This is a genomic window from Streptomyces jumonjinensis, from assembly GCF_009600885.1.
GTDB classification, from domain to species: Bacteria; Actinomycetota; Actinomycetes; order Streptomycetales; family Streptomycetaceae; genus Streptomyces; species Streptomyces jumonjinensis.
In genome coordinates, this window is sequence record NZ_VCLA01000153.1 from 5063 (window position 1) to 62733 (window position 57671).

The following is a 57671-nucleotide window of genomic DNA, read 5'->3' on the forward strand; positions in this document are numbered from 1 at the left end:
CGCAGCTGTCCTCCTTCGCCGACCAGGTCACGCGGATGGCCCGGGACGTGGGCACGGAGGGCCGGCTCGGCGGTCAGGCGCGGGTCGACGGGGTCAGCGGCACCTGGAAGGAGCTGACCGACTCGGTCAACTTCATGGCGGGGAATCTGACGTCGCAGGTCCGCCAGATCGCTCAGGTGACGACGGCGGTCGCGCGGGGCGATCTCTCGCAGAAGATCGACGTGGACGCCCGGGGCGAGATCCTGGAGCTGAAGAACACGCTCAATACCATGGTGGACCAGCTCTCCAATTTCGCGGAGCAGGTCACCAGGGTCGCGCGCGAGGTGGGCACCGAGGGCATCCTCGGCGGTCAGGCGGAGGTGCAGGGCGTCTCCGGCACCTGGAAGGACCTCACCCAGTCCGTCAATTCGATGGCGAACAATCTGACCTCGCAGGTGCGCAATATCGCCGAGGTGACCACGGCGGTCGCCAAGGGCGACCTCTCCAAGAAGATCACGGTCGACGCCAAGGGCGAGATCCTCGAACTGGTGACGACCGTGAACACCATGGTCGACCAGCTGTCGGACTTCGCCGACGAGGTGACCCGGGTCGCGCGCGAGGTGGGCACGGAGGGCGTGCTGGGCGGTCAGGCCCGGGTGCGGGGCGTCACCGGCATCTGGAAGGACCTCAGCGACAACGTCAATCTGATGGCCAACAACCTCACCAGCCAGGTGCGTAACATCGCCCGGGTCTCGGCGGCGGTCGCGGGCGGCGATCTGACGAAGAAGGTGACCGTCGAAGCGCGCGGTGAGGTCGCCGAGCTGGCCGACACCGTGAACACGATGGTGACCACGCTGTCGTCCTTCGCGGACGAGGTGACGCGGGTCGCGCGGGAGGTGGGCACGGACGGCCGGCTGGGCGGCCAGGCCCGGGTGCCCGGCGTCTCCGGGACCTGGAAGGACCTCACCGAGTCGGTGAACTCGATGGCGTCCAATCTGACCGGCCAGGTGCGGCAGATCGCCACCGTCACGACCGCCATCGCCAAGGGCGATCTCACCAGGAAGATCGATATCGATGCCCGGGGCGAGATCCTGGAGCTGAAGACCACCATCAACACCATGGTCGACCAGCTGTCGTCGTTCGCCGGGGAGGTCACCCGGGTGGCCCGGGAAGTGGGCACGGACGGGCAGCTGGGCGGTCAGGCGCGGGTCCGCGATGTGGACGGCACCTGGCGCGATCTGACCGAGTCCGTGAACGAGATGGCCGGGAACCTCACCCGGCAGGTGCGGGCGATCGCCGCCGTGGCGACCGCCGTGACCCGGGGCGATCTCAATCTGAAGATCGACGGCGTGGACGCGGCCGGTGAGATCCAGGTCCTCCAGGACAACATCAACACGATGATCGCCAATCTCCGCGACACCACCCTCGCCAATGAGGAGCAGGACTGGCTGAAGGGCAATCTGGCCCGTATCTCCGGTCTGATGCAGGGGCGGCGGGATCTGGACGATGTGGCCTCGCTGATCATGAGCGAGCTCACCCCCGTCGTCTCCGCGCAGCACGGCGCGTTCTTCATGGCGATGCGGACCGGTGGCCAGGATCTCGTCGGCAGCGGTGGGGACGGCTCGTACGAGCTGGTCATGCGGGCCAGTTACGGCTACTCGGCGGGGCTGATGCCGACCTCGTTCCGGCCGGGCGAGACGCTGATCGGGACGGCGGCCGAGGAGAAGCGGACCATCCAGGTCAATGTGCCGCCGGGGTATCTGAAGATCTCCTCGGGGCTCGGGGAGGCGTCTCCGGCGCATGTGATCGTGCTGCCGGTGCTCTTCGAGGGGAAGGTGCTCGGAGTGATCGAGCTGGCGTCGTTCCAGCCGTTCACGCAGATCCAGCGGGACTTCCTCAACCAGATCGCCGAGATGATCGCGACCAGCGTCAACACGATCAGCGTGAACACCAAGACCGAGGTGCTGCTGCGGCAGTCGCAGGAGCTGACCGAGCAGCTGCGGGAGCGTTCCGCGGAGCTGGAGAACCGGCAGAAGGCGCTTCAGTCGTCCAATGCCGAACTGGAGGAGAAGGCCGAGCTGCTGGCCCAGCAGAACCGTGACATCGAGGTCAAGAACACCGAGATCGAAGAGGCCCGGCAGGTGCTGGAGGAGCGCGCCGAGCAACTCGCGGTGTCGATGCGGTACAAGAGCGAGTTCCTCGCGAACATGTCGCACGAGCTGCGCACCCCGCTCAACTCGCTGCTGATCCTCGCCAAGCTGCTGGCCGACAACGCGGAGGGCAATCTCTCGCCGAAGCAGGTGGAGTTCGCCGAGACGATCCACGGCGCCGGCTCCGATCTGCTCCAGCTGATCAACGACATTCTCGATCTGTCGAAGGTCGAGGCGGGCAAGATGGACGTCAGCCCCACCCGTATCGCGCTGGTGCAGCTGGTCGACTATGTGGAGGCGACCTTCCGGCCGCTGACCGCGGAGAAGGGCCTCGATTTCTCCGTACGGGTCTCTCCCGAGCTGCCCGGGACGCTGCACACCGATGAGCAGCGGCTGTTGCAGGTGCTGCGCAATCTGCTCTCGAACGCGGTGAAGTTCACCGATTCCGGAGCGGTGGAGCTGGTGATCCGTCCGGCGGGCTCCGATGTGCCGCCGTCGATCCGGGAGCAGTTGCTGGAGGTGGGCTCGCTGCGGGAGCCGGACGCGGATCTGATCGCCTTCTCGGTCACGGACACCGGGATCGGGATCGCGGCGAGCAAGATGCGGGTGATCTTCGAGGCGTTCAAGCAGGCGGACGGCACCACGAGCCGCAAGTACGGCGGTACGGGCCTCGGGCTGTCGATCAGCCGGGAGATCGCGCGGCTGCTCGGCGGAGAGATCCACGCGGCGAGCGAGCCGGGCCGGGGCTCGACGTTCACGCTCTATCTGCCGCTGCACCCCAGTCAGTTGCCGGTGAACGGCCAGGGGCCGGGCGGGGAGGCGCAGAGCGCGCAGGAGAGCGCCGTGCAGTTGGAGCGGGCGCTGCGGACGGAGGCGTACTCGGGTTCCGCGACGCTGTTCCGGCGGCGGCGCAAGGCCATCGGCGCCACGGAGGAACGGGCCGCGCTGCCCGCTTCCGGGACGGCCGCCCCGTCCTCGGCGGCTCAGGGGCAGTCGGCGGACGCGCCGGCCGCGGCCGAGCCGGCGGAGCCGCGGCGGGTGTTCGAGTTCGACAACGAGAAGGTGCTGATCGTCGACGACGACATCCGCAACGTCTTCGCGCTCACCTCCGTGCTGGAGCAGCACGGGCTGACGGTGCTGTACGCGGAGAACGGGCGGGAGGGCATCGAAGTGCTGGAGCAGCACGACGATGTGACGGTCGTTCTGATGGACATCATGATGCCGGAGATGGACGGCTACGCGACGACGACGGCGATCCGCCGGATGCCGCAGTTCGCCGGGCTGCCGATCGTCGCGCTCACCGCGAAGGCGATGAAGGGCGACCGGGAGAAGGCCATCGAGTCGGGGGCCTCGGACTATGTGACGAAGCCGGTGGACCCCGACCATCTGCTGTCCGTGATGGAGCAGTGGATGCGCGAGCGCGGCGGGCGGTGAGAGGGGCGCGGCGGCGGTGAGACGGGTGCGGCGGCGGTGCGTCGGAGACTTTCGTCACTCCGGCCTTCCGCCGCCGCCCTGCTGACTGACCGTGTCCACGAGCGTGTGGGACCGCGTCGTACGGGGAACCTTCTGGTCTTCCGTTACGTTTCTGCTATGTGCACAGTGACATCATGGTGACAGGGTGTGGCGATGGGCGGGGTGCGGCTACCATGACCGGCACAACATTGGGCGACGCAAGGGAGTCGTCCCCTGGGGTGGCGCGGGACGCGTCACCCGGCTCATGGAGCCGGGGAGACCCCAGGCCGGGGCGAGGAGGACGGGGCATGGTGCAGAAGGCCAAGATCCTCCTGGTCGATGACCGGCCGGAGAATCTGCTGGCGCTGGAGGCCATTCTCTCCGCGCTCGATCAGACACTGGTGCGGGCATCGTCAGGGGAGGAAGCGCTCAAGGCGCTGCTGACGGACGACTTCGCGGTCATTCTGCTGGACGTTCAGATGCCGGGCATGGACGGCTTCGAGACCGCCGCGCACATCAAGCGCCGGGAGCGGACCCGGGACATTCCGATCATCTTTCTCACCGCGATCAACCATGGCCCGCATCACACCTTCCGGGGGTATGCGGCCGGCGCGGTCGACTACATCTCCAAGCCGTTCGACCCGTGGGTGCTGCGGGCGAAGGTCTCGGTGTTCGTCGAGCTGTACATGAAGAACTGCAAACTGCGGGAACAGGCCGCGCTGCTCAGGCTTCAGCTCGAAGGCGGCGCGGGAGCGCAGCCCGGCGGCGGCGACAGCCGTGCGTCGGCTGGGCTGCTCGCCGAGCTCTCCGCACGGCTCGCGGCGGTCGAGGAGCAGGCGGAGGCGCTGTCCAAGCAGTTGGGCGACGAATCGGCGGACGGGGCAGCCGTCTCCACCGCCGCCCATCTCGAACGCAAACTGACGGAGCTGCGGCGGGCGCTGGACGCGCTGGAGCCCGATGCGGGGAACAGCCCCGTACTGCCGTCGCAGACCTGACCGCCGTGCCGGTGGGGGCTGAGCTTTCCCGGCGGCTGAAGGGCTGAGCTTCCTCGGCGGCCTTTCACCGGCTCCGGGGAACCGGCCCCCGGGAAACCGGCCCCCGGAGGGGCCGGAGCTCCGCGCGGAATCGGGTCCGCTGAGGAGCGTGCGCCGCAAGGCGGGGAGCGGCGGGGCCGGGCATGGAGCCGCCGTCCCCGCGCTCTTCCCGGCCGTACCGCGCCCTCTTCGGTCGTACCCCGCGCCCTCGCCCGCCGCGCCCGCCGGGTCTGCCGCGCCCGCCGTGTCTTCTTCGGACTGCCCGCTCGCGTGGGCGGCACCACCGGCCCCGGCCGCCTGAGGCCATGTCACTTCGCCGCCCCCTCAGGGCGACACGGACGGGTGAAGCCGTGGGCACACGTGTCCGCCGCCGTCGGCACCGGTAACCTCACCACCATGGCCTCTCGTACGTCCGGCAATGGTTCCCAGGGCACCGCGAAACAGCGCCCAGGCCGTACGAGCGGCGGCGCCGCCGCCGCGAAGAAGGCGGCCCCCGCGAAGAAACCCGCCAAGGGGCCCGCCGCCAAGAAGGCCGTGCCCGCCAAGAAGGCCCCGGCCAGGAAAGCGCCCGCGAACAAGACCGCGCCGAAGAAGAGCACGGCCGCGAAACCCGCGCCACGACCGGCCCCCTCGCCCACCGGCGGCGTCTACCGGCTGGCCCGCGCCCTCTGGCTCGCGGTCGCCCGTACCGTGGGCGCGCTCTTCCGCGGCATAGGGCGGGGCGCGAAAGGGCTCGACCCCGCCCACCGCAAAGACGGCCTCGCCCTGCTGCTCCTCGGCCTCGCCCTGATCATCGCCGCCGGCACCTGGTCCAATCTGCGCGGCCCGGTCGGCGATCTCGTCGAGATGCTGGTGACCACGGCGTTCGGCAGACTCGACCTCCTGGTGCCGATACTGCTGGGCGCGATCGCCGTACGGCTGATCCGCCATCCCGAGAAGCCCGAGGCCAACGGGCGGATCGTGATCGGCCTCTCCGCCCTCGTCATCGGGCTGCTCGGACAGGTCCACATCGCCTGCGGCGCCCCCGAGCGCACCGACACCGCCGCGATCCAGGACGCGGGCGGGCTGATCGGCTGGGGCGCGTCCGCGCCGCTGGCCTTCATGATGGGCACGGTCCTGGCGGTGCCGCTGCTGGCGCTGCTCACCTTCTTCGGGCTGCTCGTCGTCACCGCGACCCCCGTCAACGCCATTCCCCGCAGACTGCGCCAGCTCGGCGTCCGGCTGCATCTGATCGAGCCCGCGTACGAGCCGGAGGCGGACGACGACCTCTTCGACGACGACCGGCGCTATGACGACCAGTGGCGCGACACGGAGCCCGTCCGCACCCGCCGTCCCCCGGCCCGCCGGAGTGAGGCGCCGGAGGTCTACGACGCCGAAGAGGCCGAGGCGCAGGCGCTCTCCCGCCGCCGCAAGCCACGCCGGGGCGCCGGGCTCCCCGAGGACCGCCCGATGGACGCCGTGGACGTGGCCGCGGCAGCGGCGGCGGCGCTCGACGGGGCCGTCTACAACGGTCTGCCGCCCTCGCCGCTGATCGCCGATCTGACCAAGGACCTCACGGCCGACCGGGAGCGGGCCCGCTCCCCGCTGCCGAGCGCGCGGGGAGCGAAGGCCGCGTCCGGCGGCTCCGCATCTGATCGGGCCGGGACCGCGTCCGGCGGCGCCGTACCCGACCGGGCCGAGCCCGCGGCCGGAAGGTCCGCACCGGATCGGGTCGAGCCCGCGGCCGGGAGCCCCGTACCGGATCTGACGAAGCCCGTGCCCGAGCACTCCCAGCCGCTGCCCGCGCGCGCGGAGCAGCTGCGGCTCTCCGGCGACATCACCTACGCGCTGCCCTCGCTCGATCTGCTGGAGCGCGGCGGTCCGGGGAAGACGCGCAGCGCCGCCAATGACGCGATCGTCGCCTCGCTCACCAATGTGTTCATGGAGTTCAAGGTCGACGCCGCCGTCACCGGCTTCACCCGGGGACCCACGGTCACCCGTTACGAGGTGGAGCTCGGCCCGGCGGTGAAGGTCGAGCGGATCACGGCGCTGACCAAGAACATCGCGTACGCCGTCGCCAGTCCCGACGTACGGATCATCTCCCCGATCCCCGGGAAGTCCGCGGTCGGCATCGAGATCCCCAACACCGACCGCGAGATGGTCAACCTCGGCGATGTGCTGAGGCTCGCGGACGCGGCGGAGGACGACCATCCGATGCTGGTCGCGCTCGGCAAGGACGTGGAGGGCGGCTATGTGATGGCCAACCTCGCCAAGATGCCGCACATCCTGGTCGCCGGAGCCACCGGTTCCGGCAAGTCGTCCTGCATCAACTGCCTGATCACGTCGGTGATGATAAGGGCGACCCCGGAGGACGTACGGATGGTGCTGGTCGACCCCAAGAGGGTTGAGCTGACCGCCTACGAGGGCATTCCGCATCTGATCACGCCGATCATCACCAACCCCAAGCGGGCCGCCGAGGCGCTCCAGTGGGTGGTGCGCGAGATGGATCTGCGCTATGACGACCTCGCCGCCTTCGGCTACCGGCATATCGACGACTTCAACCGGGCCGTGCGCGCCGGCAAGGTCAAGCCGCCCGAGGGCAGCGGACGGGAGCTTCAGCCCTACCCGTATCTGCTGGTCATCGTGGACGAGCTGGCGGATCTGATGATGGTGGCCCCGCGCGATGTCGAGGACGCCATCGTCCGGATCACCCAGCTGGCGCGCGCGGCCGGCATCCATCTGGTGCTGGCGACACAGCGGCCGTCCGTCGATGTGGTCACCGGTCTCATCAAGGCGAATGTGCCCTCCCGGCTCGCCTTCGCCACCTCCTCGCTCGCCGACAGCCGGGTCATCCTCGACCAGCCGGGCGCGGAGAAGCTGATCGGCAAGGGCGACGGCCTCTTCCTGCCGATGGGCGCGAACAAGCCGACCCGTATGCAGGGAGCGTTCGTCACCGAGGACGAGGTCGCCGTCGTCGTCCGGCACTGCAAGGAGCAGATGACGCCCGTCTTCCGGGAGGACGTGGTCGTCGGCTCCCAGCAGAAGAAGGAGATCGACGAGGAGATCGGCGACGATCTCGATCTGCTCTGCCAGGCCGCCGAACTCGTGGTATCGACCCAGTTCGGGTCCACCTCCATGCTCCAGCGGAAGCTGCGCGTCGGCTTCGCCAAGGCCGGGCGGCTGATGGACCTGATGGAGTCACGCAATGTCGTCGGCCCCAGCGAGGGCTCCAAGGCCCGGGACGTCCTGGTGAAACCGGACGAACTGGATGGAGTGCTCGCCGTGATCCGGGGGGAGCCTCACCCGTAAGGGTTCGGCTCGGGCGGGGTTCGGCGGGCAACCGTTTCCCCCGCTCGTACGTCAAGTTGGAGGGAGGGACGGAACAGCGGACCGTCCGTCGCCGGGAAGGCCGCAGGCCATTCCGATGGCGTACAAACACCGGCCGTCCGGTTGCCCCACCCTTTCGTACCAGCCATACACTGAACCTCCAGCAGGTGGTTACACGCTCGAAAGGCGCCCCCGTGTCCATCGGCAACTCTCCCGAAGACGACCGGCCTTCCACCGATGAGAACCGGCCCTCCATCGATGAGAGCCGGCCCTCCATCGGCCGCGCCCTCCAGCAGGCCCGGATCGCCGCCGGTCTGACCGTCGACGAGGTCAGTGCCGGCACCCGGGTGCGCATCCCGATCATCCACGCGATCGAGGAGGACGACTTCACCCGCAGCGGCGGCGATGTATACGCGCGCGGGCACGTCCGCATGATCGCGCAGGCGGTCCGGCTCGACCCGGCGCCCCTGGTCGCGCAGTACGACTCCGAGCGCGGCGGCCGTCCCGTGCCCACCCCCGCCGCTCCCCTCTTCGAGGCCGAACGCATCAGGCCCGAGCCGCGCCGCCCCAACTGGACCGCCGCCATGGTCGCTGCGATCGTCGCCGTGATCGGCTTCGTCGGCTTCACTCTCTTCAGCGGCGACGACTCCGACCGGAACCGAACGTCGCAGGCCGCCGAGGGGCGGGCTCCCGCGAAGCCCTCGAAGACACCCAGCGCCAAGCCCGTCGACCCCAAGCCCGACCCCACCGACGGCGCCATCGCCGCCGCGCCCAAGGACAAGGTCACGGTGAAGCTCTCCGTGATCGACGCCAAGAGCTGGATCTCGGCCAAGTCCCACAACGGCAAGCTGCTCTTCGACGGCACCCTCGCCAAGGGCCAGTCCAAGACCTTCTCCGACGACGAACGCATCGATCTCATCCTCGGAAACGCCGGAGCGATCGAGCTCTACGTCAACGGCAAGAAGGTCGAGGACGAATTCCGGACCGGCCAGGTCGAACGCCTCTCGTACACCAAGGGCGACCCCGAGGCCGGCTGACATATCAGGCGTGGCCTGCGGGGGAGCCCTCGCGGCAGGGGCGTGGGTCAGGACAAAGTAGTCTTGAGCCCATGCCCGAACGCCGTACCGTCGCCCTTGTCACTCTTGGCTGCGCCCGTAACGAGGTGGACTCGGAGGAGCTCGCAGGCCGCTTGGCAGCGGACGGCTGGGAGCTTGTCGAGGAAGCCTCAGACGCGGATGTCGCCGTCGTCAACACCTGCGGTTTCGTCGAGGCCGCCAAGAAGGACTCAGTCGACGCGCTCCTCGAAGCCAATGATCTGAAGGATCACGGCAGAACCCAGGCCGTGGTCGCGGTCGGCTGTATGGCCGAGCGCTACGGCAAGGAGCTCGCCGACGCCCTGCCCGAAGCGGACGGCGTCCTCGGCTTCGACGACTACGCCGATATCTCCGACCGGCTCCAGACCATCCTCAGCGGTGGGGTCCATGCCTCGCACACCCCCCGTGACCGGCGCAAACTGCTGCCGCTGAGCCCCGTCGAGCGCCAGGCGGCGACCGATGTGGCGCTGCCGGGCCACGGGGAGCCCCTGGTCGAGCTCCCCGACCTCCCGGAGGGCGTCGCTCCGGTCTCCGGGCCGCGCGCGCCGCTCCGCCGCCGCCTCGGCAGCAGCCCGGTGGCCTCCGTGAAGCTCGCCTCCGGCTGCGACCGGCGCTGCTCCTTCTGCGCCATCCCGTCCTTCCGCGGCTCCTTCATCTCCCGGCGGCCCAGCGATGTCCTCGGTGAGACCCGCTGGCTGGCCGAGCAGGGCGTCAAGGAGGTCATGCTGGTCTCCGAGAACAACACGTCCTACGGCAAGGACCTCGGCGACATCCGCCTGCTGGAGACCCTGCTGCCGGAGCTGGCGGAGGTCGACGGCATCGAGCGGGTCCGGGTCAGCTACCTCCAGCCCGCCGAGATGCGGCCCGGACTGATCGATGTGCTGACCTCCACGCCCAAGATCGCGCCGTACTTCGATCTCTCCTTCCAGCACTCCGCGCCCGGTGTGCTGCGCTCGATGCGGCGCTTCGGGGACACCGAGCGGTTCCTGGAACTGCTGGAGACCATTCGCGGCAAGGCCCCGCAGGCGGGTGTGCGCTCCAACTTCATCGTCGGATTCCCCGGTGAGAGCCAGGCCGACTTCGAAGAGCTGGAAGGCTTCCTGACGCGCGCCCGTCTCGACGCCATCGGAGTGTTCGGATACTCCGACGAGGACGGTACGGAAGCGGCCGGTTACGACCACAAACTCGACGACGACGTCATCTCCGAGCGGCTGGCGCATCTGTCGCGTCTCGCCGAGGAGCTGACCGCGCAGCGCGCCGAGGAGCGGCTCGGGGAGACGCTTGAGGTGCTGGTCGAGTCCGTGGACGGCGAGGACGGCGCTGTGGGACGGGCCGCGCACCAGGCGCCCGAGACGGATGGGCAGATCGTCTTCACCACGCGCGACGGGCTGGTCCCCGGCCGTATGGTCGTGGCGAAGGCGGTCGCCGCGGAAGGCGTCGACCTGGTGGCGGAGTATGTGAGCGAGTACGGGGCCCGGCACGGCGAGGACGCCGAGGACGCCCAGGACGGCCGCCAGGTCGCTGGTGAGGAGGCGGGCAGATGACCGGAGTGCCGGCATCCGCGGGGGGCGGCACCGGTAGGCCCGCCCCCGGCGGCAAGCTGGGCGCTGCGGCCGTCAATCAGGCCAGCCTGTGGAACATCGCCAACATCCTCACCATGGTGCGGCTGGTCCTGGTGCCCGCCTTCGTGGTGCTGATGCTCCAGGACGGCGGGTACGACCCGGCCTGGCGTGCCTGGGCGTGGGCGGCCTTCGCCGTCGCGATGATCACCGATATCTTCGACGGTCATCTGGCCCGTACCTACAACCTGGTCACCGACTTCGGGAAGATCGCCGACCCGATCGCGGACAAGGCGATCATGGCCGCCGGGCTGATCTGTCTGTCGGCGCTGGGGGATCTCCCGTGGTGGGTGACGGCGGTCATCCTCTTCCGGGAGCTGGGGATCACGGTGATGCGGTTCTGGGTGATCCGTCACGGCGTGATTCCGGCCAGTCGCGGCGGCAAGCTGAAGACGCTCACCCAGGGCACGGCGGTCGGCATGTACGTACTGGCGCTGACCGGTCCGCTGGCCACCCTCCGCTTCTGGGTGATGGCCCTCGCCGTGGTGCTGACGGTGGTCTCCGGCCTCGATTACGTACGTCAGGCGATCGTCCTGCGACGGCGTGGACTCGCCAAGGAGCGCGGCACGGCGGGCGAGCCGAGGTGACTGGCGGGGGAACCGAGGCGGCTCTGGCCGCCCGGATTCTCGGGGTGCTCGCGGAGCGTGGTCAGACGGTGGCCGTCGCGGAGTCCCTCACGGGTGGTCTCGTGGCCGCGGAACTGACGGCCGTGCCGGGGGCTTCGACCGCCTTCCGCGGTTCGGTGACCGCGTACGCGACCGAGGTGCAGCACACGGTGCTGGGCGTCGGCGAAGCCCTCCTGGCGGAGCGCGGAGCGGTCGATTCCGAAGTCGCGCGGCAGATGGCGGCCGGTGTGCGCACGGCGCTGGGCGCCGACTGGGGCATTGCCACCACGGGGGTGGCGGGGCCCGAGCCGCAGGACGGCCGGCCGGTCGGAACGGTCCATATCGCTGTAGCCGGACTGAAGGGCACGGGGAAAGTCGCCGTATTGCGGTTGAACGGTACCCGGGCGGAAATCCGTAGAGAGAGTGTACGGAGCGTGCTCGGGCTGCTCCTGGATGAACTCCTGGGGAGCGTGCGGGCGAAGGATACGGAACAGAACGGGGGGAATTGATGTTTGCAGCCCTGAGTGAACACGACATCGCTCCCCGCACGGCCGCCGCGCAAGGCGGTACGGTGGGGCGTGAAGGATGCGGCTACGCGGTCCGAGGAGGGAGCCACCGATGATTCTGCTCCGTCGCCTGCTTGGTGACGTGCTGCGTCGGCAGCGCCAGCGCCAGGGCCGTACTCTGCGCGAAGTCTCCTCGTCCGCCCGAGTTTCGCTCGGCTATCTCTCCGAGGTGGAGCGGGGGCAGAAGGAGGCTTCCTCCGAGCTGCTCTCCGCGATCTGCGACGCGCTTGACGTACGGATGTCCGAGCTCATGCGTGAAGTGAGCGACGAACTGTCGCTGGCCGAACTGGCCGCGTCGGCGGCGGCCAGTGAGCCGGTGCCCGTGCCAGTTCGTACGATGCTGAATTCCGTCTCCGTGACATCGGTGGCGGGTGTGCCGACGGAGCGGGTGACGATCAAGGCGCCGGCGGAGGCTGTCGACGTCGTCGCCGCATAGGTCGTAGGGACGCCGGGCCGCAGGCCGTGGCGTCGTACGACAACGGGCGGTGCGGTGTTGAGCCGTATGACGCTCTGTGGTGTGGGATGCCGTGCGGAAACGATCCGTACGGCGTCCGTCGTACAGCGGAGCGGTGTTGTGCGGCGCTGCGCGGCACTGTGTAGCGCTGTGTGGCACCGTGTGGCGCTGGAACGAAGTGGTGCGAGCCGAGTCCCGGCCGCTGTCCCGATGGGGCGGCGGGCCGGGACTTCTGCGTTGTCGGGGCGGGGCGGGGCACCGGCTCTGGGGTGCCGGCGGTCCGAGGACGGGTGGGTACTCGGGGAAGTGCGGGGTAGGCGGAGGCTGAGAATCCGGTTCGGGGGGAGTGAGGTCCGTCCGAATGTCTGGTTCAGGGGCCTATGTCATGGTGGAAATCACCGACAACCGAGTGGAGGACACGCATGTCTGTCGTGAAGAGCCCGTTGTCAGAGGCCGACCTCAAGGCGGTCGGGGAGGCACTTCGGGGCGCGCTCGTGGATCTGGTGGATCTCGGACTCGTCGCCAAGCAGGTCCACTGGAATGTGGTGGGCCCCCGTTTCCGGTCCGTCCACCTTCAGCTAGACGAGGTGGTGGACACGGCCCGGCTGCACTCGGACACGGTGGCCGAGCGGTGCTCCGCCATCGGGGTCACCCCGGACGGACGAGCCGCGACCGTGGCGGCGCAGAGCGCGATCGCACCGGTGCCGGAGGGCTGGATCAAGGACGGGGACGCCGTACAGGTGCTTGTACGGGCCCTGGGCGCGGTGATCGTGCGGATGCGGGAGCGGATCGGGGTCACCGGCGACCCTGACCCGGTGAGCCAGGACATTCTGATCGGACTGACGGGCGATCTTGAAAAGCACGCCTGGATGTTCCAGGCGGAGAGCGGCTGAGCCGGCTGTCGGCCGTCCGCCGGGGTCCGGGGGTCCGGGGTCCGGCCTGGGGTCTGGGGTCCGGCCTGGGGTCTGGGGTCCGGCCTGGGGTCTGGGGCCCGGGGCGGGGCCGGGCGATGGGAGCTTTGGAGCTTCCCCATCGAGTTGCGGTGCCGGTGGGCCTCGGTTTTGATCGCTGGAGGCCCGCTGGAGGCTGTACGGATGGTCCGCCCGGGGTACGGGAAGCCTTCAGGATGGGCGGCCGACGGCCCCCGAGACGGTCCGGGCCCGGTCCGACAGGACCGTGCGGCGGTGTGTGCGCCGGGGCTGCCTCCGGTGCGCCCTCCCCGTGGATGATCGCGCCGGTCTAGCGTGGATCGGAGGGAGGCAGCCATGGCACGTCGCGGGGTCGCCCTCGGACTCCTGGCCGTGGTTCTGTCCGCGCTGGTGGCGGGCGGGCTGTGGTGGTGGGCCCTGCTGCGGCTGGTGCTGGCGCCGGAGCGGGCCGGTCTGGTCGAGGGGGCGGTGGCGGCGAGCGGCTGGGGACTGAGCCTGTTGCCGGTCCATGCCACGGCCCATCGAAGGCGTGCCCGGAGCGGCGGTGGAGACAGTGGTGGGGACAGCGGTGGAGCCGGGAGCGCGGGCGCGGGCCCCGGGCCGGTGCGGCCCGGAGGCGGTGGCGCGGTCGTGGGGAGGGCGGTCGCCGAGTTCAGGGGTGTGATGGGGGACATCGCGGCTGCGGTGGGCGGCGTCGGGGGTGCGATGAAAGACGCCGGAGGCTCCGGAGCCGCCATGGGTCCGGCGGGTCCGGTGTGTGGTGCCCGGGACTCGGTGAGCGGTCTCCGGGGCTCGGCGGCCGGCGCTCTGCGGGACTCGGTGAGCAGTGCTCTGCGGGGGCTGACGGTCGCGGTCGCGGCCGGGATCACCAGGGCATCGCCACGCCGCCGTTCGGGCGGATGACCTGGCCCGTGGTGAACGCGGACGCGTCCGAAGCCAGATGGAGAACCGTGTGCGCCACGTCTCCGGGCTCGCCGACACGGCGCAGCGGAGAGATCCGGGCCATGGCCTCCTCGGTCCGGTGCTGGAGCGCGGCGTCATGGCGCTCGGTCATCGGGGTGCGGATCCAGCCGGGGGCGATGGCGTTCACCCGGATGGCGTACGGGCCTAGCTCGGTCGCGAGGGTGCGGGTCAGCTGGACGACGGCCGCCTTGGCGACGCTGTAGCAGAGCAGCCCCGGCCGCGCGGCGTCCACCGCCCCCGATGACATAGTGATGATCGATCCGGGGGCGCCGGTCCTGATCATGGCACGGGCCGATTCCTGGCAGGCGTACAGCACGCCCTTGAAGTTGACCGCGAGAACGCGGTCCATGTCCTCGTCCTCGGTCTCCAGAACCATGCCGCTGTGCATGATGCCGGCGATGGCGGCGACTATGTCGAGCCGTCCCGCCGTGCTGATGACGTCGTCCACCGCGGCCCTGAGCCGGGTGCGGTCGGTGACGTCGAGGGGGTGGGTGCACGCTGAGCCGCCGGCGGCGGTGATCAGGGCCCTGGTCTCCTCAAGTCCCGCCGCGTCGGAGTCGGCGCAGTGGACCACGGCTCCCGCCTCGGCCAGCAGCGCGGCGGAGGCCCGCCCGATACCGCTCGCCGCGCCGGTGACCAACGCCGTCCTGCCGCTGAGGTCGTACGCCGTGAGGGGCATGGCGGGACCGTACGACTGGATCTGACGGAGCGTCAAGTATGCTCGGGGGCTGGGCCGGACTGGCAGCCGGGGCACCAGTAGGTGATGCGCTCGCCTTCGCCCCCGCTCGCTCCGCCGTCGCTCTGCCCGGCCTTGCGCACAGGAGCGCCGCAGCGGAGGCAGGGGTGGTTCTCACGCCCATAGACATACAGCCGGGCCCGCGCCGGGGCACCGGGGGCGGTGGTACGGCGGTCGAAGGTGTTCTTGTTCGCCTCCAGAAGTCTGTGGGCGGTGACGGTGATCCGCTCCAGCACGCCTTCGGGCAGCTCGCCCACCGGCAGCCAGGGCGTCACCCGGGCGAGAAACGCCAGCTCGGATCTGTAGACATTGCCGATCCCCGCGAGATTGCGCTGGTCGAGCAGGGCGTCGCCGAGCGGGCGGGAGGGATCGGCGAGCAGATGGGCCGCCGCGACCCCGGCGTCCCAGTCCGGGCCCAGCAGATCCGGCCCGAGACGGCCGACCGCCTTCTCCTCGTCGGCGGTGCGCAGCAGCTCCAGCACGGGGAGGCGGTAGCCGACCGCCGTGTACGCGCTATTGCCGAGGACGGCACGGATCTGATGGGCGGGCCCTCCGCGCCAGCGCTCCCCGGCCCTGAACACGCGCCACGCGCCATCCATCCGCAGATGGGAGTGGAGGGTGAACCCGCCCTCGATACGGGTGAGCAGATGTTTCCCGCGCGGGGTGACGTCCAGAACGGTCCGGCCGGTGAGATCGGCGGTGGCGAACCGGGGCACTCGGAGATCGAACCGGGTCAGCGACTGCCCGGCGAGGGCGGTGTGCAGTCGCCTCGCTGTCTGCCAGACGGTGTCTCCTTCGGGCATGGGTCCATGATGCGGGATGCGGGATGCGGGACGGGCCAGGGGTGGAGCCCGGGGCAGCGGGTTGGTTCCGGCGGGGCCGGTGCGGGGCTCCGGGCCGGAGGGCCTTCGGGAGGCGGGCCGCTCCCGGGAGGGGCTGGGGCCGGGAGGGGTGCGGTGCCAGGGAAGGGGCTGGGGGCCCGGGCCGGGGCTTGGCTCTGGCCCCGGCCCTCCAGGGCGTCCGGGGTTCAGGGGCGTATGCGCAGGCCCCTCGGGGTGGCATGGAAGCCCGCCGCCTCCAGCGGGCGGGCCAGGGGAGAGGTCAGCGCCGGGACGCCGTTCGCCCGCTCCACGGTGACCGTGCCGAGGGAGCCCGCGCGGGCCGCTCCCGTCAGAGCCTCCGCCGCCGCGTGGAGCGCCGGGGCGTCCGGATCCGTCACCCAGGCCAGCAGCGTCTTCCCGCCACGCTCCATGTACAGCGTCAGCTCCCCGTCGACCAGCACCACCAGGGAACCCGCTTTCCGGCCCGGCTTATGGCCCGCGCCGTCCGGCGTCTCGGGCCAGCTGAGGGCCGCGCCGTATGCGTTGGCCGGGTCCGCCGCGGCCAGCACCACAGCATGGGGTGCGGTGTCTCCGTCGGCGCGCTCCCGCGCGGTGGCCGCCGCGCGGAGGCGGTCCACCGCGCCGTCCATCGCGAACTGGGCGGCGCCCAGCCCCTCCACCACATAGCCGCGGCGTGCCTGACCGCTGTCCTCGAAGGCCGACAGCACCCGGTACACGGCCGAGAAACCGCCCTCCACCCCCTCGGCCGCCACGGCGCCCCGCGTCACCACGCCATGGCGGTCCAGCAGGGTGCGCGCCAGGGCGTGCGCCCGATGGGTCGGTTCGGGTTCAGCCGGCGGCAGCAGGGACCAGCGGCCGCTCACGGTCGGCGGACCGCTGCGGGAAGCGGTCCGCGCCGCCGCTGCCAGGCCGCCGAATCTGCCCCGGGGCACGGTCCGTCTGGCCCGGTGGGCCGTGGACCCCGCGGTACGTCCCGAACCGAGCAGGGAGCGCAGCGGCGCGAGCGTGTCAGTGGTGAGCCGGCCGGACCAGGCCAGCTCCCAGATGGCGTCGGCCAGCTGTGGATCGGTCGCGTCCGGGTGGGTGGTGGCCCGGACATGGTCGGCGATCTGGCGGAAGAACAGCCCGTACCCGGGGGCCAGCGCGGTGAGGACCGACTCCTGGAGCGCGGTCGGCTCCAGCGGGTGCGGACGTGGCAGCAGCAGCGGAGCGGCGTCCGCGAGATAGAGGGAGATCCAGCCGTCCTTACCGGGCAGGGCCCCCGCCCCGGCCCACACCACCTCGCCGGTCGTGGTCAGCTCGTCCAGCAGCGCCGGGCCGTAGTCGCGGACGCGGGACGGCAGGATCAGCTTCTCCAGCGCGGAAGCGGGCACGGCAGCCCCCTGGAGCTGCTCGACGGCCCTGGCCAGGCCGTCGATCCCGCGCAGACCGCTGTGGCCCAGATGCTGCCACTGGGGGAGGAAGGCGGCCAGCGCGGCTGGAGGCGCCGGCTCCAGCTCCTGACGCAGCGCCGCCAGCGAACGCCTCCGCAACCGGCGGAGCACGGTCGCGTCGCACCACTCCTGGCCGATGCCCGAAGGGTGGAACTCGCCCTGGACCACTCGCCCGCCCGCCGCCAGACGCTGGAGCGCCCCGTCGGTGACGGCCGCCCCCAGTCCGAAGCGGGCCGCCGCCCGGGTGGAGGTGAACGGGCCGTGGGTACGCGCGAACCGGGCGAGCAGATCGCCCAGCGGATCCTTGACCGGCTCGGTGAACGCCTCCGGCACACCCACCGGCAGCGCGGTGCCCAGCGCGTCCCGCAGGCGTCCCGCGTCCTCGATCGCCGCCCAGTGGTCACCGCCCGCGATCCGGACCCGGATCGCCCGCCGGGACGCGGCCAGTTCAGCCGCCCAACCGGGGTCGGCTCCACGCTCGGCCAGCTCGGCGTCGGTCAGCGGCCCCAGGACCCGCAGCAGATCGGCGACGCCCTCACCGTCCTTGACCCTTCTGTCCTCGGTGCGCCACTGCAACTCCCGCTCCAGCTCGGTGAGCACATCCGGGTCGAGCAGCTCGCGGAGCTCGGCCTGGCCGAGCAGCTCGGCCAGCAGCCTGGAATCCAGGGAGAGCGCGGCGGCCCGGCGCTCGGCGAGCGGTGAGTCGCCCTCGTACAGGAACTGGGCGACATAGCCGAAGAGCAGCGAGCGCGCGAAGGGCGAGGGCTCCGGTGTGGTCACCTCGACCATACGGACCCGGCGGGATTCGATGTCGCCCATCAGCTCGGTGAGCCCCGGAACGTCGAAGACGTCCTGGAGACATTCGCGCACCGCTTCCAGGACGATGGGGAACGATCCGAACTCGCTCGCCACCTGGAGCAGTTGGGCCGCGCGCTGGCGCTGCTGCCAGAGCGGGGTGCGCTTGCCGGGGCTGCGGCGGGGCAGCAGCAGCGCCCGGGCGGCACACTCGCGGAACCGGGACGCGAAGAGCGCCGACCCGCCCACCTGATCGGTGACGATCCCGCCGATCTCGCCCTTGTCGAAGACGGCGTCCGCCGCCCCGACCGGCGCCTGCTCGCTGTCGTACGCCGCTGTGTCCGGCTGGACCGGAGCCGGATCCTGGTCCAGCAGATCCAGGCCCATCAGGTCGGCGTCCGGCAACCGCAGCACAATGCCGTCGTCGGCGTGCATCACCTGCGCGTCGATGCCGTACCGCTCGGCGAGGCGGGCACCCAGCGCCAGCGCCCACGGAGCGTGCACCTGAGCGCCGAACGGGGAGTGGATCACCACCCGCCAGTCGCCCAGCTCGTCCCGGAACCTCTCCACGAGAATCGTGCGGTCGTCCGGAACATGGCCGCAGGCACGGCGCTGCTCATCGAGATACGCCAGAACATTGTCCGCCGCCCAGGCGTCCAGACCCGCCGCCAGCAGCCGCAGCCGGGCGTCCTCCTCGGACAGCCCGCCGACCTCCCGCAGAAACGCGCCCACCGCACGCCCCAGCTCCAGCGGCCGGCCGAGCTGGTCGCCCTTCCAGAACGGCAGTCTGCCCGGCACTCCGGGCGCGGGAGAGACCAGCACCCGGTCGCGGGTGATGTCCTCGATCCGCCAGGAGGTGGTGCCCAGGGTGAAGACATCGCCCACCCTGGACTCGTACACCATCTCCTCGTCCAGCTCCCCGACCCGGCCGCCGCCCTTCTTGGGGTCGGCGCCCGCGAGGAAGACGCCGAACAGCCCACGGTCCGGGATGGTGCCGCCCGAGGTGACGGCGAGACGCTGGGCGCCCGGCCGGCCCGTGACCGTACCCGCGACGCGGTCCAACACCACTCGCGGGCGCAGATCGGCGAAGGCGTCCGAGGGGTAGCGGCCGGCGAGCATGTCCAGAACGGAGGTGAAGGCCGACTCCGGGAGCGCGGCGAAAGGGGCCGCGCGGCGCGTCAGCGCCAGCAGGTCATCGGCCTGCCAGCTGTCCATGGCGACCATGGCGACCAGCTGCTGCGCCAGCACGTCCAGTGGATTGGAGGGGACGCGCAGCGCCTCGATGGAGCCGAGGCGCATCCGCTCGGTGACGACCGCCGCCTGGACCAGATCGCCCCGGTACTTGGGGAAGACGACCCCTGTGGAGACCGCGCCCACCTGGTGACCGGCGCGGCCGACCCGCTGGAGCCCGGAGGCGACCGACGGGGGCGACTCGACCTGGACGACCAGATCGACCGCGCCCATGTCGATGCCGAGCTCCAGACTGGACGTCGCCACCACGGCGGGCAGCCTGCCCGCCTTCAGATCCTCCTCCACCAGGGCGCGCTGTTCCTTGGAGACCGAGCCGTGGTGCGCGCGGGCGAGCAGGGGCGGTGCGCCCCAGGCGGCCCCGGACTGGGCCATGATCTCCGCGGGCGGGGCCTTCTCGGGCAGCGGTGCGCCCGCCGCCCGCTCATAGGCGATCTCATTGAGACGGTTGCACAGCCGCTCGGCCAGCCGGCGGGAGTTGGCGAAGACGATCGTGGAGCGATGGGCCTGGACCAGGTCGGCGATCCTCTCCTCGACATGGGGCCAGATCGACGGTCTGTCCCCGCCGCCCGGGGCGGGGAGCCCCGGGGAGGCATCGGAGGCCGGTGAGCCGCCCAGCTCCCCGAGGTCCTCCACCGGAACCACCACCGAGAGATCGAATTCCTTGCCCGACGGAGGCTGGACGATCTCGGCCTTCCGCTGTGGCGAGAGATAGCGGGCGACCTCGTCCACCGGGCGCACCGTCGCCGAGAGGCCGATTCGCCGGGCCGGACGGGGCAGGAGCTCGTCCAGACGCTCCAGCGAGAGGGCGAGATGTGCGCCCCGCTTGGTCCCGGCGACCGCGTGGACCTCGTCCAGAATCACCGTCTCGACGCCCGACAGCGCCTCCCGGGCCGAGGAGGTGAGCATCAGGAACAGGGATTCGGGTGTGGTGATCAGAATGTCCGGCGGTCTGGTCGCCAGCGATCTGCGCTCGGCGGCCGGGGTGTCCCCCGAGCGGATGCCGACCCGCACCTCCGGCTCGGGCAGCCCCAGCCGGACCGCCTCCTGGCGGATGCCGGTCAGCGGGCTGCGGAGATTGCGCTCCACATCGACGGCGAGAGCCTTCAGCGGGGAGACATAGAGCACCCGGCAGCGCTTCTTCGCGTCCGCGGGCGGGGGAGCGGAGGCCAGCCTGTCCAGCGCGGCGAGAAACGCGGCGAGCGTCTTCCCGGACCCGGTCGGGGCCACCACCAGGACGTCCGAGTCCTCGCCGATCGCCCGCCAGGCGCCTTCCTGCGCGGCGGTGGGCGCGTCGAAGGCTCCCGTGAACCAGCTCCGGGTCGCGGGAGAGAAGGAGTCGAGCGCGGTCCTTGCCATGTTCCCCATCGTGCACCCCGCCACTGACAATCGGTCCTCCCGGCTGTATCCGTGGCTGCCTTCCGCCAGTTCCGGAGGCGGCTCTTCCGACTGCGGCTCGTCCCCGGCCCGCCGCCCCTGGCCCCGCCGCGCGCACCACTCACTGCGTCCCGGCGCGTGGTGCGGGCGACCCGCGCTCCCATGCGAGCGACCCGCTGTTCCCGTGCGAGCGACCCGCGCCGATCCCACGCGGCTGAGGCCCGTCCCACCCCGGCTGTCCCGCCCGCGGCTGTCCCGGCCCCCGGTGCCCCCGCCCGGGCCGGCCCGCCCGCCCCCGCACGTCGCCCACCCGCGCGGGGCGGTGCCACCGCACTGCCGCACAATGGCTGTGTGGCGGAGCCGGCACCGCGTGAATGGGCGAGGCACTGGCAGTACGAGGGACTGCCCGGCCTCGATCTGCTGCGGGGCCACCACCTCCGGCACACCTTCCGCCCCCACAGTCACGAGGGCTTCACCCTGGGCGCCGTCAGCGGCGGCGCCCAGGCCGTGAGCCTGCCCAAGGGCGGCATCACCGCCCGGCCCGGCAGTGTCGTCATGATCAATCCCGAGGTGCCCCACTCCGCCCGCGCCGGAGCCCCCGAGGGCTGGGCCTACTCCGCTCTCTACCCCTCCGTCGAGCTGATCTCCGAGGTGGCGCACGAGGTCACCACCCTGCGCGGCACCCCCGGATTCCGCGAGACGATCATCGACGACCCGCGGACCGCCGAACTGATCCGCGGCGTACACCAGGCCGCCGAGGCGGGGAACGCCCTCGCCGCCGACAGCCTGCTCAGGGTCGCCCTCGCCCGCCTCCTCGCGCGCCATGGCGGCCGGCTGCCCACCCGCACTCCACAGGACCCCGGAGCCCGTACGGCCGCCATGGCCAGGGCCCTCCTGGAGGAGCACCTCACCGGTCCGCCGCCGCTGGAGGAGCTGGCCAGGGAAGTGGGCACCAGCCCCTTCGCGCTGCTGCGCGCCTTCAAGGCCGCCTATGGGATGCCCCCGCACACCTGGCTCACCGACGCCCGGGTACGCCGCGCCCGCCGCCTCCTGGACAGCGGCAGCACCGCCGCCGAGGCGGCCGTGGCCGTGGGATTCACCGACCAGTCGCATCTGAACCGGCATTTCACCCGGATCGTGGGTGTGCCGCCCGGCGCGTACCGCAGAGAGCGCGCCCCTCGTGCGCCGTCCGGGCGGCCCGTCGCGCGCAAGAACGTACAAGACCGCTGACGGAGTTCCCCGTAACGTCCACCGGGTGCCAGAACAGAGAACCCGCTCAGAGAGCCGCCCGCCGGCCCACCCGCGAATATCCGACGGGCCGCCGACCCCGGACGGCCCCGGATCCACCGCCGGCCCGGCCGCCGTGCCCCGGGGCGAATCCATGGCCGGGCAGGACTCGGCGGGGCAGGACTCGGCCGTGCTGCGCGACGCGCTCGGCGTCGGCGTGGCCGTGGGCCTCTCCGGATTCGCCTTCGGGGTGACCGCCGCCGGATCCGGGCTCAGCGTTCTCCAGATCTGCGCGCTCAGCCTGCTGGTCTTCACCGGCGCCTCACAGTTCGCGCTGGTCGGCGCGATCGCGGCGGGAGGCAATCCGCTCACCGCGGCGGCCGGGGCCTTCTTCCTCGGCGTACGCAACGCGTTCTACGGCCTGCGGCTGTCGCAGCTGCTCGCACTGCCCCGCGCGCTGCGCCCGCTCGCCGCTCACTGGGTGATCGACGAGACCACGGCGGTCGCCCTGGCCCAGCCGAACCGCAGGGCCGCACGCCTCGGCTTCACCGTGACCGGACTGACGCTGTACGTGCTGTGGAATCTGACCACCTTCCTGGGCGCGGCCGGCGCCGAGGCCATCGGGGACACCAGGGCCTGGGGACTGAACGCGGCCAGCCCCGCCGTCTTCCTGGCGCTGCTCGCGCCCATGCTCCGCTCCACGACCGAACGGGTGACCGCCGGGCTCGCGGTCGTCCTGGGACTCGGCTTTCTGCCGGTGCTGCCCGCCGGGGTCCCGGTGCTGGTGGCGGCGCTCGCCGCGCCCGCCGTGCTCTGGCTCAAGGGTCGCCGGATCGGTGACCGGGAACGTACGAAGGGTGAGGACCGTTGACCATCTGGATCGCCATCGCGGCCACCGCCGTCGGCTGCTATCTCGTCAAGCTGGCCGGACTCCTCGTACCGGCCGGAGCCCTGGAGCGCCCCCTCGTCCAGCGGCTGGCGGTGCTGCTGCCCGTCGCCCTGCTGGCGGCGCTCACCGCCCAGCAGACCTTCAGCGCGGGCCAGTCCCTCGTGCTGGACGCCCGGGGGGCGGGGCTGCTGGCGGCGGCCCTGGCGCTGGTGCTGCGCGCCCCGTTCCTGGTCGTGGTCGGTGCGGCCGTCGCGGTCACGGCAGGCGTGCGGGCGCTCGGCGGATGACTCCGGCGGGGGCCGCCCCTGCCGGCATCGGCACGCGTGGCCCCCGCCCCCCGTAGCCCCCGCCCCCGTCCCCTGCCGCCCGGTGGCGCCGCGCCGAGCCTCCGGCCCCTGCGCCGGACCCCGCTGCGCCGGACCTGAGCACCCCCTGCCCCGAATCCGGCCGGCGACGCCGGTCAGCCGATCGACCGCCCGTACGCGAGCAGCGTCCGCAGCGCCTCGATCGTCACGATGGGCCGCGCCTCCAGGGCCACCCCCGGAGTCCACTGCCGCCAGTTCACCGGCCAACCGCCGTCCTCCGCCTGCTCCCGCATCAGATGGTCCAGCGAGAGCTTCATCTCCTCGTCGGTGAACCACCGGCGGGCCAGGGAATCCGGCGTACGCGCATAGTCGTACGGAAAGTGGTACTCGCCCGGCGCATAGCCGTCGGCGAGCGGGTAAGCCGCCAGCCGGTCCGGATCGAGCACCGCCAGCCGGTGCTCGCGCACCTGCCTCCCCAGCCGGTCGGCCGCGGCCTCCGCCCGTGCCCGGTCGGGCACCCCGTCCAGAAACGCGACCGCCGCCTCGACCTCATACGGATGGGACCGGTCCAGCGCCTCCACGGCGGCCCAGCAGAAGTCCGTGGCCCTGAAGAGCCAGGCATGCCAGACCTGGTTGCGGTGGAGCAGACCGACCACCGGCCCCGTCGCCAGCAGATCACCGGGCGGATTGTCCATGATCGGGATGAAAGGAGCCGCCGGATAGCGGCGCTGTGAGGGGAGAATCGCGGGCAGCGCGCCCTCCCGCGTCGAGACCGAGGTGAAGAAACGGCACATCCGTTCCACCCGCAGCCCGCCGCAGTGACCGATGGAGTCCAGCACCCGCAGTGCGTGCCCCGCGTGCAGCGGTTGACTGACCGGACCGCGCAGATCCGGTTCGAGGGCGTGGCCATAGCCGCCGTCCGCGTTGAGATACGCGGACAGCGCCGACTCGACGGCGTCCGAGCCGCCGCCGAGAAAGTGATAGGCGAAACGCCGCTGTTCGAGCACTCGGGCGGTGAGCCAGACGAACCGCTCGGCGCGGGTGAGTGGTGACGAGGGAGAGGGCGAGGGCGGGGGGGCTGCTCCGGTTCCGGCCATGCCACCGACCGTAGAGGGAAAGTGCCTCCGGCATATGGAATGTGCGGTACCGCAACCCTGGGGCGGGATACTGATGCCATGCGGTTGACGAATTTCTGGGAGCGGATGGCGGACCACTTCGGACCGTCGTACGCCGAATCCTTCGCACGCGATCATGTGATGGCCGAACTCGGCGGACGGACGGTGCATGAGGCGCTGGACGCCGGGTGGGAGGCCAAGGCGGTATGGCGGGCGGTCTGCACGGCGGTCGACGTACCCTCCGACAAACACTGAGACGCCGACCCCGTTCCGCCGGAACGCATCCGTCCGCCCCAGGGCGTGCCGCTGCCGCGAGGCACGGGCCGGCCGGCTGACGCCCGGCTCGGGCCGGAGCGCCCCAGGGCGGCTGCCCGGCCCTGTACGCCGTAGGCGACACTGGCCCCGTGGCCCCGAAGAACGACAAGAGCGACCAGAGCAGCAAGAACCAGGCGGACCGGAGCGGAACCGGCGGGCCGGTAACCGGCCAAGACGACCGGAACCGGACCGGCGACGGCATACCCCGGCGGACCGTGACCGCCGACGCGCCGTCAAGGGACACCTCCGCCGAAGGCGTGCCGACCAGTGGTGCCCCTGCCGAAGACGCGCCGTCACGGGACGCCCCCGCCGAAGACGTGCCGTCACGGGACGCCCCCGCCGAAGACACGATCGGGCCGGATCGGCCCCCGTCCGGGCAGACCGGCGGATCCCCCGCCCGGATGCCCCGCTGGCTGCCCCGCGCCATGATGCTCGCGCTGGCCCTCTACGCCTGTTTCCAGCTCGGCAACTGGGCCTTCCACCAGCTCATCGGTCTGCTGATCAACATCCTGATCGCCTTCTTCCTGGCCCTGGCGATCGAGCCCGCCGTCGGCAGGATGGCGGCGCGCGGAATGCGCCGCGGACTCGCCACCTTCCTGGTCTTCTTCGGAGTGCTGATCGCGACGGTCGGTTTCGTCGTGCTTCTCGGCTCGATGCTCGCCGACCAGATCGTGACCATGGTCGGGGACTTCCCCAAATATCTCGACTCGGTGATCAGCTGGATCAACCAGACCTTCAACACCAGGTTGTCCCGGGTGGAGGTCCAGGACAGCGTGCTGCGCTCCGACTGGCTGCAGAAGTACGTCCAGGACAGCGCGAGCGGTGTGCTGGACGTCTCGGCCACGGTCCTCGGCGGGCTCGTCAGGCTGCTGACGATATTCCTCTTCTCGTTCTACTTCGCGGCCGACGGACCCCGGCTGCGCCGCGCGCTCTGCTCCGTGCTGCCGCCCGCCAAGCAGACCGAGGTGCTGCGCGCCTGGGAGATCGCCGTCGACAAGACGGGCGGCTACCTCTACTCGCGCGGTCTGATGGCGCTGATCTCCGGTATCGCGCACTACATCCTGCTGGAGATCCTGGGTGTGCCCTATGCCCCGGCGCTCGCCGTCTGGGTCGGTCTGGTCTCCCAGTTCATCCCGACGATCGGCACGTATCTGGCGGGGGCGCTGCCCATGCTGATCGCCTTCACCGTGAACCCCTGGTACGCGGTGTGGGTGCTCGGCTTCGTGGTGGTCTACCAGCAGTTCGAGAACTATGTGCTCCAGCCCAAGCTCACCGCCAGGACGGTCGACATCCACCCCGCGGTGGCCTTCGGCTCCGTCATCGCCGGCACGGCGCTGATGGGGGCGGTCGGCGCGCTGATCGCGATTCCGGCCGTCGCCACGCTCCAGGCGTTCCTGGGGGCGTATGTGAAGCGGTACGACGTGACCGACGATCCCCGGGTGCACGGCCACCGGCGGCGCGGTGGGGGCCTGCTGCTGCGCCGGATGCGTACCGCGCTCACCAGGGACCGCGACGCCCGGCAGCCGCTCGATCCCGCCTGATACGGCCACTCCGATCCCGCCTGGTCCGGGTGCGCGGCTGCTCTGACCCCGCCTGGTCCGGGTGCGCGGCTGCCCTGGTCCGGCCCGCGCGCCCATCCGGCTCTGAGCGGCGGGGCTCCCATGCCCCGCCGCTCGCCCGTCCGGGCGGCGCGCCGGAAGGGCGCTTGACACTAAAATCGAACATCCGTTCTGATGGAGGTTCTGGCCCCCGGCAGCCCCGGGTTTTCCACAGGTCAGCAGGGTGCCGGGGCCCATTGTCAGTGGCAGGGGTTAGCGTCTTTGACGTGAAGCGATCGACACAAGCAAATCGGGTGGAACCCATGGCAGGAACCGACCGCGAGAAGGCGCTCGACGCCGCGCTCGCACAGATTGAACGGCAATTCGGCAAGGGCGCGGTGATGCGCCTGGGCGAGCGGCCGAATGAGCCCATCGAGGTCATCCCCACCGGCTCGACCGCGCTCGACGTCGCGCTCGGCGTCGGCGGGCTGCCGCGCGGCCGCGTCGTGGAGGTGTACGGTCCGGAGTCCTCGGGCAAGACGACCCTCACCCTGCACGCCGTGGCCAACGCGCAGAAGGCGGGCGGCTCGGTGGCCTTCGTGGACGCCGAGCACGCCCTCGACCCCGAGTACGCGAAGAAGCTCGGCGTCGACATCGACTCCCTGATCCTCTCCCAGCCGGACAACGGGGAGCAGGCGCTGGAGATCGTCGACATGCTCGTCCGCTCCGGTGCGCTCGACCTGATCGTGATCGACTCCGTCGCCGCGCTGGTGCCGCGTGCGGAGATCGAGGGTGAGATGGGCGACTCGCACGTCGGTCTCCAGGCCCGGCTGATGAGCCAGGCGCTCCGGAAGATCACCAGCGCGCTGAACCAGTCGAAGACCACCGCGATCTTCATCAACCAGCTCCGCGAGAAGATCGGTGTGATGTTCGGCTCGCCGGAGACCACGACCGGTGGCCGCGCCCTCAAGTTCTACGCGTCGGTCCGGCTGGACATCCGTCGTATCGAGACCCTGAAGGACGGCACCGACGCGGTGGGCAACCGCACCCGGGTCAAGGTGGTCAAGAACAAGGTCGCGCCGCCCTTCAAGCAGGCCGAGTTCGACATCCTGTACGGGCAGGGGATCAGCCGCGAGGGCGGTCTGATCGACATGGGCGTGGAGCACGGCTTCGTCCGCAAGGCCGGTGCCTGGTACACCTACGAGGGCGACCAGCTCGGCCAGGGCAAGGAGAACGCCCGTAATTTCCTGAAGGACAATCCCGATCTCGCCGACGAGATCGAGAAGAAGATCAAGGACAAGCTGGGCGTCGGGGTCAGGCCGGAGGCGCCGGGTGCCGAGCCCGGAGCGGACGCGGCAGGCGGAGCGACTGCCGCCGACGAGCCGGCCAAGCCGGTGCCCGCCGCCAAGGCCAAGGCCACCAAGGCTGCGGCCGTCAAGAGTTAGCGCGGACCGTGCCTTTCTCATCGAAGGGGCGAACCGAAGGGCAGGGCGGCGGCCCCGACTCGTCGAGGGCCGAGAAGGAGCCGTCGTCCCAGGATCCGGTGGAGCGGGCGCGGGCGATCTGCCTGCGCCTGCTCACCGGGACCCCGCGGACCCGCGCCCAGCTCGCGGACGCGCTGCACAAGCGGGGGATTCCCGAGGAGGCGGCCGACGAGGTCCTCTCCCGCTTCCAGGACGTGGGGCTGATCAATGACGCGGCCTTCGCGGATGCGTGGGTGGAGTCCCGGCACCATGGCCGGGGCCTCGCCCGGCGGGCGCTGGCGCGGGAGTTGCGCACCAAGGGGGTGGAGTCCGCTCTGATCGACAGGGCGGTGGGGCAGCTCGACTCCGACCAGGAGGAGGAGACCGCCCGCGCGCTGGTCGCCCGCAGGCTCCGCTCGACGCGCGGCCTGGACCGCGACCGCAGGGTGCGCCGCCTCGCGGGAATGCTGGCCCGTAAGGGATACGGGGAGGGGATGGCGCTCCGGGTGGTGCGACGGGCGCTGGAGGAGGAGGGCGAGGATCTGGAGGGCCTGGGGGAGGACTTCTGACGCGATCGCCAGCCCCTCGGAGACCTCAGCACCTCCGGCACCGCGAGGCCCGGGGCCGCCGGCACCCCGGGCTCGGAGCCTTCAGCCCTCCACCGGCAGCCCCGCCCCCTTCCACGCCTGGAAGCCGCCGATCAGATCCGTGGCCCGGTACAGACCCAGCCGGCGGAGCGACTCCGCCGCGAGAGAGGAGGCATACCCCTCATTGCAGATCACCACGACCCTCAGATCATGGCTGACCGCCTCCGCGGCGCGGTGGCTGCCCAGGGGGTCGAGCCGCCACTCCAGTTCATTGCGCTCCACGACCAGCGCACCCGGAATCAGTCCGTCCCGATCGCGCAGAGCCGCATAGCGGATATCCACCAGCAGGGCCCCGGACGAAGCCTCCTCGAAGGCCCGCTCCGGACCGACCCGGTCCAGCCCCTCCCGGACCTTCTCCAGCAGATCGTCTATCCCGATCTGCTCACCGACGACGCCAGGGTCGCCCACACGGTTGTCGCCACTGCTCACTGCCAGTCCTCCGGACGCTCGACCTGCTCAAGACGGAGTACCGCGCCGTTCCGGCTGAATCGGCGGATCAACGGCAGCGGCGGATAGTACGCATGGACCGACACGGCATGCTCGGTGGCCGACTCGTTCAGCACCTCGTGCACATGGTGGGCGCCGAAGCCCCGGCCTCGCCCCTCCGTCAGCCTGCGCTCCCGGTCGACCCCCTCCTCCAGTTCCAGGGTCTTCCAGCCGCTCGCCGGGAGTCGCACGGCAAGGGAGTGCTCCTTCAGCTCGCCCCGGGCGGTCGCGAAGGCGCCCAGCGACTCGGCATGGTCGTGCCACCCGGTGCCCGAGCCCGGCGGCCAGCCGATCAACCAGGCCTCACTGCCCCCGGGACCGTCCAGACGGACCCAGGTGCGGCCCTCCGGATCGAGGGGAAGTGCGGCGATCAGCTCGGGATCGGCGGCGGCACGTCTGACGAAGTCGAGGAGTTCGGCGGAGTTCGGACCCACCGGGTGGCCCCGACCCGGTGGCCGCGGCCCGGTGGGAGCGAGAACAGGGGAGGCGTCCGGAGCGGAGACAGCAGACAGGGAAGGGGAGGCGGAGACAGCGGGAGACAGGGAAGGGGACATGGAGCACCGTCCTGGAAGTTCGCTGGAGCGCGCCGGCACCATGGCTCACGGCGCGGTGGGAGAAGGCGAATTCAGCAGGAGGGTCGACACACGCAGCCCGCATAGCGAACGAGGTCCATATGGACCCTCCGCCACAGGCGCACATCGGTGTCGGTCACAATTCGGAGTAGACCACGCAGACCTCCGACGGTCAATTGACGTCCGCCGTACGGTCGCTCGGCGTCGCGGCCGAAGTGCCGCCGCGGGCCGTGTCCGCCGCCTCGTACAGCTCCGCGGGCCATACCCCGGCGAAGGCGGCGACCAGGTGCCCATCCGGCCGCACCAGCAGCACGGCATGGGCCGGAGCCCCCGGATATGCCTCGGCAACCAGCAATTCCGCCCGTGCCGGGAGCGCGCTCACCGCTGCCGCCAGCCTCGGCATCACCCCGGCGCTCTGCCAGTGCCGCCGGTCCCACACACCGGTTCCCGGCGCGACCAGCATCACCAGCAGCCGCCCTTGCCCCAGCCGGTCCCGCAACAGCGCGCTCGTCCCGTCCGGCAGGGTCACCCGTACATCGGCGACCGGCGCGCCCACGGCCGTGCCGACGAGAGTCTGCGCAGTGGCGTATTCGGGTGTGAGAGGGGAGTGCGTGTACACGGGGGGTGCGCCGAGCGGGCCCTTCCCCAGATGGCCGTCGGTCAGCAGAGCGTCATGCCCCCGGGCCGCGCCGGGGAGGCGGTTGCGCAGGATATTGCCGCCGCGCAGCGAGGGCAGCGCCTGATCAGCGGCGCGCAGCCGGGCCGCGATGGAGGTCCGGCGCTCCGACTGATAGCTGTCCAGCAGTGCTTCGGACGGGCCGTTGTGCCAGACGTGGGCGAGCTTCCAGGCCAGGTTGTCCGCGTCCCGCAGCCCTTCGTCGAGTCCCTGGGTGCCGAGTGCGCCGAGGAGATGGGCCGCATCGCCCGCGAGGAACGCGCGATCCATCCGCCAGCGCCGGGCCAGTCGGTGGTGGACGGTGTAGACGCCGGTGTCGAGAAGGTCGTAGGGGGGCGTCTCGCCGCACCAGCCGGCCAGGGTGTCCCGGACACGGGCCACCAGGGTGTCGGGGGTGACCAGTTCACCGCTCGGCGGCAGCAGCCAGTCCAGCCGCCAGGTCTCGTCCGGCAGCGGCCGGGCGGTGATCTCCGCGCCGCCCGAGCGCCAGGGTGGCTGACGGTGCAGTACGGCCTCGCCCGGCCAGGGGAGTTCGGCGCGCAGGGTGGCGACCGCGTGCCGCTCCACCGCCGTACGGCCCGGGAAGCGGATGTCGAGGAGTTTGCGGACGGTCGAGCGGGCGCCGTCGCAGCCCACCACATGGCTGCCGCGCCACCAGGTGCCCTCCGGGCCGCGCGTATGCACGGCGACACCGTCCGCGTCCTGCTCCAGGGTGTCCACATGGCTCCCGGCGGCCAGGGTGATCAGGCGCTGGGCGGCGACGGCGGTGCGCAGACCGCGGGTCAGGGCGTGCTGCGGGATGTGCAGCGGCGAGGGGGCGGCGTCCTCCGCGGGGGAGCCGTCCATGACGCTTTCCGGCCGGTCCCGCAGGGGCAGCCGCCGTACGTCCTGTTTGCGGCGCATCGAACGCCATCCGGACCAGTGGGCTCCATCGTCACGGATCGTGGCGCAGCCCAGCCGTTCGGCCATGGCCGCTGTGTCCGGCCGCAGCACCACCGTCCGGGCCGGGCGCGGGTCCTCGTCGCCGGTGCTCTCGTCGAGCACCACGGAGGGCACTCCCTGCTGGGCGAGGGAGAGCGAGAGCGCCAGCCCGACCGGGCCCGCGCCCACCACGATCACCGGGTCCACAGTGTCGCCCCCCGGGCTCGGCGGACGGCTGGGGGCATTCCGGAAGGCGCGGCGGGAGCCCGGTGCGTGATCACAGAACGTATGCAACCGACTGGTGGTGCCTGCGTCAAGTGACGGATGGGCGACATGGCGTGCACTGATACACCCGATGGGGAAAGTGTCCCCTGGGGGACGGAGTGGGGGCGGTGGCCCATGTGCGCCACCGCCCCCACTCCACCCCCGACGCGCGGGTCGCGTGCTCCGGCCCGCCGACCCGCCGGTCCGGGGGACCGCCGAAGACCGCCGGTCAGACCTTGCTGCCGACCCCGGTGTCGATCTCCTCGATGGCGACGACGGTTCCGCTGCCCTTCTTGCCCTGCCGAACCCGCTGCTCCAGCCAGCTCGCGAGCCTGGTGAGAGCGGAGTTGAGCAGAATGTAGATCAGCGCGATCACGGTGAGCGTGGCGATGATGTTGGCACCGTAGTTGGCCGTGATCGTACGGGCCTGATACGCCAGTTCGCCGTATCCGAGGACCATACCGCCCAGGGCGGTGTCCTTGACGATGACGACCAGCTGGCTGACCAGTGCGGGCAGCATCGCCGTCACCGCCTGCGGCAGCAGCACATGGGTCATCGTCTGGCCCTTGCGCATGCCGATCGCCTTCGCGGCGTCCGTCTGGCCGTTCGGCAGGGAGAGGATGCCGGCCCGGACGATCTCGGCGATGACGGAGGCGTTGTAGAGGACCAGGCCCGTGATCACCGCGTACATCGGCCGGATCTCCGACTCGATGTCCGTGAACAGAGCGAAGGCTTGATTCGCGAACACCATCAGCAGCAGTACCGGAATGGCCCGGAAGAACTCGACCACGGCTCCGGCGGGCACCCGTACCCAGGCATGGTCGGAGAGCCGCCCGATGCCGAGTACCGCGCCGAGCGGCAGCGCGATCACGACGGCGAAGGCGGCCGCCTTCACGGTCTCCCAGAGCCCCGGCAGCAGGAAGGTGGTCCAGACCCTGGAGTCCGAGACGAACGGGCTCCACTTCTCCGCCGCCAGCTGGTCCTTGTCGGCCATGGCGCTCAGCACCCACCACGCCACCAGGGCGAAGGCCAGCAGGAAGACCACGGAGTAGACGATATTGCGCCGTTTGGCCTTGGGACCGGGGGCGTCGTACAGAACGGACGTCATCGCTTCACCGCCACACGCTTGGCCACCCAGCCGAGCAGCAGCCCGGTGGGCAGGGTGAGAACCATGAAGCCGAAGGCGACGACCGCGAAAATAGCGAAGAGCGCGTTGGCCTCGTTCTCGATCATTTCCTTCATCAGCAGGGAGGCTTCCGCCACGCCGATCGCCGAGGCCACCGTGGTGTTCTTGGTGAGGGCGATCAGCACATTCGCCAGCGGAGCCACCACCGAGCGGAAGGCCTGGGGGAGGATTATCAGGGTCAGCACCTGGAAGAAGCCGAGCCCCAGCGCACGCGCCGCCTCCGCCTGGCCCATGGGCACGGTGTTGATGCCGGAGCGCAGTGCCTCACAGACGAACGTCCCGGTGTAGGCGACCAGTCCGAGGACGGCCATCCGGAAGCCGATGTCCGCGGAGTCGCCGCCGCCGAACGTGATTTGCAGTGTCTGGTGGAGGCCCAGCGAACAGCCCACGACGACGATCGTCAGCGGGGTGTTACGGACCACATTCACGTAACCGGTACCGAACGCCCGCATCAGTGGGATGGGGCCGACTCGCATACCGGCCAGCAGGGTCCCCCATATCAGGGAGCCTATGGCCGAGTAGACGGTGAGCCTGACCGTCACCCAGAACGCGCCGAGCAGGTCGTACTGCCCGGAATCAAGAAAGTCGAACACGTTGACCCGCGATCTCTCCTGGTTGGATCGTGGCGCGTGCCACCGGCCGGGGCCGGTGGCACGTCACCGCTGGCCTCAGCTGGTCTCGGTGATCTCCGGCGCGGGCTCGTTCTTGTAGTTGGCCGAGCCGAAGTTGTCCTTGACGAACTTGTCCCAGGAGCCGTCCTTCTGCATCTTCTCCAGAGCCTTGTTGATCTTGCCCTGGAGCTCCTTGTCGCCCTTCTTCAGGCCGATGCCGTAGGGCTCGTTGCTCAGCTTCAGCCCGGTGAGCTTGAACTTGCCCTGGTGCTCCTTCTGCGCGGCGAAACCGGCCAGGATGGCGTCGTCGGTGGTCAGCGCGTCGACGGCACCGCTCTGCAGACCGTTGAGGCACTCCGAGTAGCCGCCGAACTCCTGGAGGTCCGCGTCGGGCGCGAGCTCCTTCTTGACGTTCTGCGCCGAGGTGGAGCCGGTGACCGAGCACAGCTTCTTGCTGTTGAGGTCCTCAGCCTTGGTGATCTTGGTCTCGTCGGTGCGGACCAGCAGATCCTGGTGGGCCAGGAAGTACGGACCGGCGAAGTCGACCTTGGCCTTGCGCTCGTCGTTGATCGTGTAACTGGCGACGACGAACTCGACGTCACCGTTGCGGATCAGGTTCTCGCGCTCGGCGCTGGGCGCCTGCTTCCACTCGATGTCCTTGGCGTCGTACCCGAGTTCCTTGGCGATGTAGGTGGCCACATCGACGTCGAAGCCGGTGTACTCGCCGTCCGGCGTCTTCAGGCCGACACCGGGCTGGTCGAACTTGATGCCGATGGTGATCTTGCCGTCACCGTCGCCGGAGTCGCTGCCGCCGCCGCAGGCGGTGAGCGCCAGGGAGAGGGTCAGACCCGTGGCGATCGTCAATGTCGCCTTGCGGAGCTTCATGGTGAACATCCCTTATGTCGTGGTTCGTGGGTCGTCAGTGATGCAGGATCTTCGACAGGAAGTCCTTGGCCCGGTCACTGCGTGGATTGCTGAAGAACTCCTCCGGTGCGGCCTCTTCGACGATCCTGCCGTCGGCCATGAAGACCACCCGGTTGGCGGCGGAGCGGGCGAAGCCCATCTCGTGGGTGACGACGACCATCGTCATTCCGTCCCGCGCCAGCTGCTGCATGACTTCGAGCACCTCGTTGATCATCTCCGGGTCGAGCGCCGAAGTGGGCTCGTCGAAGAGGATGACCTTGGGGTCCATCGCCAACGCCCGTGCGATCGCGACGCGTTGCTGCTGGCCTCCGGAGAGCTGTGCCGGGTACTTGTCGCACTGCGAGCCGACGCCCACCCGGTCGAGGAGGGCGCGCGCCTTCTCCTCGGCGGCCTTCTTCTCCGTCCGGCGGACCTTGAGCTGGCCCAGCATCACGTTCTCCAGCACCGTCTTGTGCGCGAAGAGGTTGAACGACTGGAAGACCATGCCGACATCGGCACGGAGCCTGGCCAGCTCCCGGCCTTCCTGGGGCAGCGGCTTCCCGTCGATCGAGATCGCGCCGGAGTCGATCGTCTCCAGGCGGTTGATGGTGCGGCACAGGGTGGACTTGCCGGACCCGGAGGGCCCGATGACGACCACGACCTCGCCACGGGCGATGGTCAGATCGATGTCCTGGAGCACATGTAGCGCGCCGAAGTGTTTGTTCACGCCGCTCAGCGCGACCAGGTCACCCGATACCGGGACATCGTCCCCGGGGCCCTTGGTCTTTGCTACTCCGCTCATCGGCTTCTCGCTCCATCCTCCTCGGTTGGGAGGACATTAGTGACGCGGTACGACCAGCGTCATTACATCTGAGCGGAAATTGAGCATAACGATATGGCTTCAAATAGACACCGTAGGTGAACAGGGTTACCTCCGGAGTACCGGGTGGATAACGGAAGGCCGCAGGCGGGCGAATGACTCTTGACTGATGGCGGGGGGATCGGCCTTGATGCCCTGGTGCGCGGCGCCGCCGACCACGCCGTACGCGGGACAGCGGACCACCCCTCACACTGGATCGCGGACCGCACACATCCGGCCGATCACGCCGGACCGCCGCCGGATCGCGAACCCGCATGATCCGGACGGCCCGACCGGACGGCCCGACCGGACGAACCGGACCGGACGAACCTGACCGAACCACTCCGATCGCACATCGACCGATGACCGATCGCACGACCCAAGGGGGGCTATGAGGCTGCTGCTCGTCGAGGACGACGACCACGTCGCCGCCGCCCTGTCCGCCGTACTCGCCCGGCACGGCTTCGACGTGGTGCACGCGCGCAACGGCGAAGAGGCTCTGCACGCCGTCCTGCCGGCCGCGCACCCCGGCAAGGCTCCCTTCGGCGTCGTCCTGCTGGACCTCGGCCTGCCCGATCAGGACGGGTACCAGGTCTGCGGAAAACTCCGCAAACTCACATCGACACCCGTGATCATGGTGACCGCGCGTTCCGACGTACGCTCCCGGATCCACGGCCTCAATCTCGGCGCCGACGACTATGTCGTCAAGCCGTACGACACCGGGGAACTGCTGGCGCGCATCCACGCCGTCAGCCGGCGTACCGTGACCGGCGACGAGGCCCCCGCGGCGGCGGACGACGCCCTGCGCCTCGGCCCGGTGACCATCGAACTGCCGACCCGCAGAGTCAGCGTCGACGGCGTCGAGGTACCGCTGACCCGCAAGGAGTTCGATCTGCTGGCGCTGCTCGCCCAGCGGCCGGGAGTCGTCTTCCGCCGGGAGCAGATCATCAGCGAGGTCTGGCGCACCAACTGGGAGGGGACCGGCCGCACCCTTGAGGTGCATGTGGCGTCCCTGCGCTCCAAGCTCCGGATGCCCGCGCTGATCGAGACCGTCCGGGGCGTCGGCTACCGGCTTGTCGTCCCCGTCGGCTGAACCCTCCTGTGCGTACCCGACTCCTCCCTCTGCTCATCGTCCTCATGGCGGGCGTGCTGCTCGCGCTCGGCTTCCCGCTCGCCGTCAGCCTCGCCGCCGCCCAGCAGCAGCGGGTCGTGGTGGACCGGATCGACGACACCGTACGGTTCGCGGCCCTCGCGCAGTTCGTCGCCGACGCGGACCGGCTGGACGAACGGCGCTCCACGCTGAAGGAGCAGCTCAACCGCTACTACGACACCTACGGCATCAAAGCGGGAGTGTTCAAGCGCGACGGCGACGCCATGGCGCACGCGCCCGACGGCTGGTCCGTGCCGGCACGGGGTGAGGGAGCCGAGGCGTTCAAGGAGGCGCTGTCGGGACGGCGCAGCCAGGATCCGCCGCAGGTATGGCCCTGGCAGCGGCACGGGCGACTGGTCGTCGCCTCGCCCGTCGTACGGGACGGGGACGTCGTCGCCGTGGTCTTCACCGATTCCCCCACCGGCCAGCTCCGTTCGCAAGTGCTGCGCGGCTGGCTGCTGATCGCCGCCGGGGAGGCCGCGGCGATGCTGGTCGCCGTCGGCGCGGCCTTCCGCCTCACGGGCTGGGTGCTGCGGCCGGTACGGATCCTGGACGCGGCCACCCACGACATCGCCACCGGGCAGCTGAACTCGCGGGTGGCCGCGGCCGGCGGGCCGCCCGAGCTGCGCCGGCTGGCCCGCTCCTTCAACGAGATGGCCGACAACGTCGAAGAGGTGCTGGAACAGCAGCGGGCCTTCGTCGCCGACGCCTCCCATCAGTTGCGCAACCCTCTCGCCGCGCTGCTGCTCCGTATCGAACTCCTCGCACTCGAACTGCCCGAGGGCAATGCGGAGATCGCCTCGGTCCGCACGGAGGGGAAGCGCCTCGCCCAGGTGCTCGACGATCTGCTCGACCTGGCGCTCGCCGAGCACGCCTCCGCCGCCCTCCAGCTCATCGACATCGGCGAACTGGCGTCCGAGCGCGTCGCCGCCTGGCGTCCGGTCGCCGAGGAGAAGGGCGTCCGGCTCACCGGGCGCACTGCGGCGATCACGGCCTGGGCCGACCCGATCGCACTCTCCAGCGCCCTGGACGCGGTTATCGACAACGCGCTGAAATTCACTCCGGGCGGTGCGGAGGTCACCGTGTCGGTCGCCGCCCGGGGCGGTGCCTGCACCATCGTGATCGCCGATGGCGGCCCGGGCCTGAGCGATGAGGAGCTCTCCCGCATCGGCGACCGCTTCTGGCGCAGCGGTCGCCATCAGAACGTCAAGGGCTCGGGTCTCGGGCTGTCCATCTCCCGCGCTCTTCTCTCGGCGGGCGGTGGACGTATCGCCTATGCCCACCATGAGCCCCATGGCCTGCGGGTGACGGTGACGGTTCCCCGTATCGAGCCCTGAGGGTCCGTCCCGGTCCTGAGGGTCCGCCCCTGCCCTGATCACCTGTCGCACCCCGAGGGCCCGGCGTCGCCGTCACGGCCCGGCACCCGCCGGTGCTACGGCTACGGCTACGGCTTCTCCGAGCGGTAGTAGCGCCTCGCCCCTTCGTGCAGCGGCAGCGGGTCCGTATAGAGCGCCGTCCGCAGGTCCACCAGCTGGGCCGGGTGGACCGTGTCGCCAATGCGGCCCCTGCTGTCGATCACCGTGCGGGTGAACCCCTCGACCATCGCCGGGTCCATGCGGTCCGTGGTGACCAGAAGATTCGCCACGGCCATCGTCGGCACCCCCAGCCCGCCCTGCGCCTCCGCATACGCGTCCGGCGGCATCACCGCCAAGCGGTAGTAACTCGTTGTGCTGCTGGTCGAGTGCACCTCCTCGATCAGCTCGGACTCCAGCGGCACCAGCTGTATCGGTATGCGCTTCGACAGTTTCTCGATCGCGGCGGTCGGCAGCCCGCCGGACCAGAAGAAGGCGTCCAGCTCGCCACGCTCCAGCAGCTCCGGAACGGTGTCTATGCCCGCCGGGACCGATCTGATGTCCTCGGCCGGGTCCACGCCCGCGGCCGTCAGCAGCCGGTCGGCGACCAGCCGGACCCCCGACCCCAGCTGCCCGACGCCCACCGCTCTGCCGCGCAGATCACCGATCTTCTTCACCGGGGAGCCCCGGGGCACGACCAGCTGCACATAGTCGTCGTACAGCCGTGCGCAGCCGCGCAGCCGGTCGGCGCCCGGCTTGCCGTCCTCGCGGTACTTGGCGACGGCGTCGGCGGTGGCGATCGTGAAGTCCGCCTCTCCCATGGCGACCCTCGCGAGATTCTCCTGCGAGCCCTCGCTGTTCCGCAGCTCTATGTCCACCTGCGGCAGATCCCGGTGGAGCGCGTCCCTCAGCAGCACGCCGTACCGCTGATACACCCCGTTCGGAAGGCCCGTGCTGAAGGTGATCGGGCCGCGAGGCTGGGCATCGTCCGTGGGAGAAAGCCACCAGACCAGCAGCCCGAGCAGCACCAGCAGGGCCGTCGACACCTGAAGGGCGCGGCGGCGGCCGAATCGGGACAGGGACGGGAACATAATCGCGATCCTGCCAGGTGACCGCCGGTGATAGCCAGGCATGGTCCGGTGGACGCCAGAAGCGGAATCGGCACCTTCCGGGAAATGTGCATGGTGCATGGCGTATCGATAATCTATGCGCATGACGCATATCCGGAACGCGGATCTCAATCTCCTGGAGGCGCTCGCGATCCTGCTGGAGGAGCGCCATGCATCCCGTGCCGCCGACCGCTTCCACCCCGGGTCATCCGTCTGAGAGCCGACGGATCCGGTCCGCCGGTCCGGCGGGTGATCGGCCCTGTGGGAACGAGGTTTCCGGTCATCATGCGTTCAGCGCATATATGAGAAGCGGCACATGTGTCGTACGCATCTCCTCGCCGTGGCCCGGGCAGGGCCCCGCTCCGGGGCGGGAGCTGTCTCAGGCAGCGCCTACCCTTGTCACATGACCAGCAGCGACCGGAGCCAGGCAGTGGACGTTCAGCGCAGTTACGAGATCCGCACCTATGGGTGCCAGATGAACGTCCACGACTCCGAACGGCTCTCCGGACTGCTGGAGGACGCGGGCTACGTCCGCGCCCCCGAAGGCGCCGACGGCGACGCCGATGTCGTCGTCTTCAACACCTGCGCCGTCCGGGAGAACGCGGACAACAAGCTGTACGGCAACCTCGGCCGTCTCGCCCCCATGAAGACCCGGCGTCCCGGCATGCAGATCGCCGTCGGCGGCTGTCTGGCGCAGAAGGACCGCGACACCATCGTCACCAGGGCCCCCTGGGTCGACGTCGTCTTCGGTACGCACAACATCGGCAAGCTCCCCGTCCTCCTGGAGCGGGCCCGGGTCCAGGAAGAGGCCCAGGTCGAGATCGCCGAGTCGCTGGAGGCATTCCCCTCCACGCTGCCGACCCGGCGTGAGTCCGCGTACGCCGCGTGGGTCTCCATCTCGGTCGGCTGCAACAACACCTGCACCTTCTGCATCGTCCCGGCACTGCGCGGGAAGGAGAAGGACCGCCGGCCCGGCGACATCCTGGCCGAGATCGAGACCCTGGTCTCCGAGGGCGTCTCCGAGATCACCCTGCTCGGCCAGAACGTCAACGCGTACGGCTCCGACATCGGCGACCGGGAGGCCTTCAGCAAGCTGCTGCGGGCCTGCGGAAAGATCGAGGGCCTGGAGCGCGTCCGCTTCACCTCGCCGCATCCGCGCGACTTCACCGACGATGTGATCGCCGCGATGGCCGAGACGCCGAATGTGATGCCGCAGCTGCACATGCCTCTCCAGTCCGGTTCGGACACGTTGCTCAAGGCGATGCGCCGGTCCTACCGGCAGGAGCGCTTCCTCGGCATCATCGACAAAGTGCGCGCCGCGATTCCGCACGCCGCGATCTCCACCGACATCATCGTGGGCTTCCCCGGCGAGACCGAGGAGGACTTCGAGCAGACGATGCACACGGTCCGCGAGGCGCGCTTCGCCAACGCCTTCACCTTCCAGTACTCCAAGCGCCCCGGCACCCCGGCCGCGACCATGGACGGCCAGATTCCCAAGCAGGTCGTCCAGGCGCGGTATGAGCGGCTGGTCGCCCTCCAGGAGGAGATCTCCTGGGACGAGAACAAGAAGCAGGTCGGCCGGACCCTGGAGGTCATGGTCGCCGAGGGCGAGGGACGCAAGGACGGCGCGACCCACCGCCTCTCGGGCCGCGCGCCCGACAATCGCCTGGTCCACTTCAGCAAGCCGGACGAGGAGGTGCGACCCGGCGATGTGGTGACCGTGGAGATCACCTACGCCGCGCCGCACCATCTGCTCGCCGAGGGCCCGGTGGCCTCGGTGCGGCGCACCCGCGCCGGGGACGCCTGGCAGAAGCGCCAGGAGGCGCGGACCGGCCGGCCTGCCGGGGTGATGCTCGGGCTGCCGAAGATCGGCGTCCCGGAGCCCCTTCCGGCCGCCGCCGCGCCCGCCTGCGGTCTGGGCTGACCCTCCGGGGGCCGCGCAGCGCCCGGGCACCGGCTGCGGCGGCGGTGCGCCCGTGCGGTGAGCCGTCGCGCGCCTCTTCTGGCGAATCGGGTGAGCCCGGCGGGTTCGGTGAGCCCGGCAGGTCCGGTGAGCCCGGCGAGCGGCTGCGCCGAGGCGGCGGAGGAGCCGCACGCATTAGGCTGCCGATCATGCTTGTCGCCGCCGCCGTGTGCCCCTGTCCGCCTCTTCTCGTGCCCGAGGTCGCCGCGGGAGCGGCGCCCGAACTGGACAGGGCGCGCGCCGCCTGCGCCGATGCCGTCGGCGTGCTCGCGGCCTCCCGGCCTGGGCTGCTCGTGGTGATCGGGCCCGCCGAGGAGCCGGGCCGGGGCGTCCACCACGCCGGAGCGGTCGGCTCCTTCCAGGGCTTCGGGGTGGCCGCCGAGGTACGTCTCGGCACGGGCCGCGCCCAGGACCGGCCGCTGCCGCCCTCCCTGGCCGTGGCCGCCTGGCTGCTGGAGCGCGCCCAGTGGGCCGCGTGCCCCGTGGAGGGCCTCGGAGTCGGCGAAGAACTGGCGCCCGAAGCCGCCCTGGCCGCCGGCCGGGAGCTGGGCGACCGCGCCGGACGGGTGGCCCTGCTGGTGATGGGCGACGGCAGCGCCTGCCGCACCGTGAAGGCTCCCGGCTATCTGGACGAACGGGCCGCCGGTTTCGACGCGCTCGCCGCCGCTGCCCTGGGGAACGCGGATACCGCCGCTCTGACGGCGCTGGACGCGTCACTGGCGTACGAACTCAAGGCCGCGGGCCGGGCACCCTGGCAGGTGCTCGCGGGCGCGGCCGAGGGCGCGGGGCTGGCGGGGCGGCTGCTCTACGAGGACGCCCCCTACGGTGTGGGCTACTTCGCCGCCGCTTGGTCCTGAGCGGTGCCGCGAGGAGAGATCCTGGGCTCCGAGTGGCAGGCCCGCCGCACCTGCGCCGGGGCCGAGCAGCACCGTGAACCCGTACGACAAGCTCCTGAGCGGTGCCGCTGACCCCATAGGGCGGCTTAGGGCGGCTTCTGAGCGGCCCAGCCCGTAGCCAGTCGGCTCCTGAGCGGTGAGCACCGGGCTCCGAGCGGCCCGCCGAGCCCGCTGGGCGCAGGAACCGGTCGTCCGAGTGGCCCGCCCGCCGGGAGCGTGACGTGCGGCGAAAGACGGCGGACGGCCGCGGAGCGAGATGCTCCGCGGCCGTCCGGCTGTCACCTCCGCGGGGCAGCGGCCCCGCGGAAAGCGATTCAGGAAGCGGTGGGCGGCGGCGGAGGAGGCGTGCCGCCGTCGTCCTTGTGCGCGATGCGCTCCAGCGCCTCCTTGGCCTTGCCCGTACCCGTCTCGATCTTGTCGCTGTACTTGCCCTTGGTGCGGGCGTCGACCGCGTGCGCGGCCTTCTCCAGGCCCTGCTCGATCTTGTCCCCGTGCTGCTGTGCCAGATCGGAGACCTTCTCCTTGGCCGGGGCGAGCTTGGCCTTCAGTGTGTCCATGAGGCCCATGGGGCACCTTTCGTCGGTAGGGCTACTTACGGGCGCCCTCGCCGGCTTCGCGGTCCGCGGCCTCCCCGGACGATTGCTGCCGGGGGATCTCCACGCCCTCGGTGGCCGTGGCCGTGGCCTCCGCCCCCTCCGCCTGCTCGGCTTCGGTGGCCTTGGCCGCCGTGCTCTCCGCCGGCGCGTCCTTCGGCGCCTCGGTCTCGCTTGCGCTTCCGGCTTCGGGCTCCACCGCCAGCGTATCGGCGGTCTTCTCCTCTGCCGAGGGGCTCTCGGCGCCCTTGGAGCCCTTGGCGTCCTTGGACTTACGAAGGAACCGTGCAAAAACACCCATATTTTCTCCATAGCGTACTCGTGTGAGGGGGGTTCCGCGCCGTCCGGAGCGCCTTGTCGGCCCCATACCGGAGGCGCCGGTCGGTAAACCGGCGTTCGGAACCTCGCAACAGGAAACGAGGCCCCCGCCGTGACGTCACTTCGCTCGTTCGGGGACATCGCCGGGATTTGCGAGACTGGGACGGTGAGAAGCACCGCTCCCGCACCGCGGGTCATCGCCGTCGTCGGCCCCACCGCCGCCGGAAAGTCCGATCTGGGCGTCTTCCTCGCCCAGCAGCTGGGCGGCGAAGTCGTCAACGCCGACTCCATGCAGCTGTACCGGGGGATGGACATCGGTACCGCCAAACTGACGGTCGAGGAGCGCGGCGGCGTCCCCCACCACCTTCTCGACGTCTGGGACGTCACCCGGGCCGCGAATGTCGCCGAGTACCAGCGGCTCGCCAGGGCGGAGATCGACCGGCTGCTCGCCGAGGGGCGTACGCCGGTTCTCGTGGGCGGCTCCGGACTCTATGTACGCGGCGCCGTCGACGCCCTCGAATTCCCCGGCACCGATCCCGCGATCCGCGCCCGGCTGGAGGCGGAGCTCGACGACGCGGGCCCCGGCGCGCTGCACGCCCGGCTCGCCGCCGCCGACCCCGAGGCGGCGCGGGCCATCCTCCCGGGCAACGGCCGCCGGATCGTCCGGGCCCTTGAGGTGATCGAAATCACGGGCAAGCCCTTCACCGCCAATCTCCCCGGTCACGACAGCGTCTACGACACCGTCCAGATCGGGGTGGACGTCGCCAGGCCCGAGCTGGACGAGCGCATCGCGCTCCGTGTCGACCGGATGTGGGAGGCCGGTTTCGTCGATGAGGTGAGAGCCCTGGAAGCACAGGGGTTGCGTGAGGGGCTCACGGCGTCGCGCGCCCTCGGCTACCAGCAGATCCTCAACGCGCTGGCGGGCGCGTGCACCGAGGAGGAGGCGCGTGCCGAGACCACGCGTGCCACCAAACGCTTCGCGCGCCGTCAGGATTCATGGTTCAGAAGAGATCCGCGGGTGCATTGGCTCAGTGGTGCCGTCGCCGACCGCGGGGAACTTCCGCGACAGGCGCTGGCGTTGATCGAACGAGCGGTTACAGCCTGATCACGTGATGGCATCGGGACGCCCTGCCCGTCATGTCGGCGCCCCGGGCCGTGCCATCATCGAGCATCGATCGACTCTGGAGTCCGAGTGGGGAGGGCGTGTGGCGATGGAGGCCGGCCCTCACGACACGGACCAGCAGCAACGGGCGGCGGACGGCGCTTCCGGCCTCAGCCCGGACGGGCCCGACGATCAGGACGTGCTCGCCGAACAGGTCGAGGTCGAGCTGCGCCCGGCGCGCAGACTGCGGATCTGGCAGCTCGCGCCCATCGTGGCACTCGCGGCCGTGGGCTCCCTGATGTTCGGCTTCCCGCTGGCCTTCGGGACCGGCGGCACCGGCGGCGCGGGCGCTGTGGTGGCCATGCTCGGCCTGCTGATCAGCTGCTGTGCCGCGGGCTGGGGTGTGATGGCGGCCCGCCGCGTGGGTCACACCTGGCCGGGACTGCCGCCGCGCGGCTCGGGGGAGCGCCCCGACTGGCGTGTGATCGCGCTGTACGCGGGGATGGGCGCGCTCCTGGTGGCGCTCGCCGTCTGGCGTGTGGCCCGACTGCGCTGACCTGCGCGGACACGGTCTCCGGCCCGCCCCGCTCCGCTCGGGACGCCGACTGTCCGACCCTCCTCGTAGGATGGGCGCTGTGAGCACCGCACCGACCTCGCCCGCTGCGCGGGTCCCCTTCCTCAAGGGCCACGGCACAGAGAACGACTTCGTGATCGTCCCCGACCCGGACCATCGCATAGAGCTGTCCGCCTCCGCCGTGGCACGGCTGTGCGACCGGCGAGCCGGTATCGGCGGCGACGGCCTGCTCCATGTCGTGCGCTCCGCCGCGCACCCCGAGGCCCGCGCCATGGCGGCCGACGCCGAGTGGTTCATGGACTACCGCAATGCGGACGGATCGATCGCCGAGATGTGCGGCAACGGCGTCCGGGTCTTCGCCCGTTATCTCCAGCGCGCCGGGCACGTCGAGGCGGGCGATCTGGCGGTCGCCACCCGGGGCGGTGTCAAGAAGGTGCATATCGCGAAGGGCGCCGATGGGCCCGTGACGAGTGCGACGGCGCGTCAAGACGGCGACATCACCGTCTCCATGGGCCGCGCCGCCCTCCCCCGGGAGACCGTCACCGTCACCGTCGGCGGGCGATCCTGGCCCACCCTGAATGTGAACATGGGCAATCCGCACGCCGTCGCCTTCGTCGACGACCTGGACCATGCGGGCAATCTGTTCACCGAGCCGCCCTACACGCCGTCAGCCGTCTACCCGGACGGGGTGAATGTGGAGTTCGTCGTCGATCGCGGCGAGCGCCATGTGGCCATGCGCGTTCATGAGCGGGGCTCCGGCGAGACCCGTTCCTGTGGCACCGGCGCATGCGCCGTCGCCGTCGCGGCGGCCCGCAGGGACGGGGTGGACCCGCTGGTCACCGGAGTGCCCGTCACCTACACCGTGGACCTCCCGGGCGGACGGCTGGTGATCACCGAGCGCCCGGACGGCGAGATCGAGATGGCTGGGCCCGCGGTGATCGTCGCGGAGGGCCATATCGCTCCCGATCTGCTCGTACCATCCGAAACCGCAGCCATATAGAGCTTCGCTCGAATGGGTGATCCGTTTCACGCTCGTCGAGAGCCGGACTGCTCCACGTGGTGGGCTCGGTAGCATCAAGCACCGGCCCGGAGGGCACACCCGCTCTTTCTCTCGCCGGTCGACCGCCGCCGGAGGTGCCCCCATGAGTGCAGAGGCCGCCAGCCCAGGTGCCCACAGCCGCAGGCGCGGCCGTCCCCGGATCGAGCTCCGCAGGCTCGGCCGCGCCGCACTGCTCGGCCCGGCCGGCCGCGACCGGCTGCCCGACGCCATCGGGCATGTCGCCGAAGTGCACCGCGCCCACCACCCGGACGCCGATCTGGCGATCCTTCACCAGGCATATGTCCTCGCGGAGTCGTCGCACCGGGGACAGTTCCGCAAGAGCGGCGAGCCGTACATCACCCACCCGCTCGCCGTCACCCTGATCCTCGCCGAACTGGGCGCGGAGACCACGACCCTGACGGCGTCCCTGCTCCACGACACCGTCGAGGACACCGATGTGACCCTCGATCAGGTGACGGCGGAGTTCGGCGCGGAAGTCGCGTATCTGGTCGACGGGGTCACCAAACTGGAGAAGGTCGAGTACGGCGCGGCGGCCGAGTCGGAGACCTTCCGCAAGATGCTCGTCGCCACCGGCAACGACGTCCGGGTGATGTCGATCAAACTCGCCGACCGGCTGCACAACATGCGCACCCTCGGGGTGATGCGGCCCGAGAAACAGGCGCGTATCGCCAAGGTCACCCGGGACGTGCTCATCCCCCTCGCCGAACGGCTCGGCGTACAGGCCCTCAAGACCGAGCTGGAGGACCTCGTCTTCGCGATCCTCCACCCGGAGGAGTACGAACACACCCGCGCCCTCATCGCGGAGAACACCGACGCCGGGGCGGCGCTCGACACCATGGCGGACCGGTTCCGGGCCGTGCTGCGGGACGCCGGAATCACCGCCGACGTCCTGATCAGGCCCCGGCACTTCGTCTCCGTCCACCGGGTGAGCCTCAAACGCGGCCGGCTGCGCGGCACCGACTTCGGCAGACTCCTCGTCCTGGTCGGCGAGGACGCCGACTGCTATGGAGTCCTCGGCGAGCTGCACACCTGTTTCACCCCGGTGATCTCCGAGTTCAAGGACTTCATCGCCGCCCCCAAGTTCAATCTCTATCAATCGCTCCACACCGCCGTCGCGGGCACCGGCGGAGAGGTCGCCGAAATCCTCATCCGCACCCACCAGATGCACAAGGTCGCCGAGGCCGGAGTGATCGCGCTCGGCAATCCGTACATCCCCCAGGAGGGCGCGGAGCCGGCCGACGGCGAGCGCGCGGACCCCACCCGGCCCGGCTGGCTCTCCCGGCTGCTGGAGTGGCAGCAGTCCACCCCGGACTCCGACACCTTCTGGACGTCCCTGCGCGCCGATCTGGCGCAGGACCGCGAGATCACCGTCTTCCGCGCCGACGGCGGCACCCTGGGCCTGCCCGCGGGCGCGAGCTGCGTCGACGCCGCCTACGCGCAGTACGGCGAGCAGGCCCACGCCTGCATCGGGGCCAGTGTCAACGGCCGTCTGGCGACCTTGAGCACGGTGCTGAGCGACGGCGACACCGTACAGCTGCTGTTCGCGCATGACGCGCACCGAGCGGCGCCCGGCGCCCAGGAGACGGCGCCCGACGCCCAAGAAACGGTCCCCGACGCCCAGGAGTCGGTCTCCGGGCCCTCTCCCGACTGGCTCGAACACGCCCGCACCCCCGCCGCGCGGATCGCCATCACCGCATGGCTCCAGGCCCATCCGGACGGGACGGCCGCCCCGGCCGCCGTCCCCCGCAGATCCGCGCCCCCCGCCCCCGACGCCGGCCCGCCCGCCGTCGCCAACGCCGTGGTGGACCTGCCGGGCACCACCGTACGACTGGCCGGCTGCTGTACGCCCGTGCCGCCGGACACGGTCACCGGCTTCGCGGTACGCGGCGCGGTGGTGACCGTCCACCGCGAACGGTGCCCGGCCGTCTCGCGGATGACGTCCCTGGGGAGGGAGCCGATTCCGGTGCGCTGGGGGGACGCCGTCGGATGCCTGGTCACCCTGGTCGCCGAGTCCTTCGGACGCCCCAGACTGCTCGCCGATCTCACCGAGGTCATCGCCATCGAGGGCGCGGCCATCGTCTCGGCGACCGTGGAGCCGCCCAGCGAACAGCGCGTGCGGCACACCTACACCCTGCAACTGCCCGAAGCGGCCGGACTGCCCGCCCTGATCCGCGCCATGCGGGATGTGCCGGGGGTCTACGACGTCCGCCGCAGCCAGCATCCGGCGGCCACCGGCTGATCTCGTTCGGGTGGTCCGGCGCGCGTTGCCGCGATCATGATCCCGCGCACTGGTAGCCGTAATGCATGCTGCCCGACTCCCCGCCCCCCGCCGCCCGGCCGCGGTCCCGGTCCCGGCGCAGGCTGCGCGCCGTTCTGCTGGCCGCCGCGTCGGCCGCCCTCGTGGCCGCCGCCCTGCCTCCGCCCGCTCCGGTGCCGCTCGGCATCGGCGACCCCCTCTTCCCCTCGCTCGGAAACCCCGGGTACGACGTGGTCGCGTACGACATCGCCTTCACCTACCGGGGCGACAACACCGTTCCGCTGGACGCCGTCACCGCGATCGAGGCCCGGGTCACCGAACGGCTGGAGCGGATCAACCTCGACTTCAGCCACGGCACGGTCAGCGCGGTCGTGGTCAACGGACTGCCCGCCGAGTTCGCCTCGGCCGGGGAAGACCTCGTGGTGCAACCCCTCCTGCCGCTTGAGAAGGGATCCCAGGCGCGGATCACCGTGGAGCACACCAGCGATCCCCGGGGCGACGAAGACGGCTGGGTCACCACCGAGGACGGCCTGGTCATGGCGAACCAGGCCGACGCGGGCCATCGTGTCTTCCCCTCCAACGACCACCCCGCCGACAAGGCGTACTTCACCTTCCGCATCACCGCGCCGAGCGAACTGACCGCGGTCGCCAACGGCGTACGGACGGCGAAGCTACCCGACGGCGCCACCACCACATGGGCCTATCGCACCCGCCACCCCATGGCCACCGAGCTGGCCCAGGTCGCGATCGGGGACTTCACCGTCCCCACCCGCGAGGGCCCCGGCGGGCTCCCCGTGCGCGACGTCGTCCCCGCAGCGGACGCCGCCGCGCTGGAACCCTGGCTGAAGAAGACCCCCGGGCAGCTGGAATGGATGGAGTCGAAGGTCGGGCCGTACCCCTTCGAGAACTACGGAGTGCTGATCGCCGACGCGGAGACCGGCTATGAGCTGGAGACCCAGACGCTCTCGCTGTTCGAGCGCCGGATCTTCGTCAACGGCACCCTCCCGGAGTGGTACGTCGACTCGGTCATGGTGCATGAGCTGGCGCATCAGTGGTTCGGCGACAGCGTCACCCCCCGCACCTGGTCCGATCTCTGGCTGAACGAGGGCCACGCCACCTGGTACGAGGCGCTCTACGCCGAGGAGAAGTCCGGGCGCCTCATGGAGACACGGCTGCGCGAGGCGTATCGCCGCTCCGACCAGTGGCGTGCCGACGGGGGCCCGCCCGCGGCGCCCAAGCCGCCGAAACCCGACAGCAAGATCAGTCTCTTCCGGCCGGTGATGTACGACGGCAGCGCGCTGGTGCTCTACGCGCTGCGGCAGACGATCGGGGGCGACGCCTTCGACCGGCTGGAGCGGGCTTGGGTGAGCGAGTACCGCGACGCCAACGCGTCGACCGCGGACTTCACCCGGCTCGCCGCCCGGATCGCGGAGCGCGATCTCACCGCGTTCTTCCAGAGCTGGCTGTACGAGGAGCGCACACCGCCGATGCCCGGGCACCCGGACTGGAAGAGCACCGCACCGGCCGTCCGGCCGGTGAGCCAGGCCCGCTGACAGCCCGCTGAGCCAGGCCCGCCGGCCAGCTGACAGCGCCTACGGGCCCGGGAAACCCGGGTGACGGTCCCGGGGGCGGCGTGCGACCATCAACAGGTCGGCGCCGCCGCCGAGGCCGGGCCTCCCGCTCGTCATCCGAACGGGAATCATCCGGGCCCGTCACGCGTTGTCACCGATGAGGGCCGTACCGGACAGCGTCCGGCATGACCATGGAATTTCCCATCGACGTAAGGATCCAATGACCTCCTCTTCATCCCCTTCCCAGGACGAGCAGAGCTTCGCGGAGACGCGCACCGAGAGCCTTCGGGCCGATGCCCTGATGGAAGAGGACGTCGCCTGGAGCCACGAGATCGACGGAGACCGGGACGGCGAGCAGCTCGACCGCGCCGAGCGGGCCGCGCTGCGGCGTGTGGCGGGCCTCTCCACCGAGCTTGAGGACGTCACCGAGGTCGAGTACCGGCAGCTGCGCCTGGAGCGCGTGGTGCTGGTCGGCGTCTGGACCTCGGGGACGGCGACCGACGCGGAGAACTCGCTCGCGGAGCTCGCGGCGCTCGCGGAGACCGCGGGCGCGCTGGTGCTCGACGGCGTCATCCAGCGCCGCGACAAGCCCGACCCGGCCACCTACATCGGCTCGGGCAAGGCGCAGGAGCTGCGGGACATCGTGCTCGAATCCGGCGCCGACACGGTCGTCTGCGACGGTGAGCTGAGCCCCGGCCAGCTCATCCACCTTGAGGACGTCGTCAAGGTCAAGGTGGTCGACCGGACCGCCCTGATCCTCGACATCTTCGCCCAGCACGCCAAGTCGCGCGAGGGCAAGGCCCAGGTCGCGCTGGCGCAGATGCAGTACATGCTGCCGAGGCTGCGCGGCTGGGGACAGTCGCTCTCCCGGCAGATGGGCGGCGGCGGCGGTGGCGGCATGGCCACCCGAGGCCCCGGTGAGACCAAGATCGAGACTGACCGGCGGCGGATCCGCGAGAAGATGGCGAAGATGCGCCGGGAGATCGCGGAGATGAAGACCGGCCGTGAGATCAAGCGACAGGAGCGCCGCCGTAACAAGGTCCCCTCGGTCGCGATCGCCGGTTACACCAACGCCGGAAAGTCCTCGCTGCTCAACCGGCTCACGGGCGCCGGCGTCCTGGTGGAGAACTCTCTGTTCGCCACCCTGGACCCGACGGTCCGCCGGGCCGAGACGCCGAGCGGCCGGCTCTATACGCTCGCGGACACCGTCGGGTTCGTCCGGCATCTGCCGCACCACCTCGTCGAGGCGTTCCGCTCCACCATGGAGGAGGTCGGGGACTCCGATCTGATCCTGCATGTGGTGGACGGATCGCACCCCGCGCCGGAGGAGCAGCTGGCCGCCGTGCGTGAGGTGATCCGCGATGTGGGTGCGATCGATGTGCCCGAGATCGTGGTGATCAACAAGGCGGACGCGGCTGATCCGCTGGTGTTGCAGCGTCTGCTGCGCATCGAGCGGCACGCGATCGCGGTCTCGGCCCGTACCGGCTTGGGCATCGAGGAGCTGCTCGCGCTCGTCGACGCCGAGCTGCCCAGGCCGGCGGTCGAGATCGAGGCCCTGCTGCCGTACACCCAGGGCGGTCTGGTGGCCAGGGTGCATGCCGATGGCGAGGTCCTCTCCGAGGAGCACACCATCGAGGGCACCTTGCTCAAGGCGAGGGTCCATGAGGAGCTGGCCGCGCTGCTCGCACCGTATGTGCCGGCGGCTCACTGACCGTGCTCGGCTCGGACAGAGCGTGAGGGCCCGCACCCCGGCAGGGGTGCGGGCCCTCACGCTGTCCGCGGTGCGACCGTCATGCCGTCCGCGCGGGGACCTCTCACGCGTCCGCGGTGGTGCTACTCCCCGGCGAATTTCCGACTGACAGCGTCGTAGACGGCCTTGGCCTCGACGCCGAGGCGGGGGCCGGCCAGCCACCCGGCCGAGACCGGGCCGATCGAGGTGTTGGAGATCAGGGCGGGCTCGCCGTCCGGGCCCTCGGCCACCCAGCCGCCGCCGGATGAACCGCCGGTCATGGTGCAGCCGATGCGGTACATCGTCGGTTCGTCGGACTGCACGGAGGCCGTCCGGGCCGGTCCGCGCACCCGAACATCCGCTCGCCGTCGAACGGCGCCCCGGCGGGGTAGCCGGTCGCCGTCAGCTGTGCGATCTGCGGCGCGGCGGGTGCGTCGAAGTCGACCGGAAGGGCCGAACCGACCGTCTCCTCCAGCGACTTCTCCGTACCGCCCTTCTCCGGGGTGACATGGATCACCGCGAAGTCGTAAGGAGCGCCCTGGCCGCCGGTCTTGGCGCCCTGGCCGATCCATTGCTCGGAGGTCTTCACCCAGTCGCCCCACCACACACCGTGCGGAGCGACCTCTGCCTTCGGCGCGCTCTCCAGCTCGGCGGTGGGCCGTGCGCTGTCGTTGTACGAGGGGACGAAGGCGATATTGCGGTACCAGCCGCCCTTCTTGCCCGCGTGGACGCAGTGGCCCGCGGTCCACACCATGTTGGACTTGCCCGGGTTGGCCGGGTCCTCGACCACGGTGGCGGAGCAGACCATGGACCCCTCGGGGCCGTCGAAGAACACCTTTCCGGCCTCGGGCGCGTTCGCGCGGTAGGGGGCCCGCACGGCTTCTGCGTCGACCGGGGCGGGGGCGGGGTCGGTGACGCCTTCGTCGCCGGATATGCCCCGGTCGACGGGCTGGGCCGGGGGCGTCTCCGCCTCGCGCATCCGGTCCGGGTCCCAGAGGTCCTCGATGATCGGGTTGACGAAGTCCTGGGCCTCACGGAGCCACTTCTCCCCGTCCCAGTCCTTCCATGCGCCGTTCCGCCACTTGTCCACGTCGATCCCGTGTTCCTTGAGCCGGTCCTTCAGCTCCTGCGGGATGGCGATCCTCCGCTCCGTGCCCTGCTCGGCCGAGGCATTCGCCTTGTCGCCCCCGTTCTCCTCGCTCTGACCGCAGGCGGTGGCAGCCAGCGCGAGCACGGCGGCGATGGAGGCCGCTGCCATAGCCGGGCGAATGGGTCGCATGTCGTGATCCCCCTGGGACTTCGGTATTTCCGTGCTGGTGAACCGTGGAGCCGATGCCCGGCGCCGGACGCCTCACGCATCAGACCGTTCGAACGCTGAACATGTGAGCGACGGACAATCCGGCCGTCGAGCCGTCGAGCCGTCGAGCCGTCGAGCCGTTGAACCGGGAACTTTCGGAACCGCCGGGAACCCTACAAGGCGTCCCCCTCACCGGAAACCGGCCCCCGCCCGCCACCGGTGCCGATGGGGACGGCACACGGAGGCTTCATGGTTCCGCCACCGCAAGGATCTCCGGACTGCCCGTGATCCCCGGCCCATGGCGTCGTTGGTACACACGGGGATACGGGCTGAACGCCGCGAGCGTTCAGCCCGATCGGGCAGCGGCCGGATCCTGTACCGATACGAGACGCGCCCGTGACCGCACCTGAGCGACGCCGGAGGACCGACAGCCGTGGCCATGACCCAACCCGCCCCCGCGCCATCGGCCGTGCACGAGGGGATCCTGCGTCGCCAGTCGCTGCGCGAGTCCTCGGCTCGTACCTACGCCCGCTCCCTGCCCATCGTCCCGGTACGGGCGCGGGGACTCACCATCGAGGGCGCTGACGGCCGCCGCTATCTGGACTGCCTCTCCGGAGCGGGCACGCTGGCGCTCGGACACAACCACCCGGTCGTCCTCGAAGCGATCAAGAAGGTCATCGACTCGGGAGCCCCCCTCCATGTCCTCGATCTCGCCACCCCGGTCAAGGACGCGTTCATCACCGAGCTCTATGCCACGCTCCCCGAGGAGTTCGCCCGGGACGCACGCATCCAGTTCTGCGGGCCCGCGGGCACCGACGCCGTCGAGGCGGCCATCAAACTCGTCCGCACCGCGACCGGACGGAGCGGACTGCTCGCCTTCACCGGCGCTTACCACGGTATGACGGCCGGGGCCCTCGACGCTTCCGGCGGAGCGACCGAAGTCCGGGTGACCCGGCTGCCGTTCCCACGGAGCTACCGCTGTCCTTTCGGCGTCGGCGGCGAGCGCGGCGCCGAACTGGGCGCGCGCTGGACCGAGAGCCTCCTCGACGATCCCAAGAGCGGAGTCGCCGCCCCGGCCGCCATGATGCTCGAACCCGTCCAGGGGGAGGGCGGTGTGATCCCGGCGCCCGACTCATGGATGCGCAGAATGCGGGAGATCACGGCGGCCCGCTCGATCCCCCTGATCGCCGACGAGGTCCAGACGGGCGTCGGGCGGACCGGGGCCTTCTGGGCGGTGGAGCACAGCGGGATCGTGCCCGATGTGATGGTCCTCTCCAAGGCGATCGGCGGCTCCCTTCCCCTGGCTGTGATCGTCTACCGCTCCGGACTCGACGCCTGGCAGCCCGGCGCGCACGCCGGGACCTTCCGCGGCAATCAGCTCGCCATGGCCGCCGGAGCGGCCACTCTCGCCTTCGTCCGCGAGAACCGCCTCGCCGAGCGGGCGAGGACCCTCGGCGCCCGGATGCTGGCCGGTCTGCGGGCACTGGCCCGCGCGCACCCCTGCGTCGGAGACGTACGGGGCCGGGGCCTGATGATCGGCGTCGAACTCGTCGCGCCCGACGCCGCCACCGGCGACACCGCGCCCCCCGCACCCGAACTCGCCGCCGCGGTCCGGCAGGAGTGCCTCAACCGCGGACTCATCATCGAACTCGGCGGCCGTCACTCCGCCGTCGTACGGCTCCTCCCTCCTCTCACACTCACCGATGAGCAGGCCGTGGCCGTCCTCGACCGCTTCGCCGACGCCATGGTGGCGGCCGAACGCTCCGCCCGGCGGGGAGGCGTCGGCGTACAGCCCCACTGACCGGACCGACCCGAGGACCCTCCCCGTGAACCCCGTCCCCGCAACCGGTGCCCCCGAGGTCGCCGACAGCCCCGCCGCCCACCCCCGAGCCACAACGCCCGCTCCGCCCGCGGGCACGCCGGAATCTCCCGCATCTCCCGCATCGCCTCACCAGCCTTCGGGCGGCGGTGGCGCCCCGCGTCAGCGGGCCCACGCCTCAGCGCGGCCCCCGGCGGCCGACCCGCTCGACCACCCCGACCCCCACCGTGCGGCGGACGCGGCGGCCGTCGAGAATCTGCTGCGCTGCTGGGTACGGGAGAGGGGGATCGGGCGGCCCGCAGGCCCGGCGCTGCGCATCCCCCTCCCCGCCAGCGGAACCGCCCTCCTGGCGCCGGTCCGCTACTGGTCACCCAGCGGATGGCACCGCTTCGCCCCACCCGTCCTGGAAGGACACCACGACGCCCCCACCGCCGACGCCGTGAACGTCGCGGCCCTCCTCGGCCGGGAAACGGGCGCCACCCCCGGCACCGACCTGGTGGGCCGGGTCGCCGATTCGGTACGCCGCACGGCCGGCTATCTCGCCGAACGCCGGGCCCGCCCCGGTGCCGCCCCTGGAGCGGACCTCTTCCTCACCGCCGAGCAGGCCCTCGTACTCGGGCATCCGCTGCACCCGACGCCCAAGAGCCGCGAAGGGCTCTCCGAAAGCGAGAACCGGCTCTACTCGCCGGAGCTCCACGGCTCCTTCCCCCTGCACTGGATGGCCGTCGACCGGTCCGTCATCGCCACGGACTCCGCATGGACCGAACACCACCGCCCGCTGCCCGCCGAGCGCCTCACCGCCCGGCTCTGCGGGGATCTGCCGCTACCCGATCACACCGTCGCCCTCCCCCTGCATCCCTGGCAGGCCCGCGAACTCCGTCACCGCCCCGCTGTCGCCTCTCTCATCGAAGCCGGTCTGCTGCACGACCTCGGCCCGCACGGGGAGGTCTGGCACCCCACCTCGTCGGTGCGGACCGTCTACCGTCCCGGCGCCCCGGTCATGCTCAAACTCTCCCTCGGCCTGCACATCACCAACTCCCGCCGTGAGAACCTCCGCAAGGAACTGCACCGGGGCGTCGAAGTCCACCGACTGCTCCGCTCCGGCCTCGCCGGGCAATGGCACGCGGCCCATCCCAGCTTCGACATCGTGCGCGACCCCGCCTGGCTCGCCGTCGACACCACGGCCGGCGACACGGCCCACGGCGAACCGGTGCCCGGACTCGACGTCCTGTTGCGTCACAACCCCTTCCGTCCCGAGGACGACGTGGTCTGCGTCGCCTCGCTCACCGCGCTCCGGCCGCACCCCGGAGGCCCCGGTATGCGCTCCCGCCTCGCTGGAATCGTGGCCCAGCTGGTCGCGCGAACCGGCCGGCCGACCGGAGCCGTCGCGACCGAGTGGTTTCTGCGCTATCTCACCCAGGTGATCCGGCCCGTGCTCTGGCTGGACGCGACCGCGGGCATCGCCCTGGAAGCGCATCAGCAGAACACCCTGGTCGTCCTCGACGCCCATGGCTGGCCCGTCGGCGGCCGCTACCGCGACAACCAGGGCTACTACTTCCGCGAGTCCCACCGCGCCGGACTCAGGAACCGCCTTCCCGGCATCGGCTCACTCAGCGACACCTTCGTCCCCGACGCCGTCGCCGACGAGCGCTTCGCCTACTACCTCGGGATCAACAACGTCATCGGCCTGATCGGAGCCTTCGGCTCACAGCGCCTGGCGGACGAGCGCGTACTCCTCGCCGCCTTCCGGCGATTCCTCACCTCCACCGTCTCTCTGGGCTCACCGCTGCCCGTACAGCTCCTGGAGTCCCCCACCCTGCGGGCCAAGGCCAATCTGCTCACCCGGCTGCGCGGGCTCGACGAGCTCATCGGCCCGGTGGAGACCCAGTCCGTCTATGTCACCGTCGCCAACCCCCTGCACCGCTGAGCCGCCCGGTCCCCCCCTCCTGGCCGGGATCCCGGTCCCTCCGCCGCCACCACCCCTCCATGAGCCCCCGACCGAATGAGAGAGGAGAGCGCCACCGTGCCTCCCACCGACGCGAGCGCTGGAGCCGGTCCCGCCGACCGGCTCACGGGGAGCACCGACACCCCCCGGGACGAAGCCGTCGGAGGCACCGAAGCCGCCGGAAGCGCCGAAGGCACCGAGGACACCCTGGAGCTCGGACTCCCGGACGACCTCCTCACTCTGTTCCGGGAGCCGGACCGGCCCGACCACCCCCCGGCCCCCGATGCGCTCGCCCGGGGCCAGCTCCTGGACGACCTCGCCGCATGGGGCCCCACCAGCACCACGGAAGGCTCCTTCCGACTCGTTCCCACCCGGATCGACCGCGATCTGGCGCTGATCAGCCACTGGATGAACGACCCCGCCGTAACCCCCTTCTGGAAACTGGGCGGCCCCGCGTCCGTCACCGCCGCCCATCTGCGCGCCCAGGCCGACGGCGACGGCCGCAGCATTCCCTGCCTCGGCGTGCTCGGCTCCGTCCCCATGAGCTACTTCGAGATCTACCGGGCCGATCTCGACCCGCTCGCACGCCACTACCCCGCTCGCCCTCACGACACAGGCGTTCACGTACTGATCGGCACGGTCGCCGACCGCGGCCGGGGCATCGGCTCCACCCTGCTCAGAGCCGTCGCCGATCTGGTGCTCGACAACCGCCCCCGCTGCTCGCGCGTGATCGCGGAACCCGATCTGCGCAACACCCCGTCCGTCTCCGCTTTCCTCAGCGGAGGCTTCCGCTTCTCCTCCGAAGCGGAACTTCCCGGTAAGCGCGCCGCCCTCATGATCCGTGACCGCGCTCTTCGGAACGTACTGTGAATGACCCGTCCCCCTGCATACGCTTCAGCGCCGGGGTGGGTTCCGCGCCGGCGGCCCCCGGCCCCGAATTCACCCGATCGGGTGTAGGGCCTGGGCTGCCGCCATCCTCGCCCGAGCGGATTCTGGCGCGATCGGATCGGATTGTCAGCGGTGAGCCGTAGGGTGGTCGGCCTATGACGAAACCATCCCTCCCCGAACTCCTCCATGCCGCAGTCTCCGCCGTCGGCGGTATGGAAAGGCCTGGTCAGACTGCCATGGCCGAAGCCGTCGCCGAGGCTGTCGACGACGGGTCGCATCTGCTCGTCCAGGCCGGCACCGGTACCGGAAAGTCCCTCGGCTATCTGGTGCCGTCGGTGGCCCACGGGGAGACGGTGGTGATCGCCACGGCGACGCTCGCCCTCCAGCGCCAGCTGGTGGAGCGGGATCTGCCGCGCACGGTCGACGCGCTGCATCCACTGCTCCGCCGCCGTCCGGAGTTCGCCATGCTCAAGGGGCGGTCGAACTATCTCTGCCTTCACCGGCTGCACGAGGGGGCGCCGCAGGACGAGGAGGAGGGCCTCTTCGATCCCTTCGAGTCCGCGACCCCCACCAGCAAACTGGGCCAGGATCTGCTGCGGATGCGCGACTGGGCCGATGAGACGGAGACGGGAGACCGGGACGCGCTGACCCCGGGCGTCTCCGATCGGGCCTGGGCCCAGGTCTCCGTCTCGTCCCGGGAATGTCTGGGGGCGAGCAAGTGCGCGTACGGGGCGGAGTGCTTCGCCGAGATGGCCAGGGAGCGCGCCAAGCTCTCCGATGTCGTCGTGACCAATCACGCCCTGCTCGCGATCGACGCGATCGAGGGCGCCCCGGTGCTTCCGCCGCATGAGGTCTTGATCATCGACGAGGCCCATGAGCTGGTCTCCAGGGTCACCGGCGCTGCCACGGGCGAACTCACCCCCGGCCAGGTCAACCGGGCCGTACGCCGTGCGGCCAAGTTCGTCGACGAGAAGGTGGGGGACTCGCTCCAGACCGCCGCCGAGGGGTTCGAGCGGCTGATGGAGCTGGCCCTTCCCGGCCGGCTGGAGGAAGTCCCCGAGGATCTCGGCTACGCCCTCATCGCTCTGCGTGACGCGGCGCGCACGGTGATCTCCGCCCTGGGCTCCGCCCGTGACAGATCCGTCCAGGACGAGGACGCCGTACGCAAGCAGGCCCTGGCCTCTGTGGAGAATGTGCACGACGTCGCGGAGCGGATCACCCAGGGGTCCGAGTACGACGTGGTCTGGTACGAGCGCCATGACCGCTTCGGCGCCTCACTGCGGGTCGCGCCGATGACCGTCTCCGGGCTGCTGCGCGAGAAGCTCTTCACCGACCGCTCGGTCGTGCTGACCTCCGCCACCCTCAAGCTCGGCGGTGACTTCAACGGGGTCGGCGCTTCCCTGGGCCTCTCTCCCGAGGGGACCGGCGGCGATGACGTACCGCAGTGGAAGGGCCTCGACGTCGGCTCGCCGTTCGACTACCCCAAGCA

General features: G+C 70.9%; 45 protein-coding genes and 2 pseudogenes (1 of these 47 cut by a window edge). 31 read left to right on the plus strand and 16 right to left on the minus strand.

Going from position 1 to position 57671, the window contains the following annotated elements; genetic code table 11:
- From FF041_RS19775 to FF041_RS19820, 10 genes are all read left to right on the plus strand, one after another.
- A partial coding sequence (locus tag FF041_RS19775) for a HAMP domain-containing protein (protein ID WP_228388414.1) occupies positions 1 to 3563 on the plus strand: 3563 nt, incomplete at its 5' end.
- 326 nt (positions 3564 to 3889) lie between these two features.
- Positions 3890 to 4576 carry a response regulator gene (locus FF041_RS19780; protein WP_153524043.1) on the plus strand — a complete coding sequence of 229 codons (687 nt, stop codon included), beginning with the start codon at positions 3890 to 3892 and terminating at the stop codon, positions 4574 to 4576.
- A gap of 435 nt (positions 4577 to 5011) precedes the next feature.
- Positions 5012 to 7903 (plus strand): DNA translocase FtsK, encoded by a 2892-nt coding sequence (locus FF041_RS19785; protein WP_153524044.1) that lies wholly within the window; start codon positions 5012 to 5014, stop codon positions 7901 to 7903.
- A 212-nt stretch (positions 7904 to 8115) separates the two neighbouring features.
- Positions 8116 to 8958, plus strand: coding sequence for a helix-turn-helix domain-containing protein (locus tag FF041_RS19790; RefSeq protein ID WP_323392211.1), 843 nt, complete (start codon positions 8116 to 8118; stop codon positions 8956 to 8958).
- 71 nt (positions 8959 to 9029) lie between these two features.
- Complete coding sequence (gene rimO, locus FF041_RS19795) at positions 9030 to 10559, plus strand: 30S ribosomal protein S12 methylthiotransferase RimO (protein WP_228388415.1); 1530 nt, start codon at positions 9030 to 9032, stop codon at positions 10557 to 10559.
- Positions 10556 to 11221 (plus strand): CDP-diacylglycerol--glycerol-3-phosphate 3-phosphatidyltransferase, encoded by a 666-nt coding sequence (gene pgsA / locus FF041_RS19800; RefSeq protein WP_153483372.1) that lies wholly within the window; start codon positions 10556 to 10558, stop codon positions 11219 to 11221. The genes rimO and pgsA overlap by 4 nt, the downstream gene beginning before the upstream one ends.
- A 23-nt stretch (positions 11222 to 11244) precedes the next feature.
- Positions 11245 to 11748, plus strand: coding sequence for a CinA family protein (locus tag FF041_RS19805; protein ID WP_153524076.1), 504 nt, complete (start codon positions 11245 to 11247; stop codon positions 11746 to 11748).
- Positions 11749 to 11857: 109 nt separating this feature from the next.
- Positions 11858 to 12241 carry a helix-turn-helix domain-containing protein gene (locus FF041_RS19810; protein ID WP_153483373.1) on the plus strand — a complete coding sequence of 128 codons (384 nt, stop codon included), beginning with the start codon at positions 11858 to 11860 and terminating at the stop codon, positions 12239 to 12241.
- Positions 12242 to 12681: 440 nt separating this feature from the next.
- Positions 12682 to 13152 carry a Dps family protein gene (locus FF041_RS19815; RefSeq protein ID WP_153483374.1) on the plus strand — a complete coding sequence of 157 codons (471 nt, stop codon included), beginning with the start codon at positions 12682 to 12684 and terminating at the stop codon, positions 13150 to 13152.
- A gap of 372 nt (positions 13153 to 13524) precedes the next feature.
- Positions 13525 to 14091 (plus strand): hypothetical protein, encoded by a 567-nt coding sequence (locus tag FF041_RS19820; protein ID WP_153524045.1) that lies wholly within the window; start codon positions 13525 to 13527, stop codon positions 14089 to 14091.
- On the opposite strand, the gene FF041_RS19825 is transcribed toward FF041_RS19820, so the two are convergent.
- From FF041_RS19825 to FF041_RS19835, 3 genes are all read right to left on the minus strand, one after another.
- Complete coding sequence (locus FF041_RS19825; protein ID WP_153524046.1) at positions 14054 to 14830, minus strand: SDR family NAD(P)-dependent oxidoreductase; 777 nt, start codon at positions 14828 to 14830, stop codon at positions 14054 to 14056. The genes FF041_RS19820 and FF041_RS19825 overlap by 38 nt on opposite strands.
- Before the next feature lie 32 nt (positions 14831 to 14862).
- Positions 14863 to 15690 (minus strand): Fpg/Nei family DNA glycosylase, encoded by an 828-nt coding sequence (locus tag FF041_RS19830; RefSeq protein WP_153524047.1) that lies wholly within the window; start codon positions 15688 to 15690, stop codon positions 14863 to 14865.
- Positions 15691 to 15914: 224 nt separating this feature from the next.
- Positions 15915 to 20564 carry an ATP-dependent helicase gene (locus FF041_RS19835; RefSeq protein ID WP_153524048.1) on the minus strand — a complete coding sequence of 1550 codons (4650 nt, stop codon included), beginning with the start codon at positions 20562 to 20564 and terminating at the stop codon, positions 15915 to 15917.
- Between the two features lie 369 nt (positions 20565 to 20933).
- On the opposite strand from FF041_RS19835, the gene FF041_RS19840 reads away from it, so the two are divergent.
- From FF041_RS19840 to FF041_RS19850, 3 genes are all read left to right on the plus strand, one after another.
- Complete coding sequence (locus tag FF041_RS19840; RefSeq protein WP_323392213.1) at positions 20934 to 21812, plus strand: AraC family transcriptional regulator; 879 nt, start codon at positions 20934 to 20936, stop codon at positions 21810 to 21812.
- 151 nt (positions 21813 to 21963) lie between these two features.
- Complete coding sequence (locus tag FF041_RS19845) at positions 21964 to 22680, plus strand: AzlC family ABC transporter permease (protein ID WP_153524077.1); 717 nt, start codon at positions 21964 to 21966, stop codon at positions 22678 to 22680.
- Entirely contained in the window at positions 22677 to 22985 is a 309-nt protein-coding gene (locus tag FF041_RS19850) for an AzlD domain-containing protein (protein WP_153483381.1), read from the plus strand. The genes FF041_RS19845 and FF041_RS19850 overlap by 4 nt, the downstream gene beginning before the upstream one ends.
- Positions 22986 to 23158: 173 nt before the next feature.
- Here the strand turns inward: FF041_RS19850 and FF041_RS19855 are convergent, their stop codons facing one another.
- The gene (locus tag FF041_RS19855) at positions 23159 to 24100 is read right to left on the minus strand and encodes a hypothetical protein (protein ID WP_153524050.1); all 942 of its coding nucleotides are present in this window, start codon (positions 24098 to 24100) and stop codon (positions 23159 to 23161) included.
- Positions 24101 to 24178: 78 nt separating this feature from the next.
- On the opposite strand from FF041_RS19855, the gene FF041_RS19860 reads away from it, so the two are divergent.
- The 4 genes and pseudogenes from FF041_RS19860 to recX form a co-directional block, all read left to right on the plus strand.
- Entirely contained in the window at positions 24179 to 24373 is a 195-nt protein-coding gene (locus FF041_RS19860; RefSeq protein ID WP_153524051.1) for a DUF3046 domain-containing protein, read from the plus strand.
- Positions 24374 to 24834: 461 nt separating this feature from the next.
- Positions 24835 to 25974, plus strand: coding sequence for an AI-2E family transporter (locus tag FF041_RS19865; RefSeq protein WP_153524078.1), 1140 nt, complete (start codon positions 24835 to 24837; stop codon positions 25972 to 25974).
- A gap of 320 nt (positions 25975 to 26294) precedes the next feature.
- Positions 26295 to 27416: a recombinase RecA gene (gene recA, locus FF041_RS19870; protein WP_153483386.1), complete on the plus strand. Its 1122-nt coding sequence runs from the start codon at positions 26295 to 26297 to the stop codon at positions 27414 to 27416.
- A pseudogene (gene recX, locus FF041_RS19875) lies at positions 27332 to 28003 on the plus strand (recombination regulator RecX); the annotation flags it as partial. The gene recA and the pseudogene recX, both read left to right, overlap by 85 nt.
- 81 nt (positions 28004 to 28084) lie before the next feature.
- Here the strand turns inward: recX and FF041_RS19880 are convergent.
- The 8 genes from FF041_RS19880 to FF041_RS19910 form a co-directional block, all read right to left on the minus strand.
- Positions 28085 to 28510 (minus strand): rhodanese-like domain-containing protein, encoded by a 426-nt coding sequence (locus FF041_RS19880; protein WP_323392215.1) that lies wholly within the window; start codon positions 28508 to 28510, stop codon positions 28085 to 28087.
- A complete protein-coding gene (locus tag FF041_RS19885) occupies positions 28507 to 29121 on the minus strand; it encodes a cupin domain-containing protein (protein WP_153524053.1) in 615 nt (204 codons plus the stop codon). Before FF041_RS19885 ends, FF041_RS19880 begins: the two co-directional genes overlap by 4 nt.
- Before the next feature lie 71 nt (positions 29122 to 29192).
- On the minus strand, positions 29193 to 29402 hold the full coding sequence (locus FF041_RS40560; RefSeq protein ID WP_350804855.1) for a putative leader peptide: 210 nt from the start codon (positions 29400 to 29402) through the stop codon (positions 29193 to 29195).
- Positions 29312 to 30943, minus strand: coding sequence for an FAD-dependent monooxygenase (locus FF041_RS19890; protein WP_323392217.1), 1632 nt, complete (start codon positions 30941 to 30943; stop codon positions 29312 to 29314). Before FF041_RS19890 ends, FF041_RS40560 begins: the two co-directional genes overlap by 91 nt.
- Positions 30944 to 31229: 286 nt before the next feature.
- A complete protein-coding gene (locus FF041_RS19895) occupies positions 31230 to 32108 on the minus strand; it encodes an amino acid ABC transporter permease (protein ID WP_153524055.1) in 879 nt (292 codons plus the stop codon).
- On the minus strand, positions 32105 to 32779 hold the full coding sequence (locus FF041_RS19900) for an amino acid ABC transporter permease (RefSeq protein WP_323392219.1): 675 nt from the start codon (positions 32777 to 32779) through the stop codon (positions 32105 to 32107). The genes FF041_RS19895 and FF041_RS19900 overlap by 4 nt, the downstream gene beginning before the upstream one ends.
- A 75-nt stretch (positions 32780 to 32854) precedes the next feature.
- Positions 32855 to 33682, minus strand: coding sequence for a glutamate ABC transporter substrate-binding protein (locus FF041_RS19905; protein WP_194292100.1), 828 nt, complete (start codon positions 33680 to 33682; stop codon positions 32855 to 32857).
- Positions 33683 to 33716: 34 nt separating this feature from the next.
- Positions 33717 to 34502 carry an amino acid ABC transporter ATP-binding protein gene (locus tag FF041_RS19910; protein WP_153483395.1) on the minus strand — a complete coding sequence of 262 codons (786 nt, stop codon included), beginning with the start codon at positions 34500 to 34502 and terminating at the stop codon, positions 33717 to 33719.
- 448 nt (positions 34503 to 34950) lie between these two features.
- Between FF041_RS19910 and FF041_RS19915 the strand changes: the two genes are divergently transcribed.
- Positions 34951 to 35652: a response regulator transcription factor gene (locus FF041_RS19915; RefSeq protein WP_153524057.1), complete on the plus strand. Its 702-nt coding sequence runs from the start codon at positions 34951 to 34953 to the stop codon at positions 35650 to 35652.
- An 8-nt stretch (positions 35653 to 35660) separates the two neighbouring features.
- Positions 35661 to 37046 carry a sensor histidine kinase gene (locus tag FF041_RS19920; RefSeq protein ID WP_323392221.1) on the plus strand — a complete coding sequence of 462 codons (1386 nt, stop codon included), beginning with the start codon at positions 35661 to 35663 and terminating at the stop codon, positions 37044 to 37046.
- 107 nt (positions 37047 to 37153) lie between these two features.
- Here FF041_RS19920 and FF041_RS19925 read toward each other — a convergent pair whose 3' ends face one another.
- Entirely contained in the window at positions 37154 to 38152 is a 999-nt protein-coding gene (locus FF041_RS19925) for a TAXI family TRAP transporter solute-binding subunit (RefSeq protein ID WP_153524058.1), read from the minus strand.
- A gap of 421 nt (positions 38153 to 38573) precedes the next feature.
- On the opposite strand from FF041_RS19925, the gene miaB reads away from it, so the two are divergent.
- Together miaB and FF041_RS19940 are read left to right on the plus strand one after the other, a co-directional pair.
- Positions 38574 to 40094, plus strand: a complete 1521-nt coding sequence (gene miaB / locus FF041_RS19935; protein ID WP_153524059.1) for a tRNA (N6-isopentenyl adenosine(37)-C2)-methylthiotransferase MiaB — start codon at positions 38574 to 38576, stop codon at positions 40092 to 40094.
- A gap of 188 nt (positions 40095 to 40282) precedes the next feature.
- The gene (locus FF041_RS19940; protein WP_153524060.1) at positions 40283 to 40990 is read left to right on the plus strand and encodes a class III extradiol ring-cleavage dioxygenase family protein; all 708 of its coding nucleotides are present in this window, start codon (positions 40283 to 40285) and stop codon (positions 40988 to 40990) included.
- A gap of 353 nt (positions 40991 to 41343) precedes the next feature.
- On the opposite strand, the gene FF041_RS19945 is transcribed toward FF041_RS19940, so the two are convergent.
- Positions 41344 to 41595 carry an antitoxin gene (locus FF041_RS19945; RefSeq protein WP_153483404.1) on the minus strand — a complete coding sequence of 84 codons (252 nt, stop codon included), beginning with the start codon at positions 41593 to 41595 and terminating at the stop codon, positions 41344 to 41346.
- A 22-nt stretch (positions 41596 to 41617) separates the two neighbouring features.
- Positions 41618 to 41923, minus strand: coding sequence for a hypothetical protein (locus tag FF041_RS19950; RefSeq protein ID WP_153524061.1), 306 nt, complete (start codon positions 41921 to 41923; stop codon positions 41618 to 41620).
- A 183-nt stretch (positions 41924 to 42106) separates the two neighbouring features.
- Here FF041_RS19950 and miaA point away from each other — a divergent pair, with 183 nt between their 5' ends.
- The 6 genes from miaA to hflX all read left to right on the plus strand — a co-directional run bounded on the left by miaA (position 42107) and on the right by hflX (position 50215).
- Positions 42107 to 43045, plus strand: a complete 939-nt coding sequence (gene miaA / locus FF041_RS19955) for a tRNA (adenosine(37)-N6)-dimethylallyltransferase MiaA (RefSeq protein ID WP_323392223.1) — start codon at positions 42107 to 42109, stop codon at positions 43043 to 43045.
- 106 nt (positions 43046 to 43151) lie between these two features.
- On the plus strand, positions 43152 to 43598 hold the full coding sequence (locus FF041_RS19960) for a hypothetical protein (RefSeq protein ID WP_153524081.1): 447 nt from the start codon (positions 43152 to 43154) through the stop codon (positions 43596 to 43598).
- Between the two features lie 70 nt (positions 43599 to 43668).
- The gene (gene dapF, locus FF041_RS19965) at positions 43669 to 44616 is read left to right on the plus strand and encodes a diaminopimelate epimerase (RefSeq protein ID WP_153524062.1); all 948 of its coding nucleotides are present in this window, start codon (positions 43669 to 43671) and stop codon (positions 44614 to 44616) included.
- A 142-nt stretch (positions 44617 to 44758) separates the two neighbouring features.
- Positions 44759 to 46915, plus strand: a complete 2157-nt coding sequence (locus tag FF041_RS19970; protein ID WP_153524063.1) for a RelA/SpoT family protein — start codon at positions 44759 to 44761, stop codon at positions 46913 to 46915.
- Positions 46916 to 46980: 65 nt separating this feature from the next.
- Positions 46981 to 48486: a M1 family metallopeptidase gene (locus FF041_RS19975; RefSeq protein WP_153524064.1), complete on the plus strand. Its 1506-nt coding sequence runs from the start codon at positions 46981 to 46983 to the stop codon at positions 48484 to 48486.
- Positions 48487 to 48724: 238 nt separating this feature from the next.
- Positions 48725 to 50215 (plus strand): GTPase HflX, encoded by a 1491-nt coding sequence (hflX, locus tag FF041_RS19980; RefSeq protein WP_153524065.1) that lies wholly within the window; start codon positions 48725 to 48727, stop codon positions 50213 to 50215.
- A gap of 122 nt (positions 50216 to 50337) precedes the next feature.
- Here the strand turns inward: hflX and FF041_RS19985 are convergent.
- Positions 50338 to 51512 (minus strand): annotated as a pseudogene (locus FF041_RS19985) (trypsin-like serine peptidase).
- A 451-nt stretch (positions 51513 to 51963) separates the two neighbouring features.
- On the opposite strand from FF041_RS19985, the gene FF041_RS19990 reads away from it, so the two are divergent.
- From FF041_RS19990 to FF041_RS20005, 4 genes are all read left to right on the plus strand, one after another.
- Positions 51964 to 53331, plus strand: a complete 1368-nt coding sequence (locus tag FF041_RS19990; RefSeq protein WP_323392226.1) for a diaminobutyrate--2-oxoglutarate transaminase family protein — start codon at positions 51964 to 51966, stop codon at positions 53329 to 53331.
- Between the two features lie 25 nt (positions 53332 to 53356).
- Complete coding sequence (locus FF041_RS19995) at positions 53357 to 55276, plus strand: IucA/IucC family protein (protein WP_323392228.1); 1920 nt, start codon at positions 53357 to 53359, stop codon at positions 55274 to 55276.
- A 96-nt stretch (positions 55277 to 55372) separates the two neighbouring features.
- Complete coding sequence (locus FF041_RS20000; RefSeq protein ID WP_323392230.1) at positions 55373 to 56164, plus strand: GNAT family N-acetyltransferase; 792 nt, start codon at positions 55373 to 55375, stop codon at positions 56162 to 56164.
- A 173-nt stretch (positions 56165 to 56337) separates the two neighbouring features.
- On the plus strand, positions 56338 to 57671 hold the 5' portion of the coding sequence (locus FF041_RS20005; RefSeq protein ID WP_153524069.1) for an ATP-dependent DNA helicase. Its footprint extends 637 nt past the window's final position; the window shows 1334 of its 1971 coding nt (coding positions 1–1334); it begins with the start codon at positions 56338 to 56340; its stop codon lies beyond the right edge, outside the window.

Bases quoted from the DNA above. Each gene is read 5' to 3' on its own strand.
- FF041_RS19780 (WP_153524043.1), top strand. From the start codon at position 3,890: ATGGTGCAGAAGGCCAAGATCCTCCTGGTCGATGACCGGCCGGAGAAT.
- FF041_RS19785 (WP_153524044.1), top strand. From the start codon at position 5,012: ATGGCCTCTCGTACGTCCGGCAATGGTTCCCAGGGCACCGCGAAACAG.
- rimO (WP_228388415.1), top strand. From the start codon at position 9,030: ATGCCCGAACGCCGTACCGTCGCCCTTGTCACTCTTGGCTGCGCCCGT.
- pgsA (WP_153483372.1), top strand. From the start codon at position 10,556: ATGACCGGAGTGCCGGCATCCGCGGGGGGCGGCACCGGTAGGCCCGCC.
- FF041_RS19810 (WP_153483373.1), top strand. From the start codon at position 11,858: ATGATTCTGCTCCGTCGCCTGCTTGGTGACGTGCTGCGTCGGCAGCGC.
- FF041_RS19815 (WP_153483374.1), top strand. From the start codon at position 12,682: ATGTCTGTCGTGAAGAGCCCGTTGTCAGAGGCCGACCTCAAGGCGGTC.
- FF041_RS19820 (WP_153524045.1), top strand. From the start codon at position 13,525: ATGGCACGTCGCGGGGTCGCCCTCGGACTCCTGGCCGTGGTTCTGTCC.
- FF041_RS19825 (WP_153524046.1), bottom strand. From the start codon at position 14,830: ATGCCCCTCACGGCGTACGACCTCAGCGGCAGGACGGCGTTGGTCACC.
- FF041_RS19830 (WP_153524047.1), bottom strand. From the start codon at position 15,690: ATGCCCGAAGGAGACACCGTCTGGCAGACAGCGAGGCGACTGCACACC.
- FF041_RS19835 (WP_153524048.1), bottom strand. From the start codon at position 20,564: ATGGCAAGGACCGCGCTCGACTCCTTCTCTCCCGCGACCCGGAGCTGG.
- FF041_RS19845 (WP_153524077.1), top strand. From the start codon at position 21,964: ATGGCCGGGCAGGACTCGGCGGGGCAGGACTCGGCCGTGCTGCGCGAC.
- FF041_RS19855 (WP_153524050.1), bottom strand. From the start codon at position 24,100: ATGGCCGGAACCGGAGCAGCCCCCCCGCCCTCGCCCTCTCCCTCGTCA.
- FF041_RS19860 (WP_153524051.1), top strand. From the start codon at position 24,179: ATGCGGTTGACGAATTTCTGGGAGCGGATGGCGGACCACTTCGGACCG.
- FF041_RS19865 (WP_153524078.1), top strand. From the start codon at position 24,835: ATGCCCCGCTGGCTGCCCCGCGCCATGATGCTCGCGCTGGCCCTCTAC.
- recA (WP_153483386.1), top strand. From the start codon at position 26,295: ATGGCAGGAACCGACCGCGAGAAGGCGCTCGACGCCGCGCTCGCACAG.
- FF041_RS19885 (WP_153524053.1), bottom strand. From the start codon at position 29,121: ATGTCCCCTTCCCTGTCTCCCGCTGTCTCCGCCTCCCCTTCCCTGTCT.
- FF041_RS40560 (WP_350804855.1), bottom strand. From the start codon at position 29,402: ATGGCCCGCGGAGCTGTACGAGGCGGCGGACACGGCCCGCGGCGGCAC.
- FF041_RS19895 (WP_153524055.1), bottom strand. From the start codon at position 32,108: ATGACGTCCGTTCTGTACGACGCCCCCGGTCCCAAGGCCAAACGGCGC.
- FF041_RS19905 (WP_194292100.1), bottom strand. From the start codon at position 33,682: ATGAAGCTCCGCAAGGCGACATTGACGATCGCCACGGGTCTGACCCTC.
- FF041_RS19910 (WP_153483395.1), bottom strand. From the start codon at position 34,502: ATGAGCGGAGTAGCAAAGACCAAGGGCCCCGGGGACGATGTCCCGGTA.
- FF041_RS19915 (WP_153524057.1), top strand. From the start codon at position 34,951: ATGAGGCTGCTGCTCGTCGAGGACGACGACCACGTCGCCGCCGCCCTG.
- FF041_RS19925 (WP_153524058.1), bottom strand. From the start codon at position 38,152: ATGTTCCCGTCCCTGTCCCGATTCGGCCGCCGCCGCGCCCTTCAGGTG.
- miaB (WP_153524059.1), top strand. From the start codon at position 38,574: ATGACCAGCAGCGACCGGAGCCAGGCAGTGGACGTTCAGCGCAGTTAC.
- FF041_RS19940 (WP_153524060.1), top strand. From the start codon at position 40,283: ATGCTTGTCGCCGCCGCCGTGTGCCCCTGTCCGCCTCTTCTCGTGCCC.
- FF041_RS19945 (WP_153483404.1), bottom strand. From the start codon at position 41,595: ATGGGCCTCATGGACACACTGAAGGCCAAGCTCGCCCCGGCCAAGGAG.
- FF041_RS19950 (WP_153524061.1), bottom strand. From the start codon at position 41,923: ATGGGTGTTTTTGCACGGTTCCTTCGTAAGTCCAAGGACGCCAAGGGC.
- FF041_RS19960 (WP_153524081.1), top strand. From the start codon at position 43,152: ATGGAGGCCGGCCCTCACGACACGGACCAGCAGCAACGGGCGGCGGAC.
- dapF (WP_153524062.1), top strand. From the start codon at position 43,669: ATGGGCGCTGTGAGCACCGCACCGACCTCGCCCGCTGCGCGGGTCCCC.
- FF041_RS19970 (WP_153524063.1), top strand. From the start codon at position 44,759: ATGAGTGCAGAGGCCGCCAGCCCAGGTGCCCACAGCCGCAGGCGCGGC.
- FF041_RS19975 (WP_153524064.1), top strand. From the start codon at position 46,981: ATGCTGCCCGACTCCCCGCCCCCCGCCGCCCGGCCGCGGTCCCGGTCC.
- hflX (WP_153524065.1), top strand. From the start codon at position 48,725: ATGACCTCCTCTTCATCCCCTTCCCAGGACGAGCAGAGCTTCGCGGAG.